This window comes from Luteibacter sp. ME-Dv--P-043b (assembly GCF_030209605.1).
Classification (GTDB): domain Bacteria; phylum Pseudomonadota; class Gammaproteobacteria; order Xanthomonadales; family Rhodanobacteraceae; genus Luteibacter.
Genome location: NZ_JARVRT010000013.1, coordinates 1 through 57,671, shown reverse-complemented (window position 1 = coordinate 57,671; position 57,671 = coordinate 1). Strand labels below are relative to the sequence as shown.

Genomic DNA, 57,671 nt, shown 5'->3' with positions numbered 1-57,671 from the left:
TCGACGATTTCAGCCAGCTGACGCGCCGTTATCCCAACAGCGCCTACGCGACCGACGCCCGCCAGCGGATGATCTTCCTTCGCAACCAGCTGGCCCGGTTCGAGGTCAACGTGGCCGAGTACTACCTGCGCACCAAGGCCTATATCGCCGCGGCCGACCGCTCGCAGTACGTGGTGGAGCACTACCAGCAGTCGCCCGAGACGGCCGACGCCCTGGCCATCCTGACCCGCAGCTACCTGGCCCTGGATCGCCAGCCGCTGGCAGAGCAGACCCGCAAGGTGCTGGCCCTGAACTACCCGGACCACCCGTACCTCACGGACCCGAACTGGCCGCACCATCCGTCGATCTGGCGCAAGGCGATCCCGTTCTCGGGTCACCATTGAGGCCTGTCCCCCGGGGTCGACCCGGGGCACCATGAAAAACGCCGGCCCTGGGCCGGCGTTTTTCGTTTCAGGACACGCCGCCGGTCACCGCCAGCCGGAGGTGATGGGGTAGCGGCGCTCGCGGCCGAAGGCCTTGGTGGTGACGCGTGGGCCGGGGGCGGCCTGGCGGCGCTTGAACTCGTTGACGAACACCATGCGGATCACCCGGCGCACCGTGGCATCGTCGTGGCCGGCGGCAATGATGTCCTCGGCCGAGGCCTCGCCTTCGATGAACCGTTCGAGGATCGCATCCAGCTCGTCGTACGGCGGCAGGGAATCCTGGTCGGTCTGCTCGTGGCGCAGTTCGGCCGAGGGCGGTCGCTCGATCACGGCGGCGGGAATGGCGCCGTCGACGTTGGCGCGCCAGCGCGAGAGGGCGTAGACCACGGTCTTGTAGACGTCCTTCAGCGGCGCGTACGCACCGCACATGTCGCCGTACAGGGTGGCGTAGCCCACGGCCATCTCACTTTTGTTGCCCGTGGAGAGCAACAGCCGGCCGGTCTTGTTGGACATCGCCATCAGCAGCACGCCGCGTGTGCGCGACTGCAGGTTTTCTTCCGTGATGTCAGGGGCCCGGCCGGCGAACACGGGCGCCAGCGTATCGGTCAGCGCACCGTAGATGCCCTCGATGGGCAGCACGTGGTATTCGACACCCATGTTCTCGGCCTGGGCCTTGGCTTCGCGCAGCGACAGGTCGGAGGTGTACTCCGTGGGCATCATGATGGCCGTGACCTTGTCCTTGCCCAGGGCATCCACTGCCATGGCCAGGGTCAGCGCGGAATCGATGCCGCCGGACAAACCCAGCAACACGCCCGAGAAATGGTTCTTGCCGATGTAGTCGCGGATGCCGCGAACGATGCCCGCATACATCAGCGCCTCCGGCGACCGCGTATCCGGCGCCGGCCAGTCGACCGCGGTGAGGCGCCGCGTGGCGGTGTCGTAGTCCACGGCCAGCAACAGTTCTTCGAACGACGGCGCGCGCGCGGCGATCTCGCCATCGGCCTGCACCAGCAACGAATGCCCGTCGAACAGCAGGTCGTCCTGCCCGCCGACCAGGTTGACGTAGGCGATCGGCAGGCCGGTCTCGCGGGCGCGATCGCGTAGCAGGGCCTCGCGCGTGGCGGCCTGGCGCTTGTCCCACGGCGAGGCATTGATCACCAGGATCAGCTCCGCGCCCGCTTCGGCCACCCGGCGCGCCGGCTCGGCCTCCCAGATGTCCTCGCAGATCAGCATGCCGACCTGCACGCCCTCCATCGCGAACACCCGCGTGTCGCCGCCATGGCGGAAATAGCGTTTCTCGTCGAACACCGTGTAATTAGGCAGGGCCTGCTTGTGGTACGTCCACTCGCGCTCGCCTTCGCGGATCAGCGAGGCGGCGTTGTAGACCTCGCCCTGCGCATCCGGGTAGCCGACCACGGCGGAGATGCCGCGGATCGTCGGCGCCAGCGCATGCAGTTCGCGCTGGCAGGCTTCGAGGAAGCTGGGCCGCTGCAGCAGGTCCTCCGGCGGGTAGCCGGAAAGGGTCAGCTCGGGGAAGGCGATCAGCGAGGCGCCGAGGCGGTCGCGTGCTTCATCGGCCAGCGCCTTGACCCGCCGCGCGTTGTCGGCGGTGGCGCCGACCGGAAAATCGAACTGGGCCAGGGCGAAGCGAAAGGTGGACATGGCAGATCCGTACGGCCGCGGGGACTGTCTATGATAAGCCACCGGTGAGGCATCGCCGTAACCGCGCGGCGTCACCTGACCGGTATGTCATAGATGACCGCCCCCTCCGCGGCACCGGGCAACGTGAAGTGCCACCATTCCTGCGGATAGTTGACGAAGCCCTGTGCTGCCATGGCCTGGACCAGGCGTTGCCGGTTCTCGTGCTGCATCGTCGTCACGCGCGGATCGTCCGTATGCGCCATCGGATCGAAATAGTCGAAGTCCGTGCCCATGTCGAGCGGCGTGCACCGCGTGCCGGTGCACTGCATCAGCGTGAGGTCGACCGTCGCGCCACGGCTGTGGCCGGACACCGGCGCAATGTATTCGCCCAGCAACTGTGACTTGGCGAGGTTCGGGTAATGCAACGCCTTGGACGTCGGGTCGTCCGGCCGACCCGCCCAGCGCACGAAGGCCGCCACGGCGCGTGCCGGGCGATAGCAGTCCCACAGGTGCAAGCGATAACCCTGAGGGCGCAGCGTGGCCTCTACCCGGGCCAGCGCCTCCGCCGCCGCGGTGCGCAGGAGGCAGACCGGCGCGAGATAGCCCGGCACAGGCGCGCCGGTAAAGTTGTCGCTGCCGGCGTACTTCATGTCCTCGGCGATATCGGCCACCTGGTGGCGCACGACGACGAGGCCGGCCTCGGCAGCGGTGCGCGCATGGGACAAGGGCGGCGTTCCCGCGATGGCGGGAAACGCGCCCAGGGTCAGCGCCAACAGCGGAAGGGGCATCGATCGTCTCGTCATGCGGACATACTGCCATGCTGCCGCGACCCACGATTGCTGACATCATGAGGGTTCGCCGAGGGAGCAGTGCATGATTTCAACGGTGTGGCCCTACCTGGCCGTCATGTTTATCGTGGCGGGCGTGTGGCCCGCGATCGAGCGACGCCATGGCGGGAAGGTCTTCGACATCCTGCCGCCCATCGTGCTCACCTATCTCAGCGTCACCGCGCTGTCGGTGGCTGGCGTGTGGTCCGCCTCGGCCGAGATACGCGCCGCGCAGTCGGCCATCGTGACGCAGCTGGTCCCGGCCCTGATCTTCCTGCTGATGATCGGCTGCGATGTGCGGGCGATCATCCGCCTGGGGCCTCGCGTGCTCGGCGTCTTCGCCTGCACCTCGATCAGCCTCTTCATCGCCTTCATCCTCGCCTTCCTGCTCTACCGTCACTGGTTACCGGGCGATGGCTGGAAACCGCTGGCCGCCCTGTCCGGGAGTTGGGTCGGCGGCACCGCCAACCTGATCGCGGTCAAGCAGGCCATCGGCATGTCCGACACTTCGCTGGCCACGGCGCTGCTGACCGACGCGCTGTGTTACTCGATGTGGGTGGTAGTGCTGTTCTCGGTCGCGCGCCTGGCGCCCGTCTTCAATCGATGGACCCGGGCCACCTCGAGCGCCGACCTGGCCGACCTGGCGATCGCGGACAGCGCACCGCGGCCACCCGCGACGACGGAAGGCGTGCTGCTGTGGCTGGGCATCGCGTTGCTGGCGGCCACGCTGGCCTCCGCCGCCGGCGCGCGGCTTCCCGTCGGCGGCATGGTCTCGGGCACGACCTGGACGATCCTGCTCGCCACGCTCGCCGGACTGGTGCTGGCGCAGACCCCACTGGCACGCCTGCCCGGTGCCCAGGCGGTATCCAGCGCGATGCTGGTCTGCGTCGTCGCCGTGCTCGCCTCGCAGGGCAGCTTTGCCGGCATCGCCGCCGCGCCGGTGTACCTGCTGTGCGGGGTGACGGTGATCGCTCTGCATGCCGTCCTGCTGGTCATGGCCGCACGGCTGTTTCGTTTCGATCTGTACCTGTGCGGCATCGCCTCGCTGGCCCACATCGGCGGGGTGGCCGCCACGCCGGTGCTGGCGGCCACCTATGCCCGCTCGCTCGTGCCGGTCGGCATCCTGCTGGCCCTGCTGGGCTATATCCTTGGCACCGGCTTCGGCCTCGTCGTCGCCGCCGTGCTGTCCCGACTCGCCGCCTGACCGGAATTCCACGCATGCCCCTGTTCCGCCATGCCCTGCTCGCCGTCGCCATCGTCATGGCCTCCAGTGGTGCGTGCCCTGCCGCCGATCGTACCGCCGCGGCGAACGAGCCGCCGGCCAGCGGCGCCACGGCCGTCCCCGGTGTGCTCGACGCGCAGCTTTCGGCGGACTACTGGGTGTCGCGCCTGCCGGACGCCGACGGTGTCGTGCTCGATCGCGCGGCCATCGATGCGCTGAACCGGACGCTGCTGCGCGTCGATCCGTCGATGCACGACCTTCGACACCTGCCGGCCACGCTCACGCACGCGCAGGTGGCGGCGCTGCTGGCGAAGGTGTCGAAGCGTCCCACGTCACCCTTGTTCGGCACGGACGGCCAGCCCCTGCCCCGCCCGGCCCTGGAAGCCGTCCTGGCCAACGACGCGTCGGATGCGGTGCCCGACCACGTGACGCCGCGTTACGGCATGGCCGTGCGCCGCACGCCGTTGCGCAGCCATGCAACGGCGCTGCGCGTATTCAGCCGGCCCGGCGATACCGATATCGACCGCTTCCAGGAAAGCACGCTGTTTCCCGGCGATCCAGTCGTAGTGGTGCACGCGAGCGCGGACGGGGCCTGGGTGTTCGCGATCAGCACGCGCTACGCCGCATGGACGCCCGCCGATGGCATTGCCTACGGCAGCGCGGCACAGGTGTTCGGGCATGCGGATGCCACGCCCTATCGCGTCATCACCGGCGCCACGCCGCGCACCGTCTTCACACCGGAGGCGCCGGCGCTGTCGGCCCTGCCGCTCGACATGGGCACGCGCGTGCCGCTGGATACCTCACTGCCGCCGGACCAGCCCGTCAATGGGCAGCACCCCTACACGTCATGGGTACTCAGCCTGCCGGTACGCGATGCGCGGGGCCAGCTGTCGTTCCGCCCCGCCCTGCTCCAGCGCAACCAGCCATCGGCCGCCGACTACCTCCCCCTGACCCGGGCGAACATCCTCCGCCAGGCCTTCCGTTTCCTCGGCGAGCGCTACGGCTGGGGGCACGACTTCGACGGGCGCGATTGCAGCGGCTTCGTTTCCGACGTCTACCGCAGCATGGGCGTGCAGATGCCGCGCAACACCGGCGACCAGGCATCCAGCCCGGGCCTCGCGCACACCGTGTACACCGACAAGGACACCCACGAGGCACGCCTGGCCGCCGCCATGGCGCTCGATGTCGGCGATCTCGTCTACATCCCGGGCCACGTGATGATGGTGATCGGCAAGGTCGATGGAAAACCGTACGTCATCCACGACGTGGGCGGCATCGGCCTGCGCCAGGCCGATGGCAGCCTGCGCCGCATCAAGCTCAACGAAGTGGCCGTGACGCCGCTGCTGCCGCTGATGTTCGACGAGCGCACGACCTTCCTCGATCGCATGACCAGCATCGTACGCATCCGTTGAGGTAGCCATGAAGATCGTCGCATGCCACGTCGCCCTGCTCCGCGTACCGTTGCGCACACCGTTCCGGACGGCCTTGCGCGAGGTGGACAGCGTCGCGGACGTCGTGGTCACGCTGCAGGCCGACGATGGCCGGCTCGGCTACGGCGAGGCGCCGCCGACCGCGGCCATCACCGGCGAAACCCTCGGCTCGATCACGGCCGCGATCACGCAACACATCGCCCCCCGCGTGATCGGCGAGGACGCCGCCGACCTCAACCGCGTCGTGGGGTTGATCCAGACGTCGATGGTCGGCAACCACAGTGCGAAAGCCGCGGTGGACATCGCACTGCACGACCTATGGGCGCAGCACCACGGCGCACCGCTCTACCGCTTGCTCGGCGGCGGATGTGCCCAGCTGACCACCAACCTCACCATCAGCGTCAACGCCATCGACACCATGGTCGACGATGCGCTCGATGCCCTGGCGCGCGGCTATACCGCATTGAAGATCAAGATCGGCAAGGACACGGATGACGACGTCGCACGGGTCAGGGCCATCCACGCCGCGGTAGGCGACCGCGCCGTGCTTCGCCTGGACGCCAACCAGGGCTGGACGGCCAAACAGGCCGTCAGGGCGATACGGCGACTCGAGGATGCGGGCGTGCCGATGGACCTCGTCGAACAACCCGTGAAGGCGAGCGACCTCGATGGCCTCGGCTATGTTACCCGCCATGTGGCGACGCCGATCATGGCCGATGAAAGCGCCTTCGGGCCGCATGAGGTACTCGACGTGATCCGTCGCGGTGCGGCGGACATCATCAATATCAAGCTGATGAAAGCCGGCGGCATTGCCCATGCCCTGCGCATCGCCGACATTGCCGGTATGCACGGCGTGCCGTGCATGATGGGCTGCATGCTGGAAAGCAGCGTCAGTGTGGCCGCCGCGGCGCACGTGGCTGCCGCGCGATCACAGGTCATCACCCGCGTGGACCTGGACGGCCCGTCGCTGTGCGCGTTCGATCCCGTGGACGGCGGCGTGCACTTCGATGAATCGCGGATCGCCCTGCCGGATACGCCGGGCCTGGGCATCCGCGCCATCCGTGGCCTTGAACCCTTCTGAGCCCGTGCCCTTATCAAGGTGAACGTATGCCTCGTTTCCTTTTCGCCCTCTTCGGTGGCTTCCTTGTCTCGCTGGCCGCAGGCGCGAGCGCCTTCGAGGCGCCGGTGGCCTGGTCCGTTTCGCGGCAGATGATCGTCGTGACCACGGACGACTGGCACACCGACCATGGCACGCTGCGTAACTACGAACGCGATGCGGGCGGCTGGCACTCGGTCGGGCCGCCGGTGTCCGTCGCCATCGGCAAGCATGGCAGCGCCTGGGGCATCGGCCTGCACCCGGCGCCGACCGGGGGCCCGGTCAAGGTCGAAGGCGACGGTCGCAGCCCTGCCGGCATCTTCCGGATCGGCGAAGCCTTCGGTTACGCGGAACACAACGCCACGGCCCTGCCGTATCGCGGCCTGTCCGCCTCGGACTATTGCGTTGACGTCGGCAGTTCGCCTTATTACAACCAACTGGTCGACGAGACCAAGGTGGGCGAGGAAGCGGTCGCCGGCGCGACCGAACCCATGCGCCGCGACCTGCACTTCCATGGCGACCATGCGTATCGGATCGGCTTCGTCATCGAGCACAACGCCGCGGGTCGCAAAGGCGCGGGCAGTTGCATCTTCGCGCACCTGTGGAAATCGCCGACATCGCCCACCGCAGGCTGCACGGCGATGACCGACGAAGCGATGGAACGTTTGCTCGGCTGGCTCGATCCGAAGAAGAAACCGGTGTTCGTTTTGTTGCCGCGTGCGGAGTACGGACGACTTCGTGATGCGTGGAATCTACCTGCGCTGTAGCTGGTCACAGAGTGACCAACAGAACGCAAGTGAACGCTACCCAAGGCAAAAAGTGACTTATCCACACGGTTATGCAGGCGGTATCCACATCCGCTGTGGATAAAGCTTTACGAAGTCGACGCTAACTGGTCACTAACTAATCAGTGCAACTCAAGTCGCTGTTACCAAAGGCGGATTCGGAGTTATGCACATGGTTATGCAGTCGATGTCCACACAGGTTGTGGATGAAGTCGGACGCAGAGCATGGGACATCCGGGTGGCGGAAACGCTAGCCCGATGCTATGCGTCGCTTCATTCGGTGGCGGAAGGTCGAGGGTTCGCGCACGTGCGTGCGCTCCTACGGGGCGACGATTTCTCAAAAAAAAAACCGCGACCCGGAGGCCGCGGTTTTTCCGACACTCGCCGAGGCGAGCGACGTGTCTTACTTCATCAGACCCGCGAGGGTCTTGCCGAGGTCGGCCGGCGACTTGACCGTGGTCACGCCTGCCTTCTCGAGCGCGGCGAACTTGGCTTCCGCCGTGCCCTTGCCGCCGGAGATGATCGCGCCGGCATGGCCCATGCGCTTGCCCGGAGGTGCCGAAGCACCGGCGATGAACGACACCACCGGCTTCTTGACGTACTGGCTGATGAACTCGGCCGCATCTTCTTCCGCGCTGCCACCGATTTCGCCGACCATGATGATGCCTTCGGTCTGCGGATCGTCCTGGAACAGCTTCAGGCAGTCGATGAAGTTGAGGCCATTGATCGGGTCGCCGCCGATGCCGATGCAGGTGGACTGGCCCAGGCCTTCGTTCGTGGTCTGGAACACCGCTTCGTACGTGAGGGTGCCCGAGCGCGAGACGATACCGACCTTGCCCGGTTTGTGGATGTGGCCCGGCATGATGCCGATCTTGCACTCACCCGGGGTGATGACGCCGGGGCAGTTCGGACCGACCAGCACGACGTCCGGGTGCGACTTCAGCACGTTCTTCACGCGCATCATGTCGAGCACCGGGATGCCTTCGGTGATCGTGACGATGATCTTGATGCCACCGGCGATGGCTTCGAGGATCGAGTCGGCCGCGAACGGCGGCGGCACGAAGATGACCGACGCGTCGGCGCCGGTCTGGTCGACCGCGTCACGCACCGTGTTGAAGACGGGCAGGCCGATGTGCTCGGAACCGCCCTTGCCCGGGGTCACGCCACCGACGACCTTGGTGCCGTAATCGATGGCCTGCTCGGCGTGGAAGGTACCCTGCTGTCCGGTGAAGCCCTGGACGAGGACCTTGGTGTTCTTGTTGATCAGGACGCTCATTTAGATTCGCTCCTCAGGCCGCTGCGGCCACGGCCTTGCGGGCCGCGTCGTTGAGATCGTCGGCCGGCGTGATCGCCAGACCCGAGTTGGCCAGCAGTTCGCGGCCCTTCTCGACGTTGGTGCCCTGCAGGCGAACGATGACGGGGATCTGCAGACCCACTTCCTTCACGGCCGCGATGATGCCTTCGGCGATCAGGTCGCAACGCACGATGCCGCCGAAGATGTTGACCAGTATGGCCTTGACCTTGTCGGACGAGAGGATGAGCTTGAACGCCTCGGAGACGCGCTCCTTGGTGGCGCCGCCGCCGACGTCGAGGAAGTTGGCCGGCTCGCCGCCCGCCAGCTTGATCACGTCCATCGTGGCCATCGCCAGGCCGGCGCCGTTGACCATGCAGCCGATCGTGCCGTCCATCGTGACGTAGTTGAGGTTGTGCTGGACGGCGGCCGCTTCGGCGGCGTCTTCCTGCGTGAGGTCGCGCATGGCGGCCAGGTCGGCGTGACGGAACTCGGCGTTGTCGTCCGAGTTGACCTTGCCGTCGAGCGCGGCGAGGTTGCCGTCCTCGAGGATGGCGAGCGGGTTGAGCTCGACCAGGGCCAGATCTTTCTCATTGAACAGCTTGTAGAGGCCCAGCATGATCTTGACCAGCTGGCCGACCTGCTTCGGGTTCAGGTCCATCTTGAACCCGAGGTCGCGGCACTGGTACGGCTGCAGGCCTTCGACGAAATCCACCTGGAAGGTGTGGATGTCTTCCGGGGTCTCGGCGGCCACCTGCTCGATGTCGACGCCGCCATGCTTGGAGGCGATGAACGAGATCGACTTGGTGTCACGATCGGTGAGGATCGAGAGGTAGAGTTCCTTCGCGATGTCGGTCGCATCGGTCACCAGCACCAGGTTCACCGGCAGCGCGCGGCCGGCGGACTGGTAGGTTTCCATGTTGGTACCGAGCATGCCCTTGGCGGCATCGCGGACGGCATCGAGGCTGCGGCAGAACTTGACGCCACCGGCCTTGCCGCGGCCACCGGCATGGATCTGGGCCTTGACCATCCACTGCGAGCCACCAAGGTGCTTGGCGGCGTCGACAGCGGCGTCGGGAGAGTTGGCAACCTTGCCCGGGGGCACGGCGATGCCGTACTTGGCGAACAGTTCTTTAGCCTGGTACTCGTGGAAATTCATTCGATACCTCGAGCGAACGGGAGAAGCGTGTGAATGCATGCGGGCCAGGAGCGGCCTGCACGGGAGTGGGGGATGCTTCGATCGATCACGCCAGAATGACGCAATACGGCCGCGTATTTTCCCGGAAGGCGCCCCGGATGGAAAGGGGCGCCGCGACATTGGCCCCGGGACGGCCGGTCCGGGCTGCAGGAATGGTGTGTTGCCGTGCCCCGGCGCCGCCTATACTGGCCCTCATCGAGGCCCCGGGGGGCCACCGGCGGAGAACCATCCACGTGTCCACGCCCGCGCCGACCAGCGCCTCCAGCTCGCGCGCCGTGCAGAACACGGCCCGCCACGAACTGTTCTTTTTCAACTACTTCCGGCTGGGTCAGGCCGCGGTCTACACCGCGCTGGCGTTCCGCCCCGAGCACATGAACTGGCCGGCCCTGCCGGAGCCCCTGGCCGCCCGGCTGCTCGCCCTGGCCTACCTGCTGGCCGCCCTGGTCATGGTCTCGCGCACGCGGGTTTCCCTGCACCGGCCCGTCCTCATCGTCTCCATCGGCCTGACGCTGGACATCGCCGCCGCTCTTTTCGCCCTGGTCCTCATGCACGACGTGCGCATGGGCGTGGCCATGATGCTGGCGGTCAACATGGCCACCGGCGCCTTGCTGCTGCCCTTCCGGCTGTCGATGTTCTTCGCGGCGCTGGCCACCCTGGCCATGCTGGGCCACTGCCTGTTCGACCTGGACGAACCCACCGCCGGCGACCGCGAACTGGTGGAATATGGGCTGTTCGGCGCAGCCTACTTCGCCTGCGCCTCGCTGTGCTACATGCTGGGCCGCAATATCCGCGCGTCGGAGGCCCTGGCCGAGCAGCGCGGCATCGACCTGGCCAACCTGTCCCAGGTGAACGAGCTGATCATCCGGCGCATGAAGACCGGCGTGCTGCTGGTCGACGAAGGCAACCGTATCCACCAGCTCAACGAGTCCGCGTGGATGCTGATGGGCAATCCTTCGGCCGAACAGCGCGACCTGGGCAGCCTGGCACCGGAGCTGTCGCGGCGGCTTTACCACTGGCGCACGTCCGGCAAGCTGGACGAGAGCGCAACCATGCTGGCCGACGGCACCCCCGAGGTCATCCCCCGGTTCTCCCGGCTGGCCCCCAACGACGATTCGCACGTCCTGATCTTCCTGGACGACACCTCGCTGGTGTCACGGCGTGCCGAGGAGCTGACCCTCAGCTCGCTGGGGCGCCTGTCCGCGTCGATCGCCCACGAGATCCGCAACCCGCTGGCGGCGATCCACTACTCGGCCCAGTTGCTGGCCGAATCCACCGACATGAACGATACCGACCTGCGGATGGTCGAGATCATCAACAACCATTGCTCGCGGCTCAACGAGATCATCGAGAACATCCTGCAGCTTTCCCGACGCGAGCGCTCGCGTCCGGAAACCCTGGACCTGAGCCAGTGGGTGCACCACTTCGTCACCGAATACCGCCTGGGCAACGATCTGGGCGCGGACATCCTGCGCGCCGTCTCGGGCAGCGAGCCCGTGGCCGCTGTCGCGGACCCCCAGCACCTGCAGCAGGTGATCTGGAACCTGGTCCAGAATGCCCTGCGCTACGGGCGCATGCCGGGTGAGCCCGCCCGCGTCATGCTGGTGGCCCGTCACTCGGAGGCCGGCATTCCCATCCTCGAGGTGATTGACCGGGGTCCGGGCATTCCGCCGAAGGTGGCCGCGCAGATCTTCGAGCCGTTCTTCACTACGCACGAATACGGCACGGGCCTGGGTCTCTACCTCGCCCGGCAGATGACCGAGGCCAATCAGGCCGCCCTGGAATACGTGCGCGTGGCAGGCGGCGGCAGCTGCTTCCGGATCAGCCTCACGCCGCCCGCCCGCACGGCGGCGTCGGTGCCCCTGGCCGCCAGGGCGTGAACGGCGCCCTTTGCGCGGGACGCCGGGACGGTTACATTGGCTGTCATCACCGAACCTTTCGGAACCCATGAGCAAGCAGTCCATACTGGTCATCGACGACGAACGCGACATCCGTGAGTTGCTGACCATCACCCTTGGGCGCATGGAGCTCGACGTCGACGCCGTAGGGAGCGTCACCGAAGCACGCAACGCCCTGGCGTCCCGTCGCTACGACCTGTGCTTTACCGACATGCGTCTGCCCGACGGCAGCGGCCAGGAGATCATCGAGCTGATCGCCGCCAACCATCCGGACATGCCCGTGGCGATGATCACCGCGTATGGCAACGTCGATGCAGCGGTAACCGCCCTGAAAGCGGGCGCATTCGACTTCGTGTCCAAGCCGGTGGATATCCACCTCCTGCGCCGCCTCGTCCGCACGGCCTTGCGCCTCTCCGAAGAACGCAAGACGGAAACCGGCGCCAAGGGTGCACCGGGCGCCGATCGCCTGATAGGCGACTCGCCCGTCATGACCGAAGTACGCGGGAAGATCGTCAAGCTGGCGCGCAACCAGGCGCCGGTGTATATCGGCGGCGAATCGGGGGTGGGCAAGGAACTGGTCGCCCGGCTGATCCACGAGCTGGGCCCCCGCGCGGCGGGCGCTTTCGTGCCCGTGAACTGCGGCGCCATTCCGTCGGAACTGATGGAAAGCGAGTTCTTCGGCCACCGCAAGGGCAGCTTCACGGGTGCCCATGCCGACAAGGAGGGCCTGTTCCAGGCGGCCCAGGGCGGCACGCTGTTCCTCGACGAGGTGGCCGAGCTGCCCCTGCACATGCAGGTGAAGCTGCTGCGGGCGATCCAGGAAAAAGCCGTGCGCCCCATCGGCGGCCGTGACGAGATCCCCGTGGACGTGCGCATCCTTTCGGCCACGCACAAGAACCTGGCCCTGCTGGTCGAGCAAGGCCTGTTTCGCCAGGACCTGTTCTATCGCATCAACGTGATCGAGCTGCGCGTACCACCGTTGCGCGAGCGCCGCGGCGACGTGCCCAAGCTGGCCGAGTTTGTCCTGCGCCAGCTCGCCGTGGAATCCGGTGGCGGCGCACCCGGCCGGCTGCAACCCGAAGCGCTGGCCGCGCTGGAGGCCTACCAGTTCCCGGGCAACGTGCGCGAACTGGAGAACATCCTCGAGCGCGCCATGGCCATGTGCGAAGGCGATGCCATCGAGGCGGAGGACCTGATGTTGCCGCAACGTACGGCGGCGCCTGCCCCTTCCGGTGCGGATGCCGCCACGGGCAGCGTGGCCCAAGCGCCTGCCAGCGGACTCTCGGCCGGCGGTGCCGACGGTTCGCTGGAAGATTTCATTTCCAACATCGAGCGCGACACGATCATCAAGGCGCTGGAAGAATCGCGGTACAACAAGACCGCGACCGCCAAGAAGCTGGGCATCACGTTCCGCGCCTTGCGGTACAAGCTGAAGAAGCTCGGGATCGATTGATGCGCCACCGCGCGTGACAGCGCCGCACCGTCATGGCCAGGCCGGCGTAGACGAGCACCGCGAGCATGGCGTTGAGGACAAGGCCGCCGAACAGCCCCCAGCCACGCTGGAAATCCTCATCCGGTGACGGTAGCTGCAGCCAGGGGGTAGCGAACAGGGGCACCTGCATGACCCCGCGCACGAGGTCGAACGCCGGGCCCTCCACGCATCGCGGATAGAGGCAGGAGGTCTGCCAGAGCAGGATCGACAGCGACGCCATGAGGTGCACCAGGCTCGCGACGATGAAGCCGACGAGGTATGTGGCGATCGTCATGCGACGCACGATGGCGTCGGCTTCCTTTTGCATATCCCAGAACATCGCACTCCCCGAAGCCGTGGCGGCCTGCGGCAGCGCAGACACGTGTCGGGAAGACGTTAGTCGGATACCCCTTCCATCGATATGGAAGGATTCTGAAAAATGCAGGCATTCCGCTAGGCGACGCGAAAGGGATCAGCCGCCCTTGCCCTCGCTCGCCTCCAGCGCCTCACGCACCTTGCGCAGCAGTGCGCGCGACTGGATCGGCTTGTGCAGCACGTAGAGGTGATCCAGCTGCGGCAGTTCGTCGAGGTTGGGCGGGGCGTCCGGCCGGGCCAGCAACAGCACCGCGCGGCTGTAGCCGTGCTCGAGCAGCGCGGCCAGCGTGCGCACGCCGGTGAACAGGTTCATATCGGCGTCCATCACCACGAGGTCCGGCACGCCGTGGGCCTCGATCCATTGCAGCGCGGCCGTGCCACTCTGGCTGGCGCCGGCCTGGTAGCCATAGGCATCCAGCGTGTCGACCAGCAACGACAACTGCACGGCTTCCTCGACCACCACGAGCACGCGCTCGGCTTCGCCCTGCAGCGACGCATCCATGATGGACGCCGGGGCGGCGTCCTCGTCTTCACTGTTGAGCGGCAGGTAGAGGTGGAACTGCGTGCCTTCACCCACCACGCTGCGCACGCGCATGAGGCCGCCGTGGCTGGCGACGATGCGCTTGCACGAGAGCAGGCCGAGGCCCGTGCCGGTCTCCTTGGTAGTGAAGAACGGCTCGAACAGGCGCGACAGGACGTCCGGCGGCATGCCCAGTCCGGTATCGATCACGGACAGGCGCAGGTAACGGCCCGGGTGCGGCTGCTCGCCTTCCAGGAAGAAATCGTCCGCCAGGCTCGCCTGCGTGGTCTCGATACGCAGCGTGCCGCCGGCAGGCATGGCCTGGAAAGCGTTGAGGCTGAGGTTGAGCAGACACTGCTGCAGCTCGGTGTGGTTGCCCTCGAAGGTGACATCCGCGTCATATACCTCGATCGTCATGTTGACGGTTCGCGGCACGCTGCCCTGCAAAAGCAATTTCAAGGCATCCAGCAGGGCGCCCAGACGCACCTGTTCCGCGCGCCGCGCGCCGCGCGCGAACGACAGCATCGACGACACCATCTCCAGGCCACGGCGCCCACAGTCGCGCACCAGCGTGCCCAGGCGGGCGAGGCGCGGATCGTCGGCGTAGTCTTCCAGCGTATCGCCGGCCAGCAGCAGCGGCTGCAGCAGGTTGCGCAGGTCGTGGCTGAGGCCGCCTGCCAGCAGGGCCAGGCTCTCGAAGCGCTGCGCGCGGATCAGTTCCTGCTCCGCACGGGCGCGACCGCGCTGCTCTTCCGCTTCGCGCAGGGCACGCCTTACGGCGGACGCCAGTCGCGCCGTGTTGTGCTTGAGGATGTAATCCGTGGCGCCGTTGCGCAGCGCCTCGATGGCGGCTTCCTCACCCAAGGTGGCGGAAATGAAGATGAAGGGTATGGCGGTATTGCGTTCGCGCAGCAGCTGCAAGGCCCGCTCACCGCTGAAGGTAGGCAGGCTGAGGTCGGACAGCACGATATGCGGGTCGAACCCGTCGAGGCCCGCGAGGAACGCCGCCTCGTCGTCGACGAGCAACACCTCGTAGTCGAGCCCGTCCTGCTCCAGCTCGGCCTGAATGAGCTCCGCATCGAGCTCGTTATCCTCTACCTGGAGGATGCGCACTTTCCGGTTCTGGTCCTGCCCACCCATATCAGTCGCCCGGCTCCTGGCTCAATCGCCGTCCGGGCGCTGGTTCAGCACCGCCCAGAAGTGGCCGAGCGTCTGCACGGCGGTGAAGAACTGCTGCACGTCGACCGGCTTGAGCACGTAGGCGTTCACGCCAAGGTCCCAGCTGCGGGCCAGGTCGCTCTCTTCGCGCGACGAGGAAAGGATCACCACCGGCAGGCGGCGCCACCGCTCTTCCGTTCGCAGCTCCTTGAGGACTTCCAGGCCATCCTTGCGCGGCATCTTGATGTCCAGCAGGATCACCGCCGGATCGCCCGGGTCACGCGTCGCGTAGGGGCCCCGACGATGCAGCCAGTCGAGGCAGTCCACGCCGTCTTCCACGTGCACCACGGGATTGGCCAGCTTTGCCTCCCTCAGGGCGTCCATCGCCATTTCCGCATCGGCCATGGAATCTTCGACGATGAGGATCGTATGCAGCTTGGCCTTGGCGTCGATCATGTGTCACCTGTGTGGGCGTCCGCACTATCGGAGGCCGGCAATGAGAAGTGGAACGTCGCACCGCGGTCCGTCTCGCCCTCGGCCCAGGTCCGCCCGCCGTGTCTCGCGATGATGCGGCGCACGTTGGCCAGGCCGATACCGTTACCCGGGAACTCCGAGGCGCGGTGCAGGCGCTGGAAGACACCGAACAGCTTGCTTGCGTACTGCATGTCGAAACCGGCGCCGTTGTCGCGCACGGCAAACTCGTAATCGCCTGCCGCGCTGCGCTCGAGGGTAACCTCGACGATCGCTTTCTCGCGGTTGGCGGTGTACTTGACCGCGTTACCCAGCAAGTTCTGCCAGACGGTGCGCAACATGTTCTCGTCGCCGACGACGATGGGCAGGGGAGCGATCCGCCACTCGATCTGGCGGTCGCGTACCTCGGTTTCAACCAGGGCGCGCGCCTCTTCCACCAGCGACTGCATATCCACCGCCTGCAGCCGCAACGCGCCGCGGCCCAGGCGGGAGAACACCAGCAGGTCGTCGATCAGCTGCGCCATGCGGCGGGAGGAATGGGTAATGACGTCGATGTAGTGCCTGACCCGGTCGTCGGAACGGTCGGCCAGGTGCGCTTCCAGCTTGCCGGCGAACCCGGCGATGTGCCGCAGCGGCGCACGCAGGTCGTGCGAGACGGAATAGCTGAAGGCCTCCAGCTCGCGATTGACGTCGGAGATCTGCTCCACCTTGCCCTCGAGCTGGCGATTGAGCTCGCTGACCTTCTGCTCGACCAGCGCTCGCGCCGTGATGTCGCTGACGGTCAGCAAGACCGCCGGCGCATCGTTGTCCGACTCTTCGATACGGCGCGCATTGATCACCACGAAGCGGTCGATGCCGTCCACGGTGCGCTGGGTGAGTTCGTAATCCCACAGTTCGCGGTCGCGCGCCACCACGTCGCTGAGGCGCTGCAACAGCGACGTGTCGCTCCATGCGCCTTCGCCGATCTCGTTGATCGGCAGCTTGCTGTCACGCTCACGGTCGAAACCGTACAGCTCGGCGAACGCCGTATTGACCAGCAACGTACGCAGCGAAGCGTCCAGCATTGCGATAGGCTCGCGCACGGCCTGCACGATCAGTTGCGAGCGATTCACGGCGTCGGACGCCTGCACCTCCGCTTTCAGGCGGATCGCGATCTGTCGCTCGGACACCACCACCACGATCGCCAGCAGCGCGATCTGCGCCAGCGAGGCGATCAGCAGCACCGTTCGGTTGTCCGATGCCGAATCCAGGGCCTGCGCGCGACGCTGTTCCAGCAGCGTGGATTCCTCCGCCAGCAGGTCGATCACCGTCTGGCGAATGGGAAAGAGGACGCGTATGTCCTCCATGGCCTTGAATGCGCCTTCGCGATCGCCCGCCCTGAGCCGGTCCATCGCCCGCTCGCAAAGGGTCGCCCGGCTGTTCGCCATCGCTTCCAGGCCGCCCAGGCGCGTGAGTTGCTGCGGATTGTCGGACATCATCAGGCGCAGGTCGCCGATGAGACCGGGGACCAGCTTGCGGTTCGCGGCCAGCCGCTCTTCCAGTTGGGGGTCGGCCGGCGCGCCCGCCAGCAGGGTGTACGCCGCCGCCTCGCTGCCGCGCAGGATGGCGTCGACACGATAGACGCCGGCCTTGATCTCGGCCGTATGCGTCACCCAGTCGCGGGTGGACAGGGCGGCATCCGCACTGGACCGATTGACCACGTATGGCAAGGCCACGATGACGAGCACCGCCGTGAGCAGACTCGCGATACGCCAGCGCGCCCCCATCCTTACGATCATGCTGTCGTGTTCCCCGCGACGAATCCTGCCCCTGAAGGACATGGATTATAGACGCTGGGTACTTCGATTCGCTGGTGACGCAAGGACACACCCTGGGGACGCGATAACGGGTGCGCCCCTTCCCGCCATGTGCCGTTCCGGCATCGGCGGGATAAGTGACGCACCCGTTGGATGAAAGGCGTGCTTAATGCCCAAAAAGCCGTGAAGGTTCCGTGAGCCCTGCCGAGGGTGGGCTCAGGGAGCCGCTCCGGTCATCGAGTAAGGCGCCGAGCCCGGCTGCTGGCCCCAGCCTTTTGCCGGCTCCGCCTGCATGGTGAAGTGCAGCTCGCCCCCGGCCACGATGTCCTCGTGACGGATGAAGGTGCGGTCCAGCGGCTTGCCGTTGAGCGTCACCCCGCCGATATAGGGATGCGCGGCGTCGAGCCGGTCGGCCGACACCGTGAACCGCTTGCCGCCGGGCAGGTTCAGCGTGGCCTTCTCCACGAACGGCCGCCCGATCACGTACTCGTTGCTGCCCGGGGCCACCGGATAGAAGCCCAGCGAGCTGAAGATGTACCAGGCGGACATCTGGCCCAGGTCGTCGTTGCCGACCAGGCCGGTGGGCGTCGGGCTGTACTGCGTCTTCATGATCTGGACCAGCCGCTCCTGCGTCTTCCAGGGTTGGCCCGCGTAGTCGTACAGGTAGGCCACCTGATGGCTGGGCTCGTTGCCATGCGCATACCAGCCGATCAGGCCGGTGATGTCCTCGACGTGGGCGAACGACTTGGGGTCCACCTTGGCATCGAATACCGAATCCAGCTTCTTGACGAAGGCATCCGTTCCGCCCAGGGCCGCGATCAGTCCGGCAACGTCCTGCGGCACGTACCAGGAGTACTGCCACGCGTTGCCCTCGGTGTAATCGCTGCCATAGGCGGCCGACGACGGATCGAACGGTTCGCGGAAGGCGCCGTCGCTCTTGCGCGCGCGAAGAAAGCCGGTACGCGTGTCGAAGCTGTTCTTCCAGTTGCCGGCACGCTTCATGAAGGTCGCGGCGACATCGTCCTTGCCCATCGCCTTGGCCATGCGCGCCAGCGACCAGTCGTCGAACGCGTACTCGACGGTCTTGGACGCGGCTTCGGGCTGCCGATCGATCGGCACGTAGCCGAGCTTCATGTAATCGTCCAGGCCGCCGTAGGGGCCGTACGTGGCACTGGCGACCATCGCCGCCAGCGCCTTGTCGGCATCGAACCCGCGGATACCCTTCATATAGGCATCGGCGATGACCGGCACGGCGTGGTAGCCGACCATGCACCAGGTTTCCATGCCCTGGTAGGCCCAGATCGGCAGGATGCCGAAGGGACTGGCCTCGCGCGCCGCGATCAGCGAATTGACGAACTGGCTGCTCATGTCGGAGCGCAGCAGCGTCACCAGCGGCTGCTGCGCGCGGTATACGTCCCACAGCGACCACGTGGAATAGAAGTCGAAGCCCTTGGCGGTGTGCACCTGGTTGTCGGGGCCGCGGTACTGCCCGTTGACGTCCATCGACAGGCTGGGGGAGATCATCGCGTGGTACAGCGCGGTGTAGAACATCCGTCGAGTGTCCACCGGGGCCTGCACGTCCACCGTCGACAACACCTTTTCCCAGGCCCCACGAGCCTCGGCGCGACGCGCGTCGAAGTCGAAGCCCTGGCCATCGGCGTCCAGGTTGGCCACCGCGTTGTCCTCGCTGACCGAGGACACGGCGACCTTCACCACCAGCGGCTTGCCCAGCTTGCCGAAATCGAACACGCCCTCCAGCGCACGACCGCTGATGCCGTCGGTGTCGTCGGCACGGTTGCCCGGCCCACTGAAGCCGCGGTAGGCGATCGCCTCCTCACGGTTCTTCAACGCACGGGAGGTCATCGGCTGGTTGAAACGCATGGCGAAATACAGCTGGCGGCCGGGCGCCCAGCCCCGCGTGGTGCGTCCGCCGGTGACCGTACCGTCCGCACGCACGCGCAGCGACGACCAGAGTACCTTGCCGTCGTAATCGTAAATGCTGGGCCGCAGGTCCAGCAGCAGGTGCGCCGGCTTGCCCGCCGGAAAGGTGTAGCGGTGCCAGCCGACCCGCGCACCGGCCGTCAGTTCCGCACGTACGCCGTAGTCGGCCAGCGTAACGGCGTAGTACCCTGCCTCGGCGCGTTCGGTCGTATGGTCGAAACGCGAGCGATAGCCGCTGCCGGGCTTGTCGGGGGAGCCCGGGTCCAGCTTCACGTCACCGGCAACGGGCATGACGAGGACATCGCCCAGGTCGGAATGGCCGCTGCCGGAGAAATGCGTATGGGAGAAACCGAGGATGCTCGTGTCGCCGTACTGGTAACCGGCGGCCCATTTGTAGGCGTGCTTGACGTCCGGCATCGCCGTGTCGGGGGACAGCTGGATCATGCCGAAGGGCACCGTGGCGCCCGGAAAGGTATGACCGTCGCCGCCGGTGCCGATCATCGGATCGACCGCCGCAAAGGCGCTGGTGGGTCGGTCGGCGGCGGCGGATGTCAGGATCGGCAGGGCAAGGCCCAGGGCGGCGGCGAGCAGGCCGCGACGCAGGCGGGCGGAGTTCGGCATGGATGGTTCCCCTCGAATGAACGCTTGACGAGCGGTCGCGATCGTTTGGATCGTGACAAACGGATCGAACGTAGCAAAGATAGCCGGCCCATGCATGTTGCAGTGCGTGATGCATCCCAGACCACACCGCGCGATGATCGCCCGGTTTAGATCGTTTGAAGGAGCCCTGAATGCCGAGGATCACCCCGCAACGCCGCAAGGTGACCCTCGCCGACATCGCGCTGGGGTGCGATGTGTCGCGGGCCACGGTGTCGCTGGTCCTGCGCGGCAGCCCCCTGGTCAACTCCGCGACGCGCGCGCGGGTCGAGGCGGAGCTCAAACGGCAAGGCTACGTCTATAACCGCGCGGCGGCCAACCTGCGCCGACGCACCTCCTCCAGTATCGGCCTGGTCATCAACGACCTGGGCAACCCGTTCTTCGCCGAGTTCGCGGCAGGTGCCGACGAGGCGCTGGCCAGCGCCGGCTACGTCACCCTGCTGGGCAATACTGGCGAATCGCCGGACCGCCAGCAGGCGGTGCTCAACTCCCTGATCGAACACGGCCCCGCCGGCATCATCCTCTCGCCGGCCGAAGGCAGCGAGGGGGAGCAGGTGCTGGCGGCGGTCGGCATGCACACGCCGCTGCTGGTGTTCAACCGCGAGCTGCCGGACGACGAAGGCGCCCATCGCTGGGACACCCTGGAGATGGACAACGAGCACGGCGCCCGGCTCGCCACGGAGCACCTCATCGGCCTCGGCCACCGGCGCATCGCCTTCTTCGGTGGCCACCGCGATTCCAGCTCGGTGGCCCAGCGTCGCAAGGGCTATGCCGGCGCCATGCAGGACGCCGGCCTGCCGGTCGATCCCGCCTGGCTGGTGGAAAGCGCGCCCACGCGCCTGGAAGCCGCCCGGCAGACCGGCGCGCTGTTCGCCCGCGACCCGGCACCTACCGCAGCCGTCTGCTACAACGACGCCGTCGCGCTGGGCCTGATCCTCGGCCTGACCAAGCGCGGCCGGCGCCCCGGCGAGGATTTCGCCCTGACCGGCTTCGACGATGTGGCGGAGGCCTCGGTGTGCGTACCGCCCCTCACCACCGTCGCGGTCGATCCGCGTGGCCTGGGCCGACGCAGCGCCGAACTCATCCTCGAACGACTTCGCAACCCCGAGACGGACACCGCTTATACGATCGCGCCGGTACGGCTGGTCGTACGCGAAAGCAGTTGTCCGCCCTCTTCACCCTGACCCACTACCTGGAGCGCCCCATGGCCACCGGATCCACGCCATTGCCCACCTCGTCTTCGACGAGCACGGGCGACACCCGTTACACCTACTTCCCGCTCGCCCTCGGCGTGATGACCACGATCTTCTTCATGTGGGGCTTCCTGACCTGCCTGAACGACATCCTGATCCCGCACCTCAAGGGTGTGTTCGAGCTGAACTACTTCCAGGCGATGCTCATCCAGTTCACCTTCTTTGGCGCGTATTTCATCATGGGCCTGCCTGCGGGCAAGCTGGTGGCTGCGCTCGGCTACAAGAAGGGCATCGTTGCCGGCCTGATCATCGCGGGCATCGGCGCGGCGCTGTTCTGGCCCGCCGCCGGTATGCGCGTCTATCCCATCTTCCTCGGCGCGCTGTTCATCCTGGCCACCGGCATCACGGTGCTGCAGGTGGCGGCGAACCCGTACGTCGCGCTGCTGGGTCCCGAGAAGACGGCTTCCAGTCGCCTCACCCTCGCCCAGGCCCTCAACTCGTTCGGCACCTTCCTCGCTCCGTTCTTCGGTGGCGTGCTGATCCTGTCCAACGCCGTGAAGAGCAGCGACGACATCGCCAAGCTCAGCGCCGCCGAGCAGGTCACCTACCGCGCGACCGAAGCCAGCGCCGTGCAGGTGCCGTACATCGGCCTGGCCGTGGTGCTGGTGCTGATCGCGATCGGCGTGTATCTGTTCAACCTGCCCAAGCTGGAAGAAACCACCGAGAAGGCCGACGAAGGCCACCACTCGCTGATGGACGCGCTGAAGACCCCGCACGTGTTTTTCGGTGTGCTCGGTATCTTCTTCTACGTCGGTGGTGAAGTCTCGATCGGCAGCTTCATGATCAACTACCTGCAGCTGCCTGAGATCGGCAACATGACGGGCGAAGTCGCCGCGTCGCACGTCGCCTTCTACTGGGGTGGCGCGATGGTCGGCCGCTTCATCGGTTCGGCCCTGCTGGCCAAGTTCTCGCCGCGCGTCCTGCTGGCCGTGTTCGCCGCCATCAACGTGCTGCTCGTCATCACCACCATGATGACCACCGGCACCGTGGCCGTTTACAGCATCGTGGCCATCGGCCTGTTCAACTCGATCATGTTCCCGACGATCTTCTCGCTCGGTATCGAGCGCATGGGTCCGCTCACCAGCAACGCGTCGAGCCTGCTGATCATGGCCATCGTCGGCGGCGCGCTGATCCCGGTCATCCAGGGCGCGGTCGCCGACCACATCGGCCTGCAGCACGCCTTCTTCATCCCGCTCATCTGCTACGCGTACATCGTGTTCTACGGCCTGAGCGGCTCGAAGATCCGCAACGTCCCGGTCGCCGCCAAGGCCGGTTGACGCTCGTCACGACGGCCGGCGCCCGCCGGCCGTCGTGCTTCCCCTTCCCTGTCCCCAAGGACACGCGTACGCATGTCTTCCATCCTCTGCTTCGGCGAGGCGCTGATCGATTTCCACGCACAGCCCCAGGGCGGCGCCGGTCAGCCTCCCGCCTTCGTTCCGTTTGCCGGTGGCGCTCCCGCCAACGTCGCGGTCGCCTCCGCCCTGCTGGGCGCCAAAGCCCGTTTCGCCGGCATGCTCGCCCGTGACATGTTCGGCGACTTCCTGCTCAAGAGCCTGACCGACCTCGGCGTCGGCACCGACGATGTCGCGCGTACCGACGAGGCGCGCACCGCGCTGGCCTTCGTCGCGCACGACGACAAGGGCGACCGCAGCTTCAGCTTCTATCGTCCGCCCGCGGCCGACCTGCTGTTCCGTCCTGAGCACTTTCGCGCCCAGGCGTTCGACGACCTGTCGATCTTCCACGTCTGCTCCAACTCGCTCACCGAGGCCGCGATCGCCGCGACTACGGTCGAAGGCATGCGCCGCGCCCGCACGGCCGGTGCGCTGGTCAGCTTCGACATGAACCTGCGTCCGGCCCTGTGGCCGAAGGACGAGGCACCGTTGCCCCGTCTGTGGGAGACCCTGCACGAAGCGGACGTGATCAAGCTCAGTGCCGAAGAGTTCGCGTTCATCCACACCGACGCCGACACCGATGATGCCGTGCTTGCCCGGCTGTGGGAGGGCGAGGCCCGCCTGCTGCTGGTCACCGACGGTGGTGAACCGATGCGCTGGTTTACCCGCGCCGCAAGCGGCGAGCTGTCCGGCTATGCCGTCGAGGCCGTGGACACCACGGCTGCGGGCGATGCGTTCGTCGGTGGCCTGCTGTCGCGCCTGGACCACGAGGGCGTCACCCCGGCCAGCTTCGACGCGTTGATCGCCGATGAAGCCCGCCTGGTCGAGCTGATCCGTTTTGCCGCCGCCTGCGGTGCGATCACCGCGACCCGCAAGGGCTCGTTCACCGCCATTCCCGACCAGGCCGAAGTGAAGGCCTTCATGGAGAAGCACGCATGACGACTGTCCCCCGCCCCGATTTCCATTCCGTCGACGTCCTCCGCGACCATGTCGCGAAGACCATGGCCTTCTACAAGCCGAACGAGGTCGATCCGACCGGCGGCTTCTTCCAGTACTTCAAGGACGACGGCTCGGTCTACGACCGCGGCCATCGCCACCTGGTGTCGAGCACGCGCTTCGTCTTCAACCATGCCATGGCCTACCTCGAGTTCAACAAGCCCGAGGACAAGGACCTGGTCATGCACGGCCTGACCTACCTGCGCAAGGTGCACCTCAACCCGGAGACCGGCGGTTACGCCTGGACGATCGCCGACGGCAAGCGCGACGACCAGATGAACCACTGCTACGGCCTGGCCTTCATGCTGCTGGCCTATTCCTGCGGCGTGAAGGTCGGCTTCGACGAGGCACGCGCGTGGCAGGGCGAGATCTGGGACCTGCTCGAGAAGCGCTACTTCGAGCCGGAGTACGGCCTGTACCGCGACGAGGCGGACAAGGACTGGAACTTCACCGGCTATCGCGGCCAGAACGCCAACATGCACATGACCGAGGCCATGATCGCCGCGTGGGAAGCCACGAAGGAGGATCGTTACCTCGATCGCGCGCTGCTGCTGGCCGAGAACATGACCCAGCGCCAGGCCGGGCTCACCCCGCAGAAGCTGGTGTGGGAGCACTACCACAGCGACTGGACGATCGACTGGGAATACAACCTCGACAACCCCAAGCACCTGTTCCGCCCCTGGGGTTTCCAGCCCGGCCACCAGACCGAGTGGGCGAAGCTGTTGATGATGCTCGATCGCTACACCAAGGGCACGCCGAAGCATAAGGACTGGCTGGTGCCCACCGCGAAGCACCTGTTCGACGAGGCCCTGGCCAAGGCCTGGGACAACGAGCACGGCGGCATCGCCTACGGTTTCTCGCCCGAGGGCGATGTCTGCGACGACGACAAGTATTTCTGGGTACAGGCGGAATCGCTGGGCGCTGCGCAGCTGCTGTTCGAAACCACGGGCGAGAAAAAGTACGACGAGGCCTACGAGAAGATCTGGGCCTACAGCTGGCAGCACTTCGTCGATCACACGTACGGCGCCTGGTATCGCATCCTCAAGCGCAACAACGAAAAATACGACGACGAAAAGAGCCCCGCCGGCAAGACCGACTATCACACCATGGGCGCCTGCTACGAAATCATGGCCTCCCTCCGCCGCATGCAAAAACCCGCGTAGGAGCGCACGATGTGCGCGATCCCTCAATGGCCCTACCGCGAGGGAAGCCGCAAATCATGTTCTGGCGGGCGGTTCCGTACCGCCCGCCAGAACGGCTCCAGGCTCTGGGCTCTAGACACCCCATCCCAAAGCCACCCGTCCAAGACAACCCATACCCGCCAGACCCGCGACGATAATCGCCGCACCGTATCACCCCGCCCGACGCCTGGTCGGCGCCTTACGTGAAGCCCCCTTCCGTGCCGGATTCTTCTTCGCGACCGTCTTCGCGGGCGCTGCCTTGGCGGGCGCTGCTTTGGCGGGAGCCGCTTTCTTCGCCCCGCCCTTCGACGCCGCTTTCTTCGCAACAGCCTTACCCGTGGCAGCTTTCTTCACCGGCATCTTCTCGGTTGGCGTCGTCTTCGCCGGTGTGCGCGTCTTCGCGCCCAGGCTCTTCTTCAGCAGCGCCATGAAGTCCACCACATTGGTGGTAGCGTTCTCCGGCGTATAGTCGTCATCGTCGTCCACGGTCGTCCTGACGCCCTTGCTCTTGAGCCGCTTCTCGATGGCGCCACGCAGCTTGTCGCGGAACTCGTCGCGATAATCGCCGGGCGACCAATCCGCCGCCATGGACTGGATGAGGTCGGCAGCCATCTCGATTTCACGGGGCGAAATGCGGTAGGCCGTCGCGGCCTTGTCGGGCAGGTCGTAATCGCTCAGGTCCACGATCTCCGACTGGTAGCGCAGGATGTTCAGCACCAACCCGTCGCCCTGCGGCATCACCGCGGCCAGGTATTCCTTGGTACGGATGACCACACGCGCGATCCCGATCTTGCCGGTCTTCTTCAGGGTTTCGCGCAGCAGTACGTAACCCTTCTCGGCCTTCTTCGCCGGCAACAGGATGTACGGCTTCTCGAAATACGACGGGGCGATGGAACCGGCGTCTACGAAGGCATCGATCTCCACCGTTTCGTGGGCATCGCTGGCGGCGTTCTTGATGTCCTCTTCCTCGAGGACCACGTAGCTGCCTTTCTGGTACTCGAACGCCTTGACGATGTCCTTCCAGGGGACTTCCTCGCCGGTCTCGGCATTGACCCGCTCGTAGCGCACCGGCGTATTGCTGCGCTGGTCGAGCATGCGGAAATGCAGGTCGTTGCGACGTTCGCCCGACATGAGTCGGATCGGCACGTTGAGCAGGCCGAACGATAACGTACCGGTCCAGATGGGGCGTGCCATACGGGCGATCCTCGGGCGGCGGATGAGCGCCGAGGATCGCCCCGATGGCGTGCAGGTAACGCCAACGCCTAGTTCGCGTCGTCGATCACGGGCAGCTCGATCGCGCTGGCCTTGCCCGGCGCATGCCATACCTGCTGCGTGGCCTTGCGGTAATCGGCAGGCCTGGCGAAGAAGATATTCGGCACGAAGGTCTGCGGGTTGCGATCGTAGAGAGGGAACCATGACGATTGCACCTGGACCATGACCCGATGCCCGGGCAGGAAGGTGTGATCCACGGTAGGCAGGCCGAAGCGGTAGGGCAGCGGCGTGTCGGGCGTGAGCGGTTTCGCCTCGGTGAATCCCTCGCGGTAGCGGCCACGCAGGATGTCCATCGACACTGCCAGTTCGTACCCGCCCATCGTGGGGTTGGAGGCGTTGGTCTCCGGATAGACATCGATCAGCTTCACCACCCAGTCGCTGTCAGTGCCGCTGGTGGAGGCGTAAAGGTCGACCTGGGGTGCGCCCGCCACCCGCAAGGGTGCGGTGAGCGGCTCGGTCATGTAGGTCAGGACATCCGGGCGACCGTCGACGAAACGCTGGTCCTGGACCAGCCATGTCGTCCACGACTGACGATCGGCAAAATGGACCGGGCGCGGTACGTAGGGCACCGGCTTGGCCGGATCGGACACATACGTGTCATAACCCGGCGCAGCGGCCGCCGGCGCCGCAAATGACAACTTTCCATTGGCATTGAGGTACAACGGCCGGGTCTTTTTCCCCTGCGGCCAGGACGAAAAGCGATCCCAGTGGTTCTCGCCGGTGTTGTAGATCAGCACAGGCGGCGTCTTCGCCTTCGGCGCGCCGTCCAGCAGGTATTGGTTGAAGAACGGCAACAGGACATCGCGCCGGAACTGCAACGCGGTGTCGCCGTCCCACGCCAGCGCGCCCAGCGACGCACCGCTGTAGTTGACCTGGCTGTGGCGCCACGGACCCATGACCAGGTAATTCATGGTGTTGGCGCGGTCCTTGGGTTCGACCGCCTCATAGCTATGGATCGCCCCCCACATGTCCTCCTGGTCCCACAGGCCCTGTATCCACATCACCGGGACTTTCAGCGGCTGCCTTGCCATTTCCTTGTCGAGTGCCTGGCCCTGCCAGTACGCGTCGTAGGCCGGATGCTCGCTCAGCTTGCGCCAGTAGGGCAGCGCGTCGAGGCCCGCGGCACGAGCGTAATCGCCTGCGGAGCCTGCCCGCAGGAAGTTGGTGTAGTCGTCGTAACCGGCCCGGCTGATGGCCTCGCCCTTGCCACGCCTGGCGTTCTGGCCGGCGATGTAATCGAAGTTGGTCTGCCGGAACGCGCCGTAATGGAACCAGTCGTCGCCCATCCAGCCATCCACCATGGGGCTTTCGGGTGCGGCCACCTTCAGGGCGGGATGCGGGTTGACCAACGCCATGACCACCGTGAAACCCTCGTAGGACGAGCCGATCATGCCGACCTTGCCGTTCGACTCGGGCAGGTTCTTCGTCAGCCAGTCGATGGTGTCGTAGGCGTCGGTCGAGTGATCCACGGCGGAGGCGTTGAGCGGACCGTGCAGCGGGCGCGTCATCACGTAGTCGCCCTCGGACCCGTACTTGCCGCGGATATCCTGGAAGACGCGGATGTAGCCGGCATCGACGAATACCTCGTCACCCTGCGGCAGCACGTCGCGCATCGTCGTGGCATCGGCCCGGCTGGTCCGGCCATCGGCGTCGTAAGGCGTGCGTGTCAGCAGGATGGGGGCATGGTGGGCGTTTCGGGGAATCACGATCACCGTATGCAGCTTGACCCCGTCGCGCATGGGGATCTCGACCACGCGCTTGATGAAGTCGTCGGCGGCGGTGGGACTGGCGAAGCTCGCCGGGATGTCCGGCGTCATCGGCGCCGTCTGGGCGTGGGCCAGGCCGGCGGTCACGGCGAACGAGAGCGCCAGCAGGCGCGGCAGGAGCGGGAGGGATGTCATGGCAACGGCGTCCTAGGGCAGCAGGCAACCGCCCTAGCGTGCCGCATCCTGGCGATGACGGCCACGTCCCATGCGTGCGACCCCGACGATCGTGCAAAAAAAAGCCGCTCCGAAGAGCGGCGTTTTCCTCGTCACGCCCCGAAGGACACCGACGATGGACGAACTTACTGAGCCGGAGCGGTCGAAGCCGGAGCCGGAGCCGGGGCAGTCGCAGTGGCAGCCGGTGCGGTGGTGGCGGCAGCCGGAGCGTCGGCCGGTGCGGTGGCGGCCGGTGCGGTGGCGGCAGCAGCCGGGGCGTCGGCGGGGGCGGCGTTGTCTTCCGACTTGTTGCAACCCGACAGGGCGGCGACGGCGACAAAAGCCAGGGCGGCGATAGAAATGACCTTCATGATTCTTTGCTCCTCAATGTGTAATACATAAACGGGTACGTCTTGGACATCCTGCCGGTAAGGCAGCATCTCCCAGAGTAGCCGCGTCGGCAGGCGGTTGGAACTCGCATCCTCGACGAAACCGTCCGAAGATAGGCTCTCCTAGGATGCAACGACAATAATGAAGCGTGGATGTCCGGCGGCGCAGCGCTAGACGTGCTCGCAGACATTTTCAGAATAATCGCGTTCCCCCCTCGGAAGCCAGTCCCTATTCTGTCAGCTGGAAGTTGCCATCGGCGCCCTGCCGATGACCAGACAAGGAGAAAGGCCTCGTGAGCACCCCCCAACCCTCCCGCATCTCGCGGCGCACGCCGCAACGCCGGCGTTACCTCGCCGCCATGGTCGGTGCCGTCCTGGCGCCGGTCGCCGGTGCGGCACCGCCACCCTGGATCGTCGACGGTGGCATCCTCGACATCCCCGGCGAAGCCTTCGAAACCCGCGGCGAGTCGGAATCCGTGCTCCTGATCAGAGGCGGTGGTGGCGCCACGGCGCGCAGGGCAATCCTCGAAACCTACGGCGACTCCGCCAGCGCCGTCGAGGTACGCGGCGCGGGCAGCACGTTCGAGATGACCGGCGGCACCCTGGAAACCCACGGCGGCGGCTCCGCAGCTCTCTGGGTCCAGGGCACCCGACGCGCGAATGTCGCACTGCGCGATGTCGCCCTCGTGACAGAGGCCGGCGTCGCGCGCGGCGCCTACTTCAACCAGGACGGCGCCGACGGGCAGTTCATCCGTGGCAGCGTCACGACCACCGGCAATACGTCCATCGGTGTGCTCGCGGAAAACGGCGGCAGTTTCTCGCTGGCGGGCACGCAGGTTCTCACGACGGGGAAAACCTCGCACGGGGCCGAAGCCACGGGTACCGACTCGTCGCTGCGCGCCAGCAAGGGTGCCACCATCACGACCCAGGGCGAGGGCGCGGCAGGCGTCAACATCGGCGCCCAGGCAGTGGCAACGATCGCTGACAGCACCATCCTTACCCACGGAGCCTATGCGCCGGCACTGGCCGGGCAGGAGCAGAGCGGCACGGTCACCGTGCTCAACACATCACTCACTACGACCGGCGACAACGCGCGTGGCGTCACGACGGCCGACGGCGCCAACATGCGCCTGGAAAGCACACGGATCGACACCGCGGGTGCGGGCGCAACCGGCGTGGACGATCGCGCCTCGTCGGTCGTGCTGATCGACGGCGAGGTATCCACGCGCGGCGACCGGGCGTACGCCGTCAACGCCCGGGGCGGCGAGTACGCCGGCCGCAACCCCCTCGTCTCGCTCACCGGCACGGCGCTCAAGACGGCCGGCATTTCCGCGCACGCCGTGCAGGCCCTGGGCGGAGGCGAAGTCCGCCTGATCGAAGCCACGGTGACCACCACCGGCGCAACCGCACACGGCATTGCGACCAGTCAGGGCACCGTCCGCGCGGACGATACACAGGTCATGACGCACGGTGCCGGCGCGTATGGCGCCGTCGTGCTGGGCGGCGGCAACCTGTATGTCGACGGGGGCAGCATCGGCAGCGAGCACACGGCGGTGCTCCGCCTTCGCGATCCCGGCACCGTACGCTTCGCCCATGGAGCACGCCTCGACGGTGCCGAACATGGCCTGATCGATGTCGATCCGGCGTCCTCGCTTCCGTTCACCGTAGTCCTCGACGAAAACGCGCATGCCTTTGGCGACATTCGCACCGCAGGGCCCTTCGTCCCACCTGCCGCTGGAACCCACGGCCCCTCCCTCGCCATCAGCCGTGGGGCTTCGTGGACCGGTGCAAGCACCATCGTCCGTGACGTCACGCTCGATAGCGATGGCACCTGGAACGTCACGGCCGACAGCGAGATCGCCAGCCTGCGCCACCACGGCGGCACGCTGGCCTTCGCACACGCTGCCGCGGGCACATTCCAACATCTGACGATTCGCGGCGACTACGACGGGCAGGACGGCCTCTTAGTCATGAATGCGCACAAGGGTGACGACAACTCACCGGCCGATCTCATCCATGTGCAGGGCAACGCCTCCGGTTCTGGCCGCATTGCGGTGACATACGTCGATGGCAACGGTGCCGATACCGTCGACGGCATTCCGCTCATCCGCATCGACGGTCGCTCCGATGCGGTGTTTCGGCTACAGGGCCGCGTGGCCACCAAGATCTACGAATATTTCCTGCGCAAGGGTTCGGTGCACGCCCCCAACGACGGTAACTGGTACCTGCGCTCGTCGCGCGAGCCCGACCCCATCGTCGATCCCGCGATCGAGCCCCCCGTCACGCCGACGCCGGAAAACCCTGACATCGACCCGCCCGCGGACGTGCTTCCACCGCCACCGCCACCGCCGCCGGAGACATCCCGCATCCTGCGTCCGGAGGTCGGCACCTATCGCGCCAACCAGACTGCGGCACTGGATATGTTCCAGGGCGGGATCGGCGGTGGCCAGGACGACGAACGCGACGATGCCCGACAGAGTGTCTGGGCACGCTTCGATCGGCGACACACGGCGTTCGATATCGGCGATCAGCTCGTCACGACCAGCGGGTCGAGCGAACTCACCCTCGGTGCCGACCTGATCCGCGGCGCCTCCGATGCCGAGGGCTATGCCGGTGTCATGGCATCCACGGGCCGCGCCGACACCAGCGCCCGATCGCGCGTCACGGGCTACACCGCCAAGGGCCGCGCGCGCGGTTCGGCGGGGGGTCTCTATGCGGGCATCCGCACCGACAACGGGACCTACGTCCGCGGCTGGACCCAGTACGCTCACCTCAGCCAGCGCGTAGAGGGCGTCACCTTACCCATGGAGCGTTACGGCAGCGGCAACCTCAGCGCCAGCATCGAGGCAGGACGACGCTGGCGCCGCGCACTCAATCCCGACACCGATGTCTACCTGGAGCCGCAGGCGCAACTTACGGCCATGCGCCTCAGCGGCGGCGCGCATCGCGAGGTCAACGGTACGCAGGTCGCCCCGCTGCACGGTAGCGGCGCCACTGCCCGCCTAGGCCTGCGCGGCGCGGCGCGCTGGCACACGCCGTCCGGACACACGGCGTCGCCTTACTTCACGGCGAGTTGGCTACGCCGTCTGGGTCATCTCGATGCCACCCGCCTCGACGACGACGCGTTTTCCGCAGGCGTACCGCGCAATGCCTACGCCGTGAAGCTGGGGCTCACCTTCCTGCGTGCCACACGTTGGCGGATGTGGACCGATGTCGAAACGCGCTTCGGTGCCAACGGCTACCGTCGGGTGACGGGCAGCCTGGGCATCCGCCGCATCTGGTGAGTCATAGCTCCGGATCGCCGCAAGGCGATCCGGAGCATCGCTGCCCCGGCCACCACATTATTAACCCATGTCATCAGCCGATGCCATCAGCCAACGACTTCAGGCGACACCGCCACAGGGCGCCTCGCGGTGATGGTGCTGCCGATGGACGCCAGCACGATGCATCCGATGGCCAGCCATTGCGACAGGGCAAGCATCTCGCCGAGCAGCAGCATCGCCAGCAAGGAGGCCACGGCAGGCTCCAGGCTGACCATGATGCCGAAGGTCTCACTCGGTAATCGTTTCAACGCCATCATCTCCAATGACATGGGAATGGCGCTCGACACCACTGCCACGCCCAGACCGGCGAGCAGCACACGTGGCTCGAACAACGCCGCACCGGCGTGCACCACGCCAAAGGGCACGACAACGAGACTCGCCGCCACCAATCCCAGCGACACAGAGTGGCCGGCGTGGAGGTGCCCGGCCTGTTTACCGAAGACGATATACAGCCCCCAGCACACTGCCGCGCCCAGGGCGAACATCACGCCCGTCGTATCGACGGTACCCCGCCCACCCAGCGGCAACAGCATGGCGAGTCCGATCACGGCGCAGGCAAGCCAGACAAAATCCACCGCACGGCGCGAGCCGATCATGGCGACCGCCAGCGGCCCGCTGAATTCGATGGCGACGGCCACACCAAAGGGAATGGTCTTCAGGGCCATGTAGAACAACAGGTTCATGACACCGAGCGTCAGGCCATAACGGACCACGAAGCCCGCATCGCGCCGGTTCAGCGGCCACCGCCAGGGTCGCCATACCACCAGGAGTACCAGTGCGGAAAAGCCCACACGCAGGGCCGATGTGCCTTCCGCGCCGATAAGTGGAAACAGCTTCTTCGCAAACGACGTGCCGACGCACAACGACGTAACCGAACCAAGCACGGCGAGTGCCGGCAGCCAGAGGGAGACAGGGCGGGGATTCATGCGGCCACTTTAGCGAGGTGGGCGCACGGGTGCCATCGATCGTTTGGCCGTCCATCGGCGGGTAAGCTGGAGGCACTCGCCCCGCAGGCCCTATAGTTCGTCGCCGCACGGAGATTTCACATGACCGCCCTCCCCGACTTCCGCCTGGAAACCTATTTTTCTCGCTGGGAATTCCGTGCGCGCTATAACCTGGCCGCTTCGGACGCACAGAGCATGACGTTGTCGGCCTTGCTGGAACTTGCCGAGCCAGCGGATCGCATCGCTTTCGAATCGCTTTCGCTCGGCTACACCCAGACCTACGGCGAACCGGCGCTACGCGATGCCATCGCCGCCACCTACGAGCAGCGTCAGGCGGCCGATGTGCTCTGTTTCGCGGGTGCCGAGGAAGGGGTCTATGTCGCCATGCGCGTGCTGCTGGAGCCTGGCGACCATGTCATCGTCGTCACACCCAACTATCAGTCCGCGGAAACCGTACCTGCCGCGATTTGCGCGGTTACCGGTATCGCCCTCGATCCCGACGACGACTGGTCGCTGGACATCGACGCCGTTGCAGCAGCGATCCAGCCGAACACGCGGCTCGTGTCGATCAACTTTCCCCACAACCCGACCGGCAAGATCCTCGAGCGCGAACGCTTCGACGCCCTGGTCGCGCTCTGCCGGCAACATGGCATCTGGCTGTTCAGCGACGAGGTCTACCGCGGGCTGGGAGCCAGTGGCAGCATGCACCTGCCCCATGCCGCCGACGTGTACGAATGTGGCGTCTCGCTCGGCGTGATGTCGAAAGCCTATGGCCTGCCAGGACTTCGCATCGGCTGGATCGCCTGTGCCGACCGTTCCCTGCTACAGCGCATGGAGCGTTACAAGCACTACACGTCGATCTGCAATGCGGGCCCGTCGGAACACCTCGCACTCATCGCCCTCAAGGCCGGCAACATCATCCTCGAACGCCAGCGTCGTCTCCTGGACGCGAACCTGGCCTTGCTCGACACGTTCTTCGCCACATGGCGCGATCGCTTCGCGTGGTATCGACCGGACGGAGGCTGCATCGCCTATCCACGCTATCTCGGCTCGGAGGGGGTGGATGCATTTGCGGCATCGCTGGTCGAAGAAGCCGGCGTCCTGCTGCTGCCGGCAACCCACTACCGGTCGACCTTGACGCCCACACCGACGGATCGCTTCCGCATCGGGTTCGGTCGCGCCGATCTCGCGGAGGGCCTTGACGTACTATCTGGTTACGTGGGCCGCATGTAGCCCGTGTGCGTGTCCCGGGCTCACGCGGGACACGTGACGAAGCAGGCACCCCAAATAAAACGGGCGCCCCTGCACAAGGGCGCCCGTGACATACTAGCAACGGGACAGTGAGGCTTAGAACGGGATATCGTCGTCGTCGAAGCCTTCGTTGACCGGGGGTGCCGAGCGTTGCGGAGGAGCATTGCCCCCGCGCGGCTGACCGTAGTCGTCACCACCGCCGCGTTGCTGACCACCGCTGCCGCCGCCGTAATTGCCGCCGCCACGCTGCTGGCCGCCGCCGCCACCGCCTGCAGCGGCACCGCCACCACCGAAGTTGCCGCGCGACGGCTGGCGTGCGCCGCCGCCCTGACCACCGGCGAAGTTACCGCCACCGCCACCTTCGCCACCGCCCTGACCACCGAGCATCTGCATCTCGTTGGCGATGATGTCGGTCGAGTACCGCTCGATACCGTCCTTGTCGGTGTACTTGTCGGTGCGCAGCGAGCCCTCGATGTAGACCTGACGGCCCTTCTTGAGGTATTCGCCGGCGATCTCGGCGAGCTTGCCGAACAGCTTCACGCGATGCCACTCGGTCCGCTCCTGCTTCTCACCGCTCTGCTTGTCGGTCCAGGCCTCCGAGGTGGCCAAGCGCAGGCTGGTGATCGCCGTGCCGCTGCCGGTGTAACGGGTCTCGGGGTCCGCGCCGAGGTTGCCGACGATAATGACCTTGTTTATGCCGCGTGCCATGGATTTCCCTCGTAATTCGTATCGTAGGACGACCGGGTAGTTTGGGCGATGGCCGCCATGACCGCAAACGCTGGATGGCGGGCCTCCCCCGGGCCGTTGTGTGGTCCCAGTCTCATTCCCATCTGATCTGGACCACGGCCGAGGCGCCGGCATCACCCGCCTGCAGTGGGCCAACCCGCACATAACGGGCCTCGAAGTCCAGCCTGGCCTCTCCCTGGCCCCAGTCGAACCCCACCGCCGTCGTGCCATCGGGCGGGACGGCCTCGCCCGTGCCGGTGCGCAGCTCGATGGCGACGCCGCCCGCCCCGCCGACGACGGCGAGGAATCGTGCGTCGGGCGCATAGGGCGGCGCCCGTACGGTGACCGTGGCCCGAGAGGCCCCGATGCAGTCCACCGCGATGAAAGAGCCGCCTCGCCAGGCACTTGTCGCCCCGGGTTGGGCCAGGTCGGCCATCGTCACACTGCCCAGGTCGATCCGGAGCCGGGCGTTCGAGAGGACACAGGACGGGGTCACGGCACCCGTGACCTCAAAATCCAGCGTGTCGTCAGCGCACACGGTCGGCGAGACCAGCGCCGCCGCCAAGGCAAGCGTCAGACGGCGACGATGGCCGGGCGTCGCGTCGATGTTCCCCGTCATCATTGGCAATCTCCTTCGTGCTGTTCGAGCGTGCCCTGCTGCCGGACAGACTTCATCCTCAGGACGCAGCCACCGGCGCCAGCACCAGACCAGCGGACGGTGATGGGCGAGGGGCTTTCATCCCAGCGGACCAGCGCCCTGCCACCCTGCCCGACGAAGCCCATCGAGCGGCCCTGGCCATCGATCACCTCGGCGCCGAAAGGCAGCGGCATGCCATCGCGCATGCGCCCGGCGATCAGGACCGTGGCATGGGCTTCCGTGTCGAACGGCAACAGGACGACCGCCCCGGCCGTGGGCACGACCCGCGCCTGCGTGGCGGCGAATGTGATGCCCAGAGGCAGACCTGTCGGGTCGATGTCGACGTGATTCCAGCGGTAGGGGGCCAGGTCGGGAAGCACGGCATAGCCACGGCGATCGATTTGGCCGAGCGACGATGTGGTCAGCCGTGCCCCCGTGGCATGCCGCGCACGGACCAGCCCCATCGCCTCGCCCAGGTGAGGAGCGAGCGTCATGCCTCCCGCATGGACGATGGCTGCGCCCGAGGCGGACAGCGACGTGGACGATGCACCAGTCGACCGGCTGATGGCGAAGCCGATGTCCCCGCCGCCCGACGCGCGTGATGCCGAGGCATCGAAGCGCCCGCCCGGAGCACGACCGGTAGCCATCGACGCGGCGTAGGCCCATCCACGATGTTCCTGGGTAGCTCCCGTTACGCCGGCCTGCCACTCACCGCCCCGTTCGTCGGGACGCCAGGCGAATCTTGCCTGGGTAACGCCAGCGCGCCCTCCCAATGGCACCGATACGGAGACCTGACCTTCCGTGGCACCCGAGGGTCCGCCGCCCAAGGCGCCCCGGCGATAACGCCGGCGGAACGACAGGTCGAGGGCGGCGGAGGCCCACAGGCGACTCCATGTCAGCGTGAGGTCCGAGACGGAAGCGTCGCCCGATCGTGAGAGGTGTGACAGGCCGACACCTAGAGCACCGCCGTTTGCCCCGAGCGACCGTTGATAAAGCGTGTCGACGCGCTGCTCCCTCGCCCGTCGCAAACGGGACATCCGCGCTATGGGCCGTATAGGCACGCCACGATGCGGACCGCCATGCGTGCTGCCATGCGTGACGCCGACAGAGAGCAGGCTGTCGTCACGCCAGCGTACGCCGTAGCGACCGCGCCAGCGGGATTCGCCGGGGCGGCCTCGGCGGCGGCTGGCGTGCGTGCCGTCCAGAGAGAAACCACCATGGCGTGTATCGATGGCCGCACCTGCAGCCAGCCAGCGGCTGTCGCGCACGCGGCGATGACCCGCGTACAGCGTTACACCGTGCGAAAGGCCCTGCCGCCAGAGCGCCTGGACCAATGGCGCGTCACGTCGACCTGCCAATGGCGAACGGCCGACGGCTACCGCGAAACGATGCTCGCTTTCGGACAGCAGTTCCGGCATGGGCGAATAGGGCACACGCATCTGGCGGCGGCCACCCCGCTCCTCCTCGATGTCGACGACCAGGTCGCCACCGTGCGCGGACGCGGGAAGATCGTCGAGTACGAAGGGGCCCGCGGGCACGGATAACTCCCTCAGGAGGGCCCCTCCCTGGGAAATGCGTATGCGCGCGCGACTGGAGGCGACGCCACGTACCACGGGCGTGTAGCCGATGCTGCCGCGTGGGCTCATCCGGGCATCGCTGGCCAGCTGGATCCCCTTGCCCCGGAGTGGCTCGAACAGATCGCCGGCAAGCGAGAGATCGCCCACGCGCCACGATGCTTCCATCGCCTCGAGGGGATGCTGGAGGAACGTCTGCGACGATCGATAGCGTCGACCTGTCACCGCGCCCGAGTGCCGTAACCGCCATGACCCCATGTTGACCCCTGCATCGTCAGCCATGAACAGCGAGCGCCGGTGCCTTCCCCGGGAGGATGCGTCCTGCATGTTGAGACGCCAGCCCAGTATCCCGGCAGCGATACCCTGACCCCACTGATGGCGCGGTGGGACGCCACGCCGCCGACGCACCAGCAGGGCCTGCGGAATCTCGACGTCGAGGCGCTGCTCGGCAACGTCCAGATGGGTACGCGCGCCCGGGATGCGATGGCCCAGCGGCGCGCAAGGATCGTCGTCACCCGGAATACTCGTTGCCGCCAGGCCGGCACGCTCCAGTTCGGCACGCGCCAGACAGGGAACGGCATCGCTTCCTGGTTCACGCTCGACGAAGCGCATGGAGCGACGTGCCTGCCACTCGTCGTTCAACCATAGATCGACGTCGTAGACGCCCGGAAGCACGGCGTTACCATGCCGAAATCGCGAAAGATCGACCGTCATCGCCGAACCGCCCGGCAGAAAGCTGGCATCGAAGTCGACCGCCTTACCATCCTGGGCGTGGGCCCATCGCGCCAGCATGGCAAGCATGCCCGCCACAAGGCGGATGACATGCCACGGTTGCCGTCGTCGCGCCATGGGATGCCGTTCCTGTTCATGGCGTCACGTCGGCCTGCCCGGGGACTAGGGCACCGAAGTCGTTGATCGACGCATAGGACACACGAGCGTGGTGCCCGGCCGTCGCGGTGTCCGGCAAAGCAAACCGCTTTGTCGCACCGGGTTCGACCATGCCACCGCCCAGCGACCAGGACCCGACCTTCGCGTCGTCGGCGATCAGCGACACGTCGTTAAATGAAACGACATAGGGCGAGGCGTTGTGCACCTGCACCGCAGGGCGACCTGCCTCGCGCACCAGCGACCATTGCAGTTTTTCCGTCGCACGCACGACAGGCAGGGCGAGGCCGTCCGGCCGGTGGAAGAGTTTCAGCCGGTGGCGGAAAGCGAACTGCAGGAGGTTCTGGTCGGTAGCGCCCTCGGCTCTCGGTGGGATTTCCAGGACATTGAGCCAGTAAAGCTTCTCGTGGTCCGTAGGGAGCGTATCGCCGGCGTGCACGATACGCAGCGTATGGCCCTGGCCCGGATCGATACGAAACACGGGCGGCGTCATGACGAATGGGCTCCTTGCACTCTGCGGCGTCGACGCTTCGTCGCCGTCGTCGATCCACGCCTGCACGAGCGCCGCTTCTTCACCCTTGTTCTGGATACGGACGGCCACATCGTGCTGTTGAGCGGGGAAGACGATGCGCGTGCCGCTGATGACCACGGCAGCATCCAGACCGGGCGAGAACAGGCTGGCGGCGACAATCAATGGAATAAGACGCATGGGAACTCCTGTACGCAGGGTCGGCGACATCAGTCGTAAACGATCTGGAAGCCGATACTCGAGTTGGCCGAGCCCGCCGTGGCACCGCCGAGACTGATGTAACGCGCGATCAGAGGAATGGACGCCTTGTGCTCCGTGATCTCCACGCTCGGGGAATCCTGTGTGTAGAGGTTGATCGACTTGCCCGTGCTGTCGGCGATGTCGACCTGCACGTTGGATGCCGCATCCGCCGCCGGCTCCACCTTGAGATGGCCGCTGACGGGATCGAGCAAGGGGCTGGCCGGATCGAACCGCACCTTGGCCTTCAGGCCATCCACGCATTCGTCGTTGCCGCCCACCAGAATGACGAAGCCGCGATCGCCCGCGGTCTGGTTGACTGTGGCAAGGCTTGCCGCACTGATGCGGTCGAGGGCCACGACCTTCCTGGCCGCTCCCGTGCCGGGCGTGATGTTTTCCACCTTGCAGGTGGTGGCTTCGATGCGTCCGGTGATCTGAAGGGTGCCGTCGTTTTGCGCCAGCGCGGGCAGGGACGCGACTAGCGCCAGCGATGCGACGAACGTCGAACAAGCGGTTTTCCTGTACATGGACGGCAACCTCTTAAATGAGAGAAGGATGCGCGGCATGGCGAAAGGAAAATGACGCGCAGGCCAAGTCTGACCGCACGTTCCTGCGTGAATCGATATGGCTTTTCTGAAAAAGGGATGACAGCCGAATGCGGCCAGGTGTCAGGCAGGCTCGTCCGCCATGCCAGGTATGCCCGCGATACGCCGCGTCCCGTACACCACGAGCGGCAACCAGAGCAGGGTCAACGCCGCTGCGCCACCGAACACACCGTAAAGACCGAGCCTGCCGAGTGCCAGCCCACCCAGCGCGCCGCCGACGAACGCACCGAAGAACTGCGAGGTGGAGTACGCACCCATGGCCGCGCCGCGCAATGCGGCCGGTGCGAGGCGGGACACCAGGCTGGGCATGGCGGCTTCCAGCAGGTTGAAGGCGGCGAAGAAGAACGTGGCTGCCACCCCAAGGACGACCAGGTGGTTGCCGCCCCACGCCATGCCGGCCAGCGACAGGCCGAGTACGAAGACGCAGCCGACGATCACGCGCGTCGCACGCTCGATGTCACGCATCCGCGGCAGCAGCGCTCCCATGGCCACCGCGGCCAGGGTCAGCACGGGCAGGTAGAGCATCCAGTGATGCGCCACGGGCAGGTGCAGCACGTCGGTGAGGAGCAGTGGCAGACCGACGAAGGACGCTGTCAGCAAGGCATGCAGGAAGAAGACCGAGCCATTCAGCACGATCATGCGCGTGTCCGCGAACATCGCGGCCAGCGTGCGGCAGGTCACCTTCATCGGCATGGCCTGACACGTCGGTGTGGGCACCTGCCACCAGAGCATGACGATGGCGGCGACCGCCAGCAGCGACGTCAGGCCGAACAGCCCCGGAAGACCGGCGATCGCTTCGAGCGGCGGACCCAGCACGAGCGCCAGCAGGAAGGACATGCCGATACTCACGCCGATGATGCCCATCACCTTGCCGCGGTTCGCCTCACAGGTGAGGTCGGCCGCCAGCGCCGTTCCGGCACCGGCAACCGCCCCCATACCCTGCAGGGCTCGCCCGAGCACGATACCGGTCAAGGTATGCGAGAGCGCGGCGACGGCGCCGCCGAGCGCGAAGACGATCAGGCCCAGCGTAATGGCCGGTTTACGGCCGATCCGGTCCGACAGCAGCCCCAGGGGGATCTGCAGGCACATCTGTCCTATGCCATAGACGCCCAGGGCGAGCCCGATCAGCCACGGCGTGGCACCCGGGAGGGTCCGCGCATACACGGAAAACACCGGCAGGATCAGGAAAAGCCCGAACAGGCGCAGGCTGATCACGCCTGCCAGCGTCAGTGCGCTACGCCGCTCCAGGGAACTGAGTTTGCTCACCGACAGGGTCCGGGCGAATCGCCCACGGGGGGCGTCGACCGACGATTATACGGGCCCTGTCCGAATCCACGGCGAAAGCACGTATCAGACCCTATACTGTGGGCTGATTTGCCGCACGCGACCCGTATAGATGGACTCCATAGCATCCCGCTCGACCTCCCTCGACTTCGCCGGCGTACGTGCGCTGGCTGCCGACGACATGAAGGACGTCGATGCGCTGATCCGCCAGCGGCTATCGTCGGATGTGGTCCTGATCAACGCGATCGCTGACCACATCATCGCGGGTGGCGGCAAGCGCCTTCGGCCGATGCTCCACGTTCTTGCGGCCCGTGCGGCGGGTTATACGGGCGAGCAACACGCCAAGCTGGCGGCCATCGTCGAATTCATCCACACCTCCACGCTCCTGCACGACGACGTCGTCGACGAGTCGGACATGCGGCGCGGACGCAAGACGGCAAACGCGCTGTGGGGCAACGCGGCCAGTGTCCTGGTGGGCGATTTCCTCTATTCGCGCTCGTTCCAGCTGATGGTCGAGCTGGACGACATGCGGATCATGCGCATCCTGGCCGACACCACCAACACCATCGCCGAGGGCGAGGTGCTGCAGCTTCTTAACATCGGCAACGCGGACGTGGACGAGAGCGCCTACCTCGCCGTCATCGAGCGGAAGACCGCGGTGCTGTTCGCGGCCGCAACCGAACTCGGCGGCGTGCTGGGCGGCTTGCCCGAGGCACAGGTGGCGGCGCTGCGGCGCTATGGGCTGGAGTTGGGCTATGCCTTCCAGATCGCAGACGACCTGCTCGACTATGTCTCCGACACGGAAACGCTGGGCAAGAACATCGGCGACGATCTCGCCGAGGGCAAGCCCACCCTGCCCCTGATCTATGCCATGCAGGTGGCCGATGACGACCAGCTTAAGTCGTTCCGTCACGTCATCGAGCACGGCGGCCTGGATTCGCTCGACCGCATCGTGTCGGCCATCCGGGACTCGGGCGCGATCGAGCGCACACACGAGAAGGCGGTGACCCATGCCACGGCGGCGCGCGAAGCGCTTTCTGCACTGCCGGCGTCACCTTACCGCGATGCGCTGGCGGCGCTCGCCGATTACTCGGTCGAACGCCGCTTCTGACGGGCCGCTTGCGACGGCTTATTTCCGTGTGGCGAACGACTCGCTCAGCCACGCCCGCATGGCGGCGTAAGCACGCTTGGCCACCTTGTCGTCGTAACGGCAATTGCCGGTCGGCGAGGTAGCCTCTTTCTCCGTAAAGCAGTGCACGGCGCCACCAAAATCCGTCGATGCCCAGTCCACCTTGCCCCCGCGCATCTCCGCCTCGAACGCAGTGCGCTGCTCTGGCGGCACATTGGTATCGTCCGCGCCGTTGAGCGCCAGCACGTGCGCATGAATCTGCGAGGCGAGCTTCGGATCGTCGGTGGAGAGCAGGCCGTGGAAGCTCACTACCGCGGCCAGGTCGGCACCCGTACGCGCAAGATCGAGGACGGCCGAGCCACCGAAGCAGAAGCCGATGGCGGCCAGGCGCATCGGGTCGATCGGGGCGTTCTTTTCCTGGGCCTTGAGTTCATCCAAGGCGCGCGTCACACGTTGTCGCATGATCGCGCGGTCGGCGTACAACGGCTTCACCGCGGCACCGGCCTCCGCCTCCGACGTGGGGCGGACATCGCCGCCGTACATGTCGGTCAGGAGGATGACGTAATCCTTGCCCGCGATGTCCTTGGCCTTGGCCACGGCCCGGTCGTTGACACCGAACCAGTTCGGCACCATGACCATGCCGGGACGCTTGCCGGTCACCGCGTCGTCGTAGACGAGGACACTCTTGAAGGTCACGCCGTGGTCGGTCCACTGGACCGGCCGCGCGACCATCGCCGCGGATGCGGCACCCATGGAACCCAGAACCAGCAAGGACAAGGCTAGCAGCGTGCGGCGCATCGGCGTGACTCCCCGGAAAGCACCCAGCATAGGCGCCCCGGGGGCGTCACGGCCAGTCGTCCGGTCAGCGACCCGCCGCGTGCCTGGCCAGCGGACGCTTGAGCGGCGCCAGTGCGTTCACCAGGCGCATGCCAAGGCCACGAGCCGCGACCAGCGGTGGCGATGTCCAGCCGTAAACCCGTCCGAGGGCATCGAACGACCAGGCGTCGATGCCGTTGGCACTGCTACGACGGCGTGCGTAGCGCCGCAACACGTGCGGCGCGCCGATGTCGCGCCCGGCGTCGCGCGCGGACACCAGCGTGTCGCGCAAGGCCTCGACATCGCGCAGGCCCAGATTCACCCCCTGCCCGGCCAGCGGGTGCACCGCGTGCGCCGCGTCGCCGAGCAGCACCATCCGGCCGGACTGGTAGCGGTCGGCCAGGCGCAGGCGCAGCGGAAACGCAGCGCGACGGCCAACCGACATGATCGGACCGAGACGGAAGTCGCTGGCCACGCCGAGCGCGTCGCGGAAAGCATCGTCGTCCAGGCCCATGACCCGATCGGCCTCGGCATCGGGCAGTGTCCAGACAAGGGAACTGCGACCGTCACCCAGCGGCAGCAGGGCGAGGGGGCCGGAGGGAAGGAAACGTTGCCAGGCCGTGCGCTCGTGGGGATGCGCCGTGGCGACGTGCGCCACCACGCCACGCTGTGCGTAATCGTGCCCGTGGGTGTCGATACCCGCCATGGCGCGCAGCGGCGAGTCGGCGCCGTCGGCGGCCACGATCATTCGTGCCGCGATGAGCCGGCCATCGTCCAGCTCGAGTTGCGCGCGATCCTCGCGCTCGGCGTAACCGACCACCGTCGCAGGCACCATGCACTGGACCCCGGCGTCCGCCAGGGCACGCCACAGAACCCATTGCACCAGGGTGTTCTCGACGATGTAGCCGAGCACGTCGCGCCCCTCGTCCGCGGCGTCGAACCGCAGCGAGGCGCCGGTCTCGGCGTCCCAGACCGCCATATGTTCGTAGCCGGAGGCACGCGCGTCGCGAATGGCCGCCCAGGCGCCCAACGCGTCCAGCAGCCGCACCGACGACGGGGCGAGACCCACCACGCGCAGGTCCACCTCGTCCTCCGCACGCCAGGCCGCCGGTTCGCGCGCATCGACGAGCGCGACCGCGAAGCCCGCCCGGGCCAGGGCCAGCGCCGCGGCGGCACCGACCATGCCACCGCCGACGACTGCCACGTCGAGCGGACCGGCGCGGCGACGCGACGAAGGGGTCAGGCCGAGGTCGCTCATGGTGTCGGCTCGCGCACGGCGAACGGAGCGTTCGCCCGAAAGCCCATGCCGCGACGGCCGAGCGCATGGCGCAACGGCGGCACGCGATCCAGCGCCAGCATGGCCAGCGAACGCAACGGACCCAGCAGGGGCTGGTCGAGGCAGGCCAGACGGACCAGGCCGTGGCTCATCGCCATCGTGCCGTCCCGGTCCGGCGCCCGACGGTTTGCGTACTCGGCAAGGAGCGACGGCGCGCCCGGGTCGTCGGCCAAGGCCACGAGTTCGGCGAGGGTCAGCGCATCGCGCAGGCCCAGGTTGAAACCCTGTGCGCCGATGGGATGCACCGTCTGCGCGGCATTACCGACCAGCACCGCACGGTCGGAAGTGACTGCGGCAGCGGCCACGCGACGGATGGGATACGGCGACCGCTTGCCGGGACGCGTCAATCGCCCCAGGCGCCAACCGAACCGCTCCTGCGCCAGCGCGCAGAAGGCGGCATCGTCCATGGCGGCCACCGCATCGGCCTGGTCCGCGGCGACGGTCAGGACCACCCCAATGCGTCGATCCGCCAGTGGCAACACCGCCACCGGTCCGGCATCGGTGAACCGCTCGAAAGCCCGCCCAGCCGGGTCGCGCTCTGGCGTAAAGGTACTGACGAAGAGCGCCTGGTCGTAGTCGTACTCATGGGTGGCGATGCCCAGTTGCGTACGCACCCCGGACTGCGTGCCGTCCGCGCCAACCAGCAACGAGGTTTGCAGGGTGCGGACGCCGCCCTCCGTCACCACGTCCACCGCCCAGCCATCTCCCTCGGAACGTATCCGCTCCACCCGGCCAGGCGCCAGCCGGGTCAGATGCCGACACTGGTCGAGGCGGGCCAGGAGGGCCGCACCCAGTTCCCGCGCGGGCAGGGTCCAGCCGAGCGCGTCGACGCCTTCGTCGGCGGCGGTCATGCGGACACTGCCGAAGTCCCCGGACCGGCTGGTATGGATATGCGTGATCGGCGTGGCGCGATGCTCCGCGAACGCCCATACGCCAATGGCACGCAGGCCGTTCACCGTGGCGCGCGCCAGGGCGAGGTTGCGCTCGTCGTAGCTGGGCTGCTGCCCGACGGTGGGGGCGGCCGCCTCGACCAGCACGGCGGGCACGCCGGCCGCGTCCAGCGCGATGGCGAGGCTGGCACCGACCAGGCCGCCGCCGACGATGAGGATGGGTTCGGGTGTTGGGCTCATGGCCGAATCATACCGCCGCCGCGTGAATGCGCCGGGGTTGCGGCCCCCTGCCGCAGGTGTCGCCACGCTGGCTAGAATGCGCCTATGGCCAATCGACTCTCCAAGATCTACACCCGCACCGGCGACGACGGCAGCACCGGCCTTGGCGACGGTAGCCGTACCGGCAAGGATTCCCTGCGGGTAACCGCCTACGGCACCGTGGACGAGCTCAACAGCACGATCGGCCTGACGCTGGCGGCCGATGGCGTGGACGACGATGTCCGCGAGGCCCTGGTCCAGATCCAGCACGAGCTGTTCGATCTGGGCGGCGAGCTGTGCATCCCCGGCCTGGCGATGATCCAGGCCGCGGACATCGACCGCCTGGAAACCGTCCTCGACGGCTTCAACGCCGACCTGCCGGCACTGAAGGATTTCATCCTGCCCGGTGGCGGTATGGCGGCGGCCACCTGCCACGTCGCCCGTACCGTCTGCCGGCGGGCCGAACGCGACGTCGTGGCCCTGTCCCGGGAAGAGGCCATCCGGCCCGAGGCCCAGCGCTACCTGAACCGGCTCTCCGACCTTCTTTTCGTCCTGGCCCGGGTACTGGCACGGCGCAGCGGGCATGGCGAGGTGCTCTGGCAACACGTGCGCCGCCCGCGTGGCTGAGCCGGCGGTGTAAGCTCGCGAGGCCGGAGCGGCGATCGACGCCGCGCCTCAGGATGGGGTTCATGCTCATGGGTGACGTGCCATCGTGCCGCCGCATAGGGGATTCTGCTAAGTTGGCCGCCTTTCGTAACCCGGATAAGACCCCGCCCGTGACGTCACGCATCAGCATCCTGCCTAAACGCCGCCTGCTGGCGACCGCCGTCGCCCTCATCGTCTCGGCTCCTGCCTGGCAGGCGCAGGCCCAGAGCGCCCCGACCCAGGGTGAGACGCGTGCCGTGGCGCCCGTAGCGTCCACCGTACCCGTCGCGTCGGTGTCGGCCACGCCGACCGCCGCCATGGCACCCGCGGAGACCTGCCCGCTGGGCTCGTTCATCTGCCCACCGCGACCGATCAGCTACGCGCTGTGCCGCCCGAATGCCATGCTCGACTTCTACGAGCCTGGCGTCACCAAGGACAGCACGCTCCGCGACACGGCCGTGACCGACGTCCATTCGGGCATCGACGACGGCAACGCCAGCGGGGTCAAGGTCGAAAGCCCCGAGCCCAACCTCTATCACATGACCGGCGGCGTTCGCCTGGAGCGCGCCGACCAGGTGCTGCGCGCCAACGACGTCACCTATAACTCGGATTCCACGGCCTACGACGCCAAGGGCAACGTGAAGTACCAGGAGGCCGGCATGCTGGTCTCCGCCGACCGCATGACGGGTACCACCACACCCAACGACGGCGACGCCTACAACGTGCGTTACCAGTTGCTGCAGTCGCGTGGCAACGGCGTGGCCGACCACGCGAAGATCATCGATCCGCAGCACGGTCGCTTCCAGATGGCGTCCTACTCCACCTGCGATATCGGCTCCCGCAAGTGGGAGTTCCGCGCCAAGACGATCAACCTGAACAAGGAAACCGGCGTCGGCGAGGCACGCAGCGCCACGATGCGCGTCATGAACGTGCCCGTCGCCTATCTGCCGTACTTCACCTTCCCGCTGGACGACCGCCGCAAGAGCGGGTTCCTGTACCCGACGTTCGGCTCGTCCAGCCGTTCGGGCATGTACCTCAACCTGCCGTACTACTGGAACATCGCACCCAACTACGATGCGACGATCACGCCGGGCTACTACAGCGACCGTGGCTTTCTCCTGGGCACGGAGTTCCGCTACCTGCTGCCGCGCTCCAACGGCACGTTCGACCTGCAATACATGGCGCACGACAAGGGCCCGGACCAGGACGAGAGCGGCACCAGCGATCGTGACGGCTCCAAGCAGCGCTACCTGGTCCAGATCACCAACTCGACCAACCTCGGCGCCGGCTTCGGCTTCGTGGCGAACATCAACCGCGCATCCGACAACCAGTATTTCCGGGATTTCAGCAACGACCTCTATCAGTCGGCTGTCGGCATCCTGAGTTCCAGTGCCTATGTCACCAAGGGTGGAAAATACTGGAGCGCCTCACTGGGCGCGGACGATTACCAGAACGTGGACGCCGGGCTGCCGAACTGGGTGGTGCCGTACCGCCGCTGGCCGCGCGCGACGTTCAATCTGCAGGCACCGCTGAACAACTGGCTCGACGTGGGCGTCGATTCGGAAGCTGTGGCTTTCCGCAAGATCGACAAGCAGCCGTTCACCCCACAAAATCTCGGCACGCTGGGCCAAGTCGACGGCAACCGGCTCGACCTTGCGCCCTACCTGGCCGCCGATTTCTCGGGCGCCTCCTGGTTCATCCGGCCACGCGTCGAGTATCGCTACACCGATTACCGTCTGGATTCGGACTACCAGTACTACCATTTCGCGCAGCAGAGCCCGTCGCGTTCCGTCCCCATCAGCAGCCTCGACGCCGGCCTGATCTTCGATCGCCAGACCAGCCTGTTCGGCACCAATTACACGCAGACCCTCGAACCGCGCCTGTATTACCTCTACGTGCCGTACCGCAACCAGTCCAACCTGCCCACGTTCGACACCAATGCGATGTCGTTCGATTTCTGGCAGCTGTTCACGACCAATCGCTTCTCCGGCGCCGATCGCCAGATGGATGCGAACAACCTGACCGCCGCGTTGACCACGCGACTGCTCGATGACACCGGCGTCGAGCGCCTGTCGGCCAGCATTGGCCAGATCAAGTATTTCAGCGACCAGAAGGTGCAGATGCCGGGCGTCGCGCCGACCGACTTCAGCCGGTCCGACTACGTCGCCCAGCTGGGCGTTCAGTTCAACGACAAGTGGCGCCTGAACAGTTCCTACCAGTGGAACCCGAACAAGCAGCCCAGCACCTACGTCAACGACCAGAACATGATCTACAACTCCGGGCGCAACACCGACCTGGCGACGGTCATGGTCCAGCGCCGTATCAAGGGCGACGGCATCGTCAACTTCTCCTACCGGTACCGCCGCGGCGTGATGGAACAATTCGACACATCCGTGGTCTTTCCTGTGTCGGAGCGCTGGCGCGCGCTGGCCCGCTGGGTCTATGCCCGCCGGGACATCGTGCCGGTCACCTTCAACGGCGGCCTCCCGTTTACCACCTTCGACTACTCGCACCGGACCCTGGAAGCCGCGGTGGGTATCGAGTACGACAGCTGCTGCGTCGCCTTCCGCGTGCTCGGTCGCCACTACGTACACGACTACCTGCGCGAGACGGACAACGCGGTGATGTTCGAGGTGGAATTCAAGGGCTTGGGCTCGCTCAACCCGCAATCGGGCGCCTACCTGCGCCGTGCTATCCTTGGCTATCAATAAGTGGGGCAGGTGCCCCGGGCTCCCTATTCGATGAAGCAGATCCTCTCGTACTCCATGCTCGCCGCCTCCCTCCTGGTGGCGATGCCCTCGGCCCATGCCCAGTTGATGCCTTCGGCCCAGCCGACGACGTCGGGCGCGACCGCCGGCAACGGTTCGATCGACCGCATCGTCGCGGTGGTCGAGGAAGACGTCATCCTGCAGAGCGAGCTGGACGAGGCCATCAACGCCATCGTCCGCCAGTACGCCTCGAATCCGGGCCAGCTGCCGCCGAAGGACGTCCTGGCCCGCCAGGTGCTCGACCGCCTCATCCTGATGAAGCTGCAGGTCCAGCGCGCCAACGACCAGAACATCCACGTGTCCGACCAGGACATCGACCAGGCGGCCACCAACGTGGCCCAGCAGAACAAGATGAGCCTCGACCAGCTGCGTGCGGCAGTGGAGCAGGACGGCTACAGCTACGCAGCGTTCCGCCAGCAGCTGTCCGACCAGATCATCGCCCAGAAGCTGCACGAGAGCGTGGTGCGCGACCAGGTCACCGTCACCGACGCCGAGGTCAACAACCTGCTGGCCAGCCCGAGCTACAAGGCCGGCGAGGTCCACCTCGCGCACATCGCCATCAGCACCCCCGCCAATGGCGGTGCCGCCGACATCGCGCAGGCGGAAGCCAAGGCCGCCGAGGCGATCAAGGCGATCAAGGGCGGCATGGACTTCAACGCCGCGGCCATCCGCTTCTCCGACGCGCCCGACGCGCTGGACGGCGGCGACCTGGGCTGGCGCCGCCTGGACGAAGTGCCGCCCGCCTTCGCGGACGCTGTCGCCACCCTCAAGCCGGGCGAGACCACCGCCGCCCTGCGCGGTCCCACCGGCTTCCACATCCTGAAGCTGGTCGACACGCGCGCGCCGGGCCGCCAGATCGTCACCGAGTATCACGCCCGTCAGATCCTCATCAAGCCGTCCGAGCTGGTCACGCCGGAGCAGGCCGAGAAGAAGGCGCAGGACCTGTACACGCGCATCGTCGACAAGAAAGAAGATTTCGCCAAGCTCGCCAAGGATGAGTCCAAGGACAACACCACGGCGAACAACGGCGGCGACATGGGCTGGTTCGCCAAGGATGCCTGGGGCCAGGCCATCGCCACCCAGGTCGAGCAGCTGAAGGACAACGAGGTCTCGCACCCCATCCAGACGGATGCCGGCTGGATCGTCCTGCAGCGCCTGGGCTCACGCCAGAGTGACCTGACCGACCAGCTGCAGCGCGACCAGGCCCGCCAGGCCATCGGCAACCGCAAGGCCGACGAAGCCTACGAGAACTACCTCCGTGAGCTGCGTTCCACGTCCTTTGTCGATATCCGCGTGCCTGAGCTGAAAGATCCGAGCGACAAGCCGGCAAGCACGGCCTCCACGCCGTAACACCGACATGACCGCGACCACCCTGCCACGGCTCGCCGTCACCGCCGGCGAGCCTGCCGGGGTGGGACCGGAGCTGGTTGCCCGCCTGGCCGCCAGCGATCTCCAGGCCGACCTGGTCGCTATCACCGACCGGCAGTTACTGAGCCGCGCGGCCGCCGCCGCCGGCGTCACCCTCCATATCGACGACGATACCGGCCAGCGCATCGGCAGCCGGGCGCCCGGGCACATCCGCGTGCAACACGTGCCGTTGGGCACCGTGGAGACCTGGGGCCACCCCGACCCACGCAACGCGCGCCACGTGCTGGACATGTTGGCCGCAGCCGCCGACGGGTGTGCCGTGGGCGAGTTCGATGCCGTGGTCACCGGCCCCGTGCAGAAATCCAGCATCAACGAGAGCGGCATCGCCTTCAGCGGCCATACGGAGTTCTTCGCTGAACGCGCGGGCGTCGACGTGGTGATGATGCTGGCCAGCCCCGAACTGCGCGTCACCCTGGTCACGACTCACCTGCCCCTGTCCGCCGTGCCCGCGGCGGTCACCGCGACGCGTATCGAACGCACGCTGCGCATCGTGGCGCGTGCACTGGTGCAGGATTTCCGCCTGACCCATCCGCGCATCGCCGTGCTCGGCCTCAATCCGCACGCGGGCGAGGGCGGCCATATGGGCCGGGAAGAGTTGGACACCATCATCCCGTTGCTGGATCGACTGCGCGGCGAAGGCATGATCCTGCTCGGCCCGCTGCCGGCCGACACGGCCTTCGTTCCCGCCATGCGCCCGCACTACGACGCCGTGCTGGCGATGTATCACGACCAGGCCCTGCCCGTGCTCAAGAGTGAAGCCTTCGACCGCACCGTCAACGTGACGCTGGGGCTGCCTTACATCCGTACCTCGGTAGACCACGGCACGGCGCTGGACCTCGCGGGCACCGGCCGCGCGGATCCGGCCAGCCTGTTCGCCGCCACCCGCCTCGCCATCGACCTCGCCCGCCACCGGGCCACGCCATGAACGCACGCCCCAAGAAGAGTTTCGGCCAGCACTTCCTGCACGATAAGCGCTATATCGATCGCATTGTCTCGTCCGTCGCACCCAAGGACGGCGACACCGTGGTCGAAATCGGACCGGGCGAAGGCGCCATGACGATGCCCCTGCTCGCCGTGGCAAAGCGCATGACGGCGATCGAACTGGATACCGACCTCATTCCCGGCCTGCAGGCGCGCGCGGCCGCCATAGGCGAACTACGCATCGTGCACTCGGACGTGCTCAAGGTCGATTTCACGGCGCTGGCCCATGAACTTGGCGCGGAGCGCCTGCGCATTGCCGGCAACTTGCCGTACTACATCTCCAGCCCGATCCTGTTCCACTGCGTGGCCCACGCCTCCGCCATCCAGGATATGCACTTCATGCTGCAGAAGGAGGTCGTCGACCGCATGGCCGCCGAGCCGGGCAGCAAGGTCTACGGGCGCCTCAGTGTCATGCTGCAGCTGGCCTGCAAGGTGACGCCGCTCTTCACGGTGCCGCCGGGCGCATTCCGGCCGCCGCCGAAGGTCGACTCCGCCGTGGTCCGGCTGGTACCGCTCCCTCCCGAGGCGTTGCCCACGGGCGATCCGGCACGCATTCACGCGGTTGTGAAGGCCGCGTTCGCGATGCGACGCAAGACGCTTTCCAACACGCTAAAGGGCATCGTGGACGAGTCGACGATCCGTGAACTCGGCATCGATCCGCGTGCACGCGCCGAAACGCTGGCGCCGATGGACTTCGTGAAGCTCGCAAACGCGAGCTGAGCGCGTTCAGGGCATACTTGCCCACCCCCTTCCCGTCCCCGACAATCCCTCCATGAACTCTAAACAGCCCTACACGATCGACGTGGAGGTCGAAACCCGCTTCGTTCCCGACCAGTCGCAGCCCAAGGATAACCGCTACGTGTTCGCCTACACGATCACGCTGCGTAACGCGGGCGAGTCCGGTGCACAGCTGCTGACACGGCACTGGGTGATCACCGATGCGAACGGCAAGGTCGAGGAAGTGCGCGGCGACGGCGTGGTCGGCGAGCAGCCGTGGATGCGCCCCGGCGAATCCTTCGAATACACCTCCGGCGCCGTCTTGGAGACCTCGGTCGGCACGATGGAAGGCAGCTACCGCATGGTGGCGGACGACGGCACGCACTTCGATGCCCCGATCGCGCCCTTCGTGCTTTCGATCCCACGCACGCTCCACTAGGATCGAAGCCATGGATAGTGTGCATGCCCGCGCCGACAACGGCGCGACGGAGCGACAGGACTGATGGCCGTCTACGCGATCGGCGATGTCCAGGGTTGCTACCCCGAACTCCAGCGCCTGCTGGAGAAGCTTCGTTTCGACCCGTCGAACGACAAACTCTGGTTCTGCGGGGACTTGGTCAACCGCGGCGGTGAGTCGCTGGCCACGCTGCGGCTGATCCACTCGCTGCGCGACAGCACCATCATCACGCTGGGCAACCACGATCTCTCACTGCTCGCCATCGGCCAGCGTCGCGAGGACGCACAGCAACGGGTCAACCCCGAGCTGCGCGAAGTGCTGTTCGCCGACGATGCCCCGGTGCTGCTCGAGTGGCTGCGCATGCAGAAGCTGCTGCACCACGACGAGACCCTGGGCTGGACCATGATCCACGCGGGCATGGCGCCCATGTGGACGCTGCGCCAGGCCCAGCGCGCTGCCCTGGACGTCGAGCGCGAGCTTGGCGGCCCGCGTCACCAGCGGCTGCTGAAAAACCTGTTCGGCAATCGTCCGCCCGGCTGGAACAACCGCCTGCAGGGTGTGGAGCGCCACCGCGCCACCATCAATACGCTGACCCGCATGCGCTATTGCGACGTCACCGGTCGGATCGACTTCGAAGGCAAGGGCACCCCGGGCACACAGAAGCCGGGCATGTATCCCTGGTTCGAAGTGCCGGGCATGCGTCGCCGCGAAACCCGCATCGTCTGCGGTCACTGGTCCGCGCTGGGACGGTTCGCCGGCCTGGGCGTCTATGCGATCGACACCGGCTGCGTCTGGGGTGGACAGCTCACCGCCCTGCGCCTGGACACCGAGGAACCGGAATACATCACCGTGAATGCCGAGCCGCATCGGCAGAAGCCCAAGGGCGGCGGCGACTGACCGATATCGACTGACTGCAAAAAACAAACCCGCCTGTCGGCGGGTTTGTTTTTACGGGCAGGCTCACCGTGCGTCAGGTGAGCTGGCCGTGGCAGTGCTTGTACTTCTTACCCGAGCCACAAGGACAGGGATCGTTGCGACCGACCTTCGGGCCGTCGTTGACGACGGAAGGCATGATCGGCGCGGCGGCCTCCGCCGGCGCATTGCCCTGGGGCAAACCCGCGGCCTGCGCGTCCGCATGCTGGAATTGCAGCGACTGGCCGTCGGCCGCACGCTGCTGCTCCGCTTCCATCGCCAGCACTTCGTCTTCGCTGCGGACGCGGATACGCGCGAGCATCTGCACCACTTCGCCCTTGATGCGGTCGAGCATTTCGGAGAAGAGCTCGAACGACTCGCGCTTGAATTCCTGCTTCGGCTGCTTCTGCGCATACCCGCGCAGATAGATGCCCTGGCGCAGGTAGTCCATGCTGGCGAGGTGCTCCTTCCAGGCGTTGTCGACCACCGAGAGCATGACGTGCTTCTCGAGCGAGCGCATGGTCTCCGCGCCGATCTGGGCTTCCTTCTCGGCGAACAGGGCGTCCACCGCCTCGCGCACGTGCTCGAGGATGCCTTCGGCGTCCACTTCCTTCTGTGCCTCGACCCACTGCGGAAGGTCGATGCGCAGGTTGAGTTCGCTCGCCAGCTCGCGATCGAGGCCGGCGAGGTCCCACTGGTCGTCGATGCTGTCCGCCGGCACGAAGCGACGCACCAGGGCGACCACGACGTCCTGGCGGATGTCGCCGATCATGTCGGAGATGTCGTCGGTTTCGAGCAGTTCGTCACGCTGCGCGTAGATCACCTTGCGCTGGTCGTTGGCGACATCGTCGAAGTCCAGCAGATTCTTGCGGATATCGAAGTTGTGCTGCTCGACCTTGCGCTGCACTTTCTCGATCTGGCGGGAGATCAGTCGATCCTCCAGTGCCTCGTCTTCCTTCATGCCGAACATCTGCATCCAGCGGCCGATGCGCTCGCCGCCGAAGATGCGCATCAGGTTGTCCTGCAGCGACAGGTAGAAGCGGGACGAGCCCGGATCGCCCTGGCGGCCCGAACGGCCACGCAGCTGGTTGTCGATACGACGGGATTCGTGGCGCTCGGTACCGATGATGTGCAGACCACCGGAAGCCAGCACCTGGTCGTGGCGTTTTTTCCAGTCCTCGCGCACCTGCTTGCGCTCGGCGTCGGAGGCGTCTTCGGGCAAGGTGGCCAGCGCCGCGTCGAGGCTGCCGCCCAGCACGATGTCGGTACCGCGACCGGCCATGTTGGTGGCGATGGTGACCGCGCCCGGCGCACCGGCCTGCGCGACGATGTGCGCCTCGCGCTCGTGCTGCTTGGCGTTGAGCACCTCGTGCGCGATGCCTTCCTGCCGAAGCAGGCCGGAAACCAGCTCGGACACGTCGATCGAGGCGGTGCCAACCAGCACGGGCTGGCCGCGTTCGTGGCAGGCCTTGATGTCGGCGATCACCGATTTGTATTTGGCATCCGGCCCCAGGAACACGGAATCCGGGTTGTCGACACGCACCATCGGCTTGTGCGTCGGGATGACCACGACTTCCAGGCCGTAGACGGTCTGGAATTCGTAGGCTTCCGTGTCGGCCGTGCCGGTCATGCCGGCCAGCTTCTTGTACATGCGGAACAGGTTCTGGAACGTCACCGTCGCCAGGGTCTGGTTCTCGCGCTGGATGGGCACGCCTTCCTTGGCCTCGACCGCCTGGTGCAGGCCGTCGGACCAGCGGCGACCCGCCAGGGTACGACCGGTGAACTCATCGACGATGATGACCTCGCCGTCGCGCACGATGTAGTCCACGTCACGCTGGTAGATGCCGTTGGCGCGCAGCGCGGCATTGAGGTGGTGGACCACCGCCAGGTTCTTCGAATCGTAGAGACCGCTGTCGGGCTCGATGACGCCGGCCTCGCGCAACAGCTGCTCGGCGTGCTCCATGCCCTCTTCGGACATGTGCACCTGCTTCTGCTTCTCGTCGACCAGGTAGTCGCCCGGAGCGTCTTCCTTCTCCTGCCGGATGAGGCGGGGGACGATCTTGTTCACCGCGATGTACAGCTGCGGGGAATCTTCGGCCGGGCCCGAGATGATCAGCGGGGTGCGGGCTTCGTCGATGAGGATCGAGTCCACTTCGTCGACGATGGCGTAATGCAGGCCGCGCTGGTTGCGCTGCTCCTTGCTGAGCGCCATGTTGTCGCGCAGGTAGTCGAAGCCGAACTCGTTGTTGGTGCCGTAGGTGATGTCCGACTGATAGGCCTCGCGCTTGTCCGCGTGGTCCATGCCCGGATATACGACGCCGACCGTGAGGCCGAGGAAGTTGTACAGCCGGCCCATCTGGGCGGAGTCGCGACGCGCCAGGTAGTCGTTCACCGTGACCACGTGAACGCCCTTGCCTTCCAGAGCATTCAGGTACACAGGCAGCGTGCCGACCAGGGTCTTGCCCTCGCCGGTGCGCATCTCGGCGATGCGGCCCGAGTGCAGCACCATGCCGCCGATCATCTGGACGTCGTAGTGGCGCATGCCGAGCACGCGCTTGGCCGCCTCGCGGGTGACCGCGAAGGCTTCGGGCAGCAACTTGTCGAGCGCCTCGCCCGCTGCCAGCCTGCTGCGGAACTCCTCGGTCTTCCCGCGCAGCGCATCGTCGGAAAGCGTTTCGAATTCGGGCTCCAGGGCGTTGATGCGCTTGACCGTCTTGGAGAGGTCGCGCAGCACACGCTCGTTACGGCTGCCGAAAATACTCGTCAGTGCACGATTGAACATCGATCATCCGGATCTGAAACGAAAAAAGGGCGCCGGAAGGCCTGAAGCCGAGCGGCACGAAGGGACGATCATACTACGCCCGCCCCTGGCTTTCCTCGGGGTGGCGGCATGCCGCCACGGATTCAAGGCCGGGTCAGCGGTGGCTGCGGACAAAGGCCAGCGGATTGACCACCTGATCGTGGTACCAGACCTCGAAATGGACGTGCGACCCCGTAGAACGGCCCGTGGAACCGGCCTTGGCGATCACGTCGCCCACCCTGACCCGCTCGCCGGGGGTGGCGACGATGACGCTGTTGTGGGCGTAGCGGGTCATGTACCCATTGCCGTGGTCGATTTCGACGACATCGCCATAGCCGCTGCGCTGACCGGCAAAGGTGACCATGCCTTCGGCAACCGCCGTCACCGGCGTACCCGTCGGGGCGGCGATGTCGATGCCCGTGTGCCGGGCACTGTGCCCGCTGAAAGGATCGGGACGACCGCCAAAGTAGGAGGAGATGTAGCCGTTCACCGGCATGCCCGTCGGCCGCAGGCTGGACTCGATCCGGCGATCCATGAGCATGTCACTCAGGGCCTCGAGCTGGACCTGCTGGGTATCGAACTGGCCCGATAATCGGTCGATGCCGCGATCCAGTGAACCCGGCAAGGTGTACGCGTCGCCACCGGCGGTCGGTTCCGGGCCGCCCTGCCCCGGCATCTCGTCGAAGTCGAACTCGCCGGCGTCGAGCTTGCCCACCTGAGTCAGGCGCTCGCCCAGCGCGTTCAGGCGAATGGATTGGGCCTGCAACTGGCCCAGCTTCACGGCCAGGGCGTCGAGGTCTCGCTGGGCGTCCCGCCGGATCTGTGCCACCTGGGCATCCTGGTCGCCCACCTGCTGCTGAAGACCCTGGATATGACCGAGGGCACGGCCGCGGGGGCTGGCCACGGCAAGGGCAACGACCGCACCGACGCAGGCAATGCCCAGCACACCGGCCAGGGCGAAAGCGGCCATCTTGCAGCGCAAGCGCCGGCAAGAGAGGTCCAGCGTTTTCGGTCCTTTCTGACCGCGTGACACGAGTATGATCTGCATACGTTCCACATCGAAAAGTCCATCCGGCCCATGCCACCGCCGTCCAAGCCGTCCCGCCATGCCACCCGTGGACTGAAATCCATCGTGGACGTGGGACCCGTCGCGTCGCTCGCCGCCAAGGCGCGCGAACTCGACCAACTGGACCGCCAGCTCCGCGCGACCCTGCCCTCGCCCATGCGCGACCACATCCGCTTCGCGGACCTGCGCGATGGCCGACTCGTCTTCCTCGCGCCGTCGTCGGCCTGGGCATCGCGGGTACGTCTTTACCAGACGCAGATCCTCGAAGCCGCCCGCGCCATGGGCGCGAAGGCCTACTCGGTCGCCGTGAAAGTGGCACCCCTGCCGCCTGTTGAGGTCATTCCCGACCGGCACAGGCCGCTTTCCGCCGGTGCGGCCCGCCATCTCCGGTCCGCCGCGGCCTCGTTGTCCGATCCCACCCTGCGTGATCTCTTCCTCTACCTGGCTCTCCAGGCAGACAACGAAGATTAATCAAGCACTTACCGTTCACCAATGCGAATGCGTAAGTCGTACCGCACCCGGTAAGTGGCGAACTTTATAGCATGCATTCACAAAGGGAGCACCTGAGGTGCACGCCTGATTCACATCCTCTTACGGCTATCGGAACCATAGGGCCAAGTCGTGGTGGTGACTTATTGTGTAGGTAGCGGTCGGTTCTTGTAGGTACAAAACTGGCGCGCCTCTGGCATCGTGCTGGGCCTGGGGCCTGGGGCCTCGGGCCTGGGAGCGAGAGCCGGCGGGTGCCACCCTCGGGGCCACGCCTGCGGCGACCCGACAGGGAAGGGCCGCGTTCGCGGCCGTTTATTGATTGCCCTTCGGGCCCGGGTCGGGCTTCGAACGGGGGTTTCCGATTCGCCATCCATGGCTCAGCGGAAA

The 57,671-nt window shown here is 66.5% G+C and carries 46 protein-coding genes (1 of these 46 running past the window's edge); 22 read left to right on the top strand and 24 right to left on the bottom strand.

Features of this window, described 5'->3' with window-relative positions:
• Positions 1-383 carry the final stretch of an outer membrane protein assembly factor BamD gene (locus tag QRN34_RS08190; RefSeq protein WP_036137538.1) on the top strand. The gene continues 445 nt to the left of window position 1, outside the view, so only the last 383 of its 828 coding nucleotides appear in the window; its start codon lies off the left edge, out of view; it ends in the stop codon at positions 381-383.
• Between the two features lie 84 nt (positions 384-467).
• Here QRN34_RS08190 and QRN34_RS08185 read toward each other — a convergent pair whose 3' ends face one another.
• Together QRN34_RS08185 and QRN34_RS08180 are read right to left on the bottom strand one after the other, a co-directional pair.
• Complete coding sequence (locus QRN34_RS08185; protein ID WP_285403555.1) at positions 468-2,084, bottom strand: NAD+ synthase; 1,617 nt, start codon at positions 2,082-2,084, stop codon at positions 468-470.
• 71 nt (positions 2,085-2,155) lie between these two features.
• Positions 2,156-2,851 (bottom strand): M15 family metallopeptidase, encoded by a 696-nt coding sequence (locus QRN34_RS08180; RefSeq protein ID WP_285403554.1) that lies wholly within the window; start codon positions 2,849-2,851, stop codon positions 2,156-2,158.
• 85 nt (positions 2,852-2,936) lie between these two features.
• On the opposite strand from QRN34_RS08180, the gene QRN34_RS08175 reads away from it, so the two are divergent.
• Genes QRN34_RS08175 through QRN34_RS08160 form a run of 4 tightly spaced genes read left to right on the top strand, consistent with a single transcriptional unit; the run spans position 2,937 to position 7,405 of the window.
• Positions 2,937-4,094, top strand: a complete 1,158-nt coding sequence (locus tag QRN34_RS08175; RefSeq protein WP_285403553.1) for a DUF819 family protein — start codon at positions 2,937-2,939, stop codon at positions 4,092-4,094.
• Between the two features lie 14 nt (positions 4,095-4,108).
• Positions 4,109-5,524, top strand: a complete 1,416-nt coding sequence (locus tag QRN34_RS08170; protein ID WP_285403552.1) for an SH3 domain-containing protein — start codon at positions 4,109-4,111, stop codon at positions 5,522-5,524.
• A 7-nt stretch (positions 5,525-5,531) separates the two neighbouring features.
• A complete protein-coding gene (locus QRN34_RS08165; protein WP_285403551.1) occupies positions 5,532-6,623 on the top strand; it encodes a dipeptide epimerase in 1,092 nt (363 codons plus the stop codon).
• A 26-nt stretch (positions 6,624-6,649) separates the two neighbouring features.
• Positions 6,650-7,405, top strand: coding sequence for a L,D-transpeptidase family protein (locus tag QRN34_RS08160; RefSeq protein WP_285403550.1), 756 nt, complete (start codon positions 6,650-6,652; stop codon positions 7,403-7,405).
• Positions 7,406-7,826: 421 nt separating this feature from the next.
• Here the strand turns inward: QRN34_RS08160 and sucD are convergent, their stop codons facing one another.
• Positions 7,827-8,699: a succinate--CoA ligase subunit alpha gene (sucD, locus tag QRN34_RS08155; protein WP_285403549.1), complete on the bottom strand. Its 873-nt coding sequence runs from the start codon at positions 8,697-8,699 to the stop codon at positions 7,827-7,829.
• A gap of 13 nt (positions 8,700-8,712) precedes the next feature.
• Positions 8,713-9,873 (bottom strand): ADP-forming succinate--CoA ligase subunit beta, encoded by a 1,161-nt coding sequence (sucC, locus tag QRN34_RS08150; protein ID WP_345782896.1) that lies wholly within the window; start codon positions 9,871-9,873, stop codon positions 8,713-8,715.
• A 272-nt stretch (positions 9,874-10,145) separates the two neighbouring features.
• On the opposite strand from sucC, the gene QRN34_RS08145 reads away from it, so the two are divergent.
• Positions 10,146-11,789, top strand: coding sequence for an ATP-binding protein (locus QRN34_RS08145; RefSeq protein WP_285403547.1), 1,644 nt, complete (start codon positions 10,146-10,148; stop codon positions 11,787-11,789).
• A 67-nt stretch (positions 11,790-11,856) separates the two neighbouring features.
• Entirely contained in the window at positions 11,857-13,260 is a 1,404-nt protein-coding gene (locus tag QRN34_RS08140; RefSeq protein ID WP_285403546.1) for a sigma-54 dependent transcriptional regulator, read from the top strand.
• Here QRN34_RS08140 and QRN34_RS08135 read toward each other — a convergent pair.
• The 5 genes from QRN34_RS08135 to QRN34_RS08115 form a co-directional block, all read right to left on the bottom strand.
• Positions 13,211-13,660 (bottom strand): hypothetical protein, encoded by a 450-nt coding sequence (locus QRN34_RS08135; protein ID WP_285403545.1) that lies wholly within the window; start codon positions 13,658-13,660, stop codon positions 13,211-13,213. The genes QRN34_RS08140 and QRN34_RS08135 overlap by 50 nt on opposite strands.
• Positions 13,661-13,750: 90 nt before the next feature.
• The gene (locus QRN34_RS08130; protein WP_285403544.1) at positions 13,751-15,313 is read right to left on the bottom strand and encodes a hybrid sensor histidine kinase/response regulator; all 1,563 of its coding nucleotides are present in this window, start codon (positions 15,311-15,313) and stop codon (positions 13,751-13,753) included.
• A 21-nt stretch (positions 15,314-15,334) separates the two neighbouring features.
• Entirely contained in the window at positions 15,335-15,787 is a 453-nt protein-coding gene (locus QRN34_RS08125) for a response regulator (protein WP_036137569.1), read from the bottom strand.
• On the bottom strand, positions 15,784-17,580 hold the full coding sequence (locus tag QRN34_RS08120; RefSeq protein WP_285403543.1) for an ATP-binding protein: 1,797 nt from the start codon (positions 17,578-17,580) through the stop codon (positions 15,784-15,786). Before QRN34_RS08120 ends, QRN34_RS08125 begins: the two co-directional genes overlap by 4 nt.
• A gap of 234 nt (positions 17,581-17,814) precedes the next feature.
• Positions 17,815-20,160 (bottom strand): GH92 family glycosyl hydrolase, encoded by a 2,346-nt coding sequence (locus QRN34_RS08115; RefSeq protein ID WP_285403542.1) that lies wholly within the window; start codon positions 20,158-20,160, stop codon positions 17,815-17,817.
• A gap of 170 nt (positions 20,161-20,330) precedes the next feature.
• On the opposite strand from QRN34_RS08115, the gene QRN34_RS08110 reads away from it, so the two are divergent.
• The 4 genes from QRN34_RS08110 to QRN34_RS08095 all read left to right on the top strand — a co-directional run bounded on the left by QRN34_RS08110 (position 20,331) and on the right by QRN34_RS08095 (position 24,999).
• Positions 20,331-21,380, top strand: a complete 1,050-nt coding sequence (locus QRN34_RS08110; protein WP_285403541.1) for a LacI family DNA-binding transcriptional regulator — start codon at positions 20,331-20,333, stop codon at positions 21,378-21,380.
• A 20-nt stretch (positions 21,381-21,400) separates the two neighbouring features.
• The gene (gene fucP, locus QRN34_RS08105; protein WP_036137580.1) at positions 21,401-22,726 is read left to right on the top strand and encodes an L-fucose:H+ symporter permease; all 1,326 of its coding nucleotides are present in this window, start codon (positions 21,401-21,403) and stop codon (positions 22,724-22,726) included.
• A 72-nt stretch (positions 22,727-22,798) separates the two neighbouring features.
• The gene (locus QRN34_RS08100; RefSeq protein WP_285403540.1) at positions 22,799-23,779 is read left to right on the top strand and encodes a carbohydrate kinase; all 981 of its coding nucleotides are present in this window, start codon (positions 22,799-22,801) and stop codon (positions 23,777-23,779) included.
• The gene (locus QRN34_RS08095) at positions 23,776-24,999 is read left to right on the top strand and encodes an AGE family epimerase/isomerase (RefSeq protein WP_285403539.1); all 1,224 of its coding nucleotides are present in this window, start codon (positions 23,776-23,778) and stop codon (positions 24,997-24,999) included. Before QRN34_RS08100 ends, QRN34_RS08095 begins: the two co-directional genes overlap by 4 nt.
• 189 nt (positions 25,000-25,188) lie before the next feature.
• Here QRN34_RS08095 and QRN34_RS08090 read toward each other — a convergent pair whose 3' ends face one another.
• From QRN34_RS08090 to QRN34_RS08080, 3 genes are all read right to left on the bottom strand, one after another.
• On the bottom strand, positions 25,189-26,211 hold the full coding sequence (locus tag QRN34_RS08090) for a Ku protein (RefSeq protein ID WP_285403538.1): 1,023 nt from the start codon (positions 26,209-26,211) through the stop codon (positions 25,189-25,191).
• A 68-nt stretch (positions 26,212-26,279) separates the two neighbouring features.
• On the bottom strand, positions 26,280-28,190 hold the full coding sequence (locus tag QRN34_RS08085; protein ID WP_285403537.1) for a CocE/NonD family hydrolase: 1,911 nt from the start codon (positions 28,188-28,190) through the stop codon (positions 26,280-26,282).
• A gap of 164 nt (positions 28,191-28,354) precedes the next feature.
• Positions 28,355-28,579 carry a hypothetical protein gene (locus tag QRN34_RS08080; protein WP_285403536.1) on the bottom strand — a complete coding sequence of 75 codons (225 nt, stop codon included), beginning with the start codon at positions 28,577-28,579 and terminating at the stop codon, positions 28,355-28,357.
• Between the two features lie 311 nt (positions 28,580-28,890).
• Here QRN34_RS08080 and QRN34_RS08075 point away from each other — a divergent pair, with 311 nt between their 5' ends.
• Entirely contained in the window at positions 28,891-31,881 is a 2,991-nt protein-coding gene (locus tag QRN34_RS08075; protein WP_285403535.1) for an autotransporter outer membrane beta-barrel domain-containing protein, read from the top strand.
• An 86-nt stretch (positions 31,882-31,967) separates the two neighbouring features.
• Here the strand turns inward: QRN34_RS08075 and QRN34_RS08070 are convergent, their stop codons facing one another.
• Positions 31,968-32,846, bottom strand: a complete 879-nt coding sequence (locus tag QRN34_RS08070) for an EamA family transporter (protein WP_285403534.1) — start codon at positions 32,844-32,846, stop codon at positions 31,968-31,970.
• Positions 32,847-32,966: 120 nt separating this feature from the next.
• Here QRN34_RS08070 and QRN34_RS08065 point away from each other — a divergent pair, with 120 nt between their 5' ends.
• Positions 32,967-34,097 carry an aminotransferase class I/II-fold pyridoxal phosphate-dependent enzyme gene (locus QRN34_RS08065; RefSeq protein ID WP_285403533.1) on the top strand — a complete coding sequence of 377 codons (1,131 nt, stop codon included), beginning with the start codon at positions 32,967-32,969 and terminating at the stop codon, positions 34,095-34,097.
• A gap of 114 nt (positions 34,098-34,211) precedes the next feature.
• Here QRN34_RS08065 and ssb read toward each other — a convergent pair whose 3' ends face one another.
• The 6 genes from ssb to QRN34_RS08035 all read right to left on the bottom strand — a co-directional run bounded on the left by ssb (position 34,212) and on the right by QRN34_RS08035 (position 40,574).
• On the bottom strand, positions 34,212-34,823 hold the full coding sequence (gene ssb / locus QRN34_RS08060) for a single-stranded DNA-binding protein (RefSeq protein ID WP_285403532.1): 612 nt from the start codon (positions 34,821-34,823) through the stop codon (positions 34,212-34,214).
• 112 nt (positions 34,824-34,935) lie between these two features.
• A complete protein-coding gene (locus QRN34_RS08055; RefSeq protein ID WP_285403531.1) occupies positions 34,936-35,463 on the bottom strand; it encodes a fimbrial protein in 528 nt (175 codons plus the stop codon).
• A complete protein-coding gene (locus tag QRN34_RS08050; RefSeq protein WP_285403530.1) occupies positions 35,460-37,901 on the bottom strand; it encodes a fimbria/pilus outer membrane usher protein in 2,442 nt (813 codons plus the stop codon). Before QRN34_RS08050 ends, QRN34_RS08055 begins: the two co-directional genes overlap by 4 nt.
• A 16-nt stretch (positions 37,902-37,917) precedes the next feature.
• Positions 37,918-38,646, bottom strand: a complete 729-nt coding sequence (locus QRN34_RS08045) for a fimbria/pilus periplasmic chaperone (RefSeq protein ID WP_285403529.1) — start codon at positions 38,644-38,646, stop codon at positions 37,918-37,920.
• A 29-nt stretch (positions 38,647-38,675) separates the two neighbouring features.
• A complete protein-coding gene (locus QRN34_RS08040) occupies positions 38,676-39,230 on the bottom strand; it encodes a fimbrial protein (protein ID WP_285403528.1) in 555 nt (184 codons plus the stop codon).
• A 141-nt stretch (positions 39,231-39,371) separates the two neighbouring features.
• Positions 39,372-40,574: an MFS transporter gene (locus tag QRN34_RS08035; RefSeq protein ID WP_285403527.1), complete on the bottom strand. Its 1,203-nt coding sequence runs from the start codon at positions 40,572-40,574 to the stop codon at positions 39,372-39,374.
• A gap of 130 nt (positions 40,575-40,704) precedes the next feature.
• Between QRN34_RS08035 and QRN34_RS08030 the strand changes: the two genes are divergently transcribed.
• Entirely contained in the window at positions 40,705-41,703 is a 999-nt protein-coding gene (locus QRN34_RS08030; RefSeq protein WP_285403526.1) for a polyprenyl synthetase family protein, read from the top strand.
• An 18-nt stretch (positions 41,704-41,721) separates the two neighbouring features.
• On the opposite strand, the gene QRN34_RS08025 is transcribed toward QRN34_RS08030, so the two are convergent.
• The 3 genes from QRN34_RS08025 to ubiH form a co-directional block, all read right to left on the bottom strand.
• A complete protein-coding gene (locus tag QRN34_RS08025; protein ID WP_285403525.1) occupies positions 41,722-42,519 on the bottom strand; it encodes a dienelactone hydrolase family protein in 798 nt (265 codons plus the stop codon).
• A 64-nt stretch (positions 42,520-42,583) separates the two neighbouring features.
• Entirely contained in the window at positions 42,584-43,795 is a 1,212-nt protein-coding gene (locus QRN34_RS08020; RefSeq protein WP_285403514.1) for a UbiH/UbiF/VisC/COQ6 family ubiquinone biosynthesis hydroxylase, read from the bottom strand.
• Entirely contained in the window at positions 43,792-45,003 is a 1,212-nt protein-coding gene (gene ubiH, locus QRN34_RS08015; protein ID WP_285403512.1) for a 2-octaprenyl-6-methoxyphenyl hydroxylase, read from the bottom strand. Before ubiH ends, QRN34_RS08020 begins: the two co-directional genes overlap by 4 nt.
• Positions 45,004-45,087: 84 nt before the next feature.
• Between ubiH and QRN34_RS08010 the strand changes: the two genes are divergently transcribed.
• The 7 genes from QRN34_RS08010 to QRN34_RS07980 all read left to right on the top strand — a co-directional run bounded on the left by QRN34_RS08010 (position 45,088) and on the right by QRN34_RS07980 (position 52,914).
• Positions 45,088-45,648 (top strand): cob(I)yrinic acid a,c-diamide adenosyltransferase, encoded by a 561-nt coding sequence (locus QRN34_RS08010; protein WP_285403510.1) that lies wholly within the window; start codon positions 45,088-45,090, stop codon positions 45,646-45,648.
• A 149-nt stretch (positions 45,649-45,797) separates the two neighbouring features.
• Positions 45,798-48,377 (top strand): LPS assembly protein LptD, encoded by a 2,580-nt coding sequence (gene lptD / locus QRN34_RS08005; protein WP_285403509.1) that lies wholly within the window; start codon positions 45,798-45,800, stop codon positions 48,375-48,377.
• 30 nt (positions 48,378-48,407) lie between these two features.
• The gene (locus QRN34_RS08000) at positions 48,408-49,784 is read left to right on the top strand and encodes a peptidylprolyl isomerase (RefSeq protein WP_285403508.1); all 1,377 of its coding nucleotides are present in this window, start codon (positions 48,408-48,410) and stop codon (positions 49,782-49,784) included.
• 7 nt (positions 49,785-49,791) lie between these two features.
• Positions 49,792-50,787, top strand: a complete 996-nt coding sequence (gene pdxA, locus QRN34_RS07995) for a 4-hydroxythreonine-4-phosphate dehydrogenase PdxA (protein ID WP_285403506.1) — start codon at positions 49,792-49,794, stop codon at positions 50,785-50,787.
• Complete coding sequence (gene rsmA / locus QRN34_RS07990) at positions 50,784-51,563, top strand: 16S rRNA (adenine(1518)-N(6)/adenine(1519)-N(6))-dimethyltransferase RsmA (RefSeq protein WP_285403504.1); 780 nt, start codon at positions 50,784-50,786, stop codon at positions 51,561-51,563. Before pdxA ends, rsmA begins: the two co-directional genes overlap by 4 nt.
• Positions 51,564-51,615: 52 nt before the next feature.
• Positions 51,616-51,999 carry a Co2+/Mg2+ efflux protein ApaG gene (apaG, locus tag QRN34_RS07985; RefSeq protein ID WP_036137640.1) on the top strand — a complete coding sequence of 128 codons (384 nt, stop codon included), beginning with the start codon at positions 51,616-51,618 and terminating at the stop codon, positions 51,997-51,999.
• Between the two features lie 63 nt (positions 52,000-52,062).
• Positions 52,063-52,914, top strand: a complete 852-nt coding sequence (locus QRN34_RS07980) for a symmetrical bis(5'-nucleosyl)-tetraphosphatase (protein ID WP_285403500.1) — start codon at positions 52,063-52,065, stop codon at positions 52,912-52,914.
• Positions 52,915-52,987: 73 nt separating this feature from the next.
• Here QRN34_RS07980 and secA read toward each other — a convergent pair whose 3' ends face one another.
• Both secA and QRN34_RS07970 read right to left on the bottom strand, forming a co-directional pair.
• Positions 52,988-55,711, bottom strand: a complete 2,724-nt coding sequence (gene secA / locus QRN34_RS07975; RefSeq protein ID WP_285403498.1) for a preprotein translocase subunit SecA — start codon at positions 55,709-55,711, stop codon at positions 52,988-52,990.
• Between the two features lie 133 nt (positions 55,712-55,844).
• On the bottom strand, positions 55,845-56,777 hold the full coding sequence (locus QRN34_RS07970; RefSeq protein WP_285403496.1) for a M23 family metallopeptidase: 933 nt from the start codon (positions 56,775-56,777) through the stop codon (positions 55,845-55,847).
• A gap of 84 nt (positions 56,778-56,861) precedes the next feature.
• Between QRN34_RS07970 and QRN34_RS07965 the strand changes: the two genes are divergently transcribed.
• Entirely contained in the window at positions 56,862-57,266 is a 405-nt protein-coding gene (locus QRN34_RS07965; protein WP_285403494.1) for a DUF721 domain-containing protein, read from the top strand.
• Positions 57,267-57,671 lie beyond the last annotated feature (405 nt).

What these genes read in the sequence shown, in the direction of transcription:
- QRN34_RS08185 (WP_285403555.1), bottom strand. Translation starts at nt 2,084, where the DNA reads ATGTCCACCTTTCGCTTCGCCCTGGCCCAGTTCGATTTTCCGGTCGGC.
- QRN34_RS08180 (WP_285403554.1), bottom strand. Translation starts at nt 2,851, where the DNA reads ATGCCCCTTCCGCTGTTGGCGCTGACCCTGGGCGCGTTTCCCGCCATC.
- QRN34_RS08175 (WP_285403553.1), top strand. Translation starts at nt 2,937, where the DNA reads ATGATTTCAACGGTGTGGCCCTACCTGGCCGTCATGTTTATCGTGGCG.
- QRN34_RS08170 (WP_285403552.1), top strand. Translation starts at nt 4,109, where the DNA reads ATGCCCCTGTTCCGCCATGCCCTGCTCGCCGTCGCCATCGTCATGGCC.
- QRN34_RS08165 (WP_285403551.1), top strand. Translation starts at nt 5,532, where the DNA reads ATGAAGATCGTCGCATGCCACGTCGCCCTGCTCCGCGTACCGTTGCGC.
- QRN34_RS08160 (WP_285403550.1), top strand. Translation starts at nt 6,650, where the DNA reads ATGCCTCGTTTCCTTTTCGCCCTCTTCGGTGGCTTCCTTGTCTCGCTG.
- sucD (WP_285403549.1), bottom strand. Translation starts at nt 8,699, where the DNA reads ATGAGCGTCCTGATCAACAAGAACACCAAGGTCCTCGTCCAGGGCTTC.
- sucC (WP_345782896.1), bottom strand. Translation starts at nt 9,873, where the DNA reads ATGAATTTCCACGAGTACCAGGCTAAAGAACTGTTCGCCAAGTACGGC.
- QRN34_RS08140 (WP_285403546.1), top strand. Translation starts at nt 11,857, where the DNA reads ATGAGCAAGCAGTCCATACTGGTCATCGACGACGAACGCGACATCCGT.
- QRN34_RS08130 (WP_285403544.1), bottom strand. Translation starts at nt 15,313, where the DNA reads ATGGGTGGGCAGGACCAGAACCGGAAAGTGCGCATCCTCCAGGTAGAG.
- QRN34_RS08125 (WP_036137569.1), bottom strand. Translation starts at nt 15,787, where the DNA reads ATGATCGACGCCAAGGCCAAGCTGCATACGATCCTCATCGTCGAAGAT.
- QRN34_RS08120 (WP_285403543.1), bottom strand. Translation starts at nt 17,580, where the DNA reads ATGATCGTAAGGATGGGGGCGCGCTGGCGTATCGCGAGTCTGCTCACG.
- QRN34_RS08115 (WP_285403542.1), bottom strand. Translation starts at nt 20,160, where the DNA reads ATGCCGAACTCCGCCCGCCTGCGTCGCGGCCTGCTCGCCGCCGCCCTG.
- QRN34_RS08110 (WP_285403541.1), top strand. Translation starts at nt 20,331, where the DNA reads ATGCCGAGGATCACCCCGCAACGCCGCAAGGTGACCCTCGCCGACATC.
- fucP (WP_036137580.1), top strand. Translation starts at nt 21,401, where the DNA reads ATGGCCACCGGATCCACGCCATTGCCCACCTCGTCTTCGACGAGCACG.
- QRN34_RS08100 (WP_285403540.1), top strand. Translation starts at nt 22,799, where the DNA reads ATGTCTTCCATCCTCTGCTTCGGCGAGGCGCTGATCGATTTCCACGCA.
- QRN34_RS08095 (WP_285403539.1), top strand. Translation starts at nt 23,776, where the DNA reads ATGACGACTGTCCCCCGCCCCGATTTCCATTCCGTCGACGTCCTCCGC.
- QRN34_RS08090 (WP_285403538.1), bottom strand. Translation starts at nt 26,211, where the DNA reads ATGGCACGCCCCATCTGGACCGGTACGTTATCGTTCGGCCTGCTCAAC.
- QRN34_RS08085 (WP_285403537.1), bottom strand. Translation starts at nt 28,190, where the DNA reads ATGACATCCCTCCCGCTCCTGCCGCGCCTGCTGGCGCTCTCGTTCGCC.
- QRN34_RS08080 (WP_285403536.1), bottom strand. Translation starts at nt 28,579, where the DNA reads ATGAAGGTCATTTCTATCGCCGCCCTGGCTTTTGTCGCCGTCGCCGCC.
- QRN34_RS08070 (WP_285403534.1), bottom strand. Translation starts at nt 32,846, where the DNA reads ATGAATCCCCGCCCTGTCTCCCTCTGGCTGCCGGCACTCGCCGTGCTT.
- QRN34_RS08065 (WP_285403533.1), top strand. Translation starts at nt 32,967, where the DNA reads ATGACCGCCCTCCCCGACTTCCGCCTGGAAACCTATTTTTCTCGCTGG.
- ssb (WP_285403532.1), bottom strand. Translation starts at nt 34,823, where the DNA reads ATGGCACGCGGCATAAACAAGGTCATTATCGTCGGCAACCTCGGCGCG.
- QRN34_RS08055 (WP_285403531.1), bottom strand. Translation starts at nt 35,463, where the DNA reads ATGATGACGGGGAACATCGACGCGACGCCCGGCCATCGTCGCCGTCTG.
- QRN34_RS08050 (WP_285403530.1), bottom strand. Translation starts at nt 37,901, where the DNA reads ATGGCGCGACGACGGCAACCGTGGCATGTCATCCGCCTTGTGGCGGGC.
- QRN34_RS08045 (WP_285403529.1), bottom strand. Translation starts at nt 38,646, where the DNA reads ATGCGTCTTATTCCATTGATTGTCGCCGCCAGCCTGTTCTCGCCCGGT.
- QRN34_RS08040 (WP_285403528.1), bottom strand. Translation starts at nt 39,230, where the DNA reads ATGTACAGGAAAACCGCTTGTTCGACGTTCGTCGCATCGCTGGCGCTA.
- QRN34_RS08030 (WP_285403526.1), top strand. Translation starts at nt 40,705, where the DNA reads ATGGACTCCATAGCATCCCGCTCGACCTCCCTCGACTTCGCCGGCGTA.
- QRN34_RS08025 (WP_285403525.1), bottom strand. Translation starts at nt 42,519, where the DNA reads ATGCGCCGCACGCTGCTAGCCTTGTCCTTGCTGGTTCTGGGTTCCATG.
- QRN34_RS08020 (WP_285403514.1), bottom strand. Translation starts at nt 43,795, where the DNA reads ATGAGCGACCTCGGCCTGACCCCTTCGTCGCGTCGCCGCGCCGGTCCG.
- ubiH (WP_285403512.1), bottom strand. Translation starts at nt 45,003, where the DNA reads ATGAGCCCAACACCCGAACCCATCCTCATCGTCGGCGGCGGCCTGGTC.
- QRN34_RS08010 (WP_285403510.1), top strand. Translation starts at nt 45,088, where the DNA reads ATGGCCAATCGACTCTCCAAGATCTACACCCGCACCGGCGACGACGGC.
- QRN34_RS08000 (WP_285403508.1), top strand. Translation starts at nt 48,408, where the DNA reads ATGAAGCAGATCCTCTCGTACTCCATGCTCGCCGCCTCCCTCCTGGTG.
- pdxA (WP_285403506.1), top strand. Translation starts at nt 49,792, where the DNA reads ATGACCGCGACCACCCTGCCACGGCTCGCCGTCACCGCCGGCGAGCCT.
- rsmA (WP_285403504.1), top strand. Translation starts at nt 50,784, where the DNA reads ATGAACGCACGCCCCAAGAAGAGTTTCGGCCAGCACTTCCTGCACGAT.
- apaG (WP_036137640.1), top strand. Translation starts at nt 51,616, where the DNA reads ATGAACTCTAAACAGCCCTACACGATCGACGTGGAGGTCGAAACCCGC.
- QRN34_RS07980 (WP_285403500.1), top strand. Translation starts at nt 52,063, where the DNA reads ATGGCCGTCTACGCGATCGGCGATGTCCAGGGTTGCTACCCCGAACTC.
- secA (WP_285403498.1), bottom strand. Translation starts at nt 55,711, where the DNA reads ATGTTCAATCGTGCACTGACGAGTATTTTCGGCAGCCGTAACGAGCGT.
- QRN34_RS07970 (WP_285403496.1), bottom strand. Translation starts at nt 56,777, where the DNA reads ATGCAGATCATACTCGTGTCACGCGGTCAGAAAGGACCGAAAACGCTG.